The sequence below is a fragment of the Staphylococcus nepalensis genome (assembly GCF_014635045.1).
GTDB classification, from domain to species: Bacteria; Bacillota; Bacilli; order Staphylococcales; family Staphylococcaceae; genus Staphylococcus; species Staphylococcus nepalensis.
Genome location: NZ_BMCF01000002.1, coordinates 346,029 through 403,699 on the forward strand (window position 1 = coordinate 346,029; position 57,671 = coordinate 403,699).

Consider the following 57,671-nt stretch of genomic DNA (forward strand, 5'->3'; position numbering starts at 1 on the left):
AATTTGAAATTGATATATATGATATTCCTATGAAATCATTAACAGAGCAGTATATGCAATATATACATGCGATGAACCGATTAGAAATTAACGTGGCAAGTGAATATTTAGTTATGGCATCAGAATTACTTATGATTAAAAGTAAAATGCTATTACCTCAATCAGAAGACGTTGAGGATATAGACGATGATCCACGTGAAAATTTAGTTGAACGATTAATAGAATATCAAAATTATAAAGCGTATACAGTTCTTTTAAATGAAAAAAGAGCAGAAAGAGAACAATATTATGCTAAACATCCAACTGATTTAACGCATTTAGAATCAAATGAAACTTGGGATTCAAACCATACGATTGACTTAACTGAATTGATCATCGCCTATCAAAAAGTAAAAAATCGTGTCGAATATCAAACGCCTAAAACAGTCGATATTCGAAAAGATACATTTACAATTCAACAAGCTACTTCTCAAGTTACCAAACGTTTGAAAGATCATGAATCATTTAACTTTTTTAGCTTATTTAATTTTACTGAACCATTAGAAATGGTGGTTACTCATTTCCTTGCAATACTAGAAATGTCAAAATCAGGTATTGTAAATATAGAACAGCAAAAAAGCTTTGAAGATATAAATATTTTAAGAGGAGTTAACTATGGCATTGAACGATAAAGGAGTTCTAGAAGCATTACTTTATACAGCTGGGGATGAAGGACTTGAAGAAAAGCAAATTCTAGAGATATTAGAAATTGATCAAAATACATTGCATACTTTAATCACCGAATATGATGCTTCTGGGCTAGAGATCCAACATTTTGGCAATAATTATGTACTTACAACAAAAAAAGATGCTTCAGAATATATCGAAAAATTAATAGAACAAAAATCAAAATTGAAATTATCACAAGCAGCTATGGAAGCTTTATCTATTATTGCATATAATCAACCCTTATCTCGTAGTGATATCGAAATGATTAGAGGCATTAATTCAGATGGTGCCGTTAAAACTTTGATAGCGCGTGGTTTAATTGAAGCGAAAGATGAACAAGATTCTAGAAGCCAACAGCTATATACAACAGAGTTATTCCTAAATGTATTCGGCATTGAACATTTAGATGATCTACCAACTACAGATGAAGAAGATGAAGAAATTGAAGCTTTCTTTAGTAACTTAGTCAACCAAAAAGGAGATAATAATGAGTAAAGAAATAGAAAGATTACAAAAACGTATTGCAAACAGTGGTTATACTTCAAGACGTAAAGCTGAAACCTTAATCACAGAAGGTAAAGTCAAAGTAAACGGTGAAACAGAAACTGAACTAGGTACAAAGGTAAAGCCTACTGACACGGTGGAAGTAGAAGGCGTTAAATTGGAACAAGAAGATAAATTATATATCCTTTTTTATAAACCAGCGCAAGTGATTACGAGTGTGTCTGATGATAAAGGTAGAAAAGTAGTTACTGATTACTTTAAACAAATCAAAACAAGGATTTATCCAGTTGGTCGTTTAGATTATGATACATCTGGTTTACTATTGCTAACGAACGATGGAGAATTCACAAATTTAATGACGCACCCACGTTACAAAATTAAAAAGAAATACGTCGTTAAATTAAAAGGTTATCTTATGCGTGAAGAAGTTAAAGCGTTAGAACAAGGCATTAAATTAGAAGATGGTAAGACGCAACCTGCCAACGTAAAAATTAAAAATCAAGATAAAGACAAAAATTCAACGCTTGTAGAGATTACAATAACGGAAGGACGTAATAGACAAGTTAGACGTATGTTTGAGCATTTTGGTTACCAAATATCAAAATTACAACGTATAGAATTTGGGCCTTTAGATTTAAAAGGATTGAATGCTGGTGAAGGCAGAGTGCTTACACCGCATGAAGTAAAAGTATTACGTCAATTGGCTGAACATGGTCATTAATTGTGTGAACCTATAGGCAACAACCAGATATTGATAAAAAATTCACAAACTTTTCATTCTTAAGCACTTTTATGCTTCAACCTATGATATAATGTGATTGAAATTGAAAGATAGCAGTGTGGGAGGGTACGAAACCTATGTCAAACGAAATACTTATCGTTGATGATGAAGATAGAATCAGACGATTATTAAAATTGTACTTAGAAAGAGAATCTTTTGAAACACATGAAGCTAGAGATGGACATGAAGCGTATAAAATGGCAATGGAACATGATTATTCATGTATTTTATTAGATTTAATGTTGCCAGAGATGGATGGTATTGCTGTTGCATCTAGGTTAAGAGAACATAAAGAAACACCTATTATTATGTTAACTGCAAAGGGTGAAGAAACAAATCGAGTAGAAGGATTTGAATCCGGTGCAGATGATTATATCGTTAAACCTTTTTCACCTCGCGAGGTTGTATTACGTGTCAAAGCTTTATTAAGACGCACTCAGGTAGCACATACAGAACAAAGCGAACCCCATGCACGAGATTTAATCGAGTTTGAACATCTTGTGATTGATAATGATGCGCATAGAGTACTGGCTGATAATAATCAAGTAAACCTGACACCAAAAGAATATGAACTTTTAATCTTTTTAGCGAAAACACCAAACAAAGTCTTTGATCGTGAACAGCTTTTAAAAGAAGTCTGGCACTATGAGTTCTATGGTGATTTGCGTACAGTTGATACACATGTAAAACGTTTAAGAGAGAAATTAAATCGAGTTTCAGAGAATGCAGCTCAAATGATTCAAACCGTTTGGGGTGTGGGTTATAAATTCGAGGTTAAATCTGATAATGAACCGACTCAATAATGTCGTAGTAAAACTGTGGTTAACTATAATCTTTATAGTAACGACAGTTTTAATTTTATTAAGCGCAGCCCTTATAACGTTTATACAATCTTACTTTACGCAAGAAACAGAGGATTCATTACTCAAAGATGCAAAAAGAATTAGCCATTTGGTTGAAAGTTCAGATGATAAAGCAACAGCTATTAGACACAGTAAATCATTAATCGAAGGTCCAGTAGGTCTGATTATTATGAATAACAAGCACATGGATAGTGCAAATAAAGATGAAACTAAAGAAAAGATGTTCAGAGAAATTAAAGATAATAAAGATTACGAAAAAGTATTCGACAAAGGAGAGCAAATATCAGAACACGTCACGGTTGATATAAAACAACAACAAAAGACATATGTATTAATTGGCTATCCATCTAAAAATCTTGATTCCAGTCAGCATAATAGCAAGTACAGTGGTGTATTTATTTACCAAGATTTAAAAACGATTGAAGATACAAACAATGTCATTACTGTCATTATTTTAATTATTGCTATAATCTTTTTAGCTATAACGACAGTATTTGCATTTTTCTTATCTTCTCGTATCACAAAACCACTTAGAAAATTAAGAACACAAGCACTCAAAGTTTCTAAAGGGGACTATGCACAAGTTGTTCCTGTTAATTCACGAGATGAAATAGGTGAACTTTCACGGGCTTTTAATACGATGAGCTCTGAAATACAACAACATATAGATGCACTATCATCTTCTAAAAATATACGAGATAGTTTAATTAACTCGATGGTCGAAGGCGTACTAGGATTTAATGATAAAAAAGATATTATTATATCTAATAAAATGGCACAAAACATTTTAAAAATATTGGATAAACATGATTTAGAAAAACTAGATCGTCAAAACGAATTAACATTTAAAACAAAACAAACACAATTCGAAGAATACGAGATTAGCACACGTTATTTTGTTATTATTTCAAGTTATATCGAACAAATACAACCAGACGGTAGAAGCGGTATTGTTGCAATTATTCGTGATATGACAAATGAGCATAATATTGACCAGATGAAAAAAGATTTTATTGCTAATGTATCACACGAACTCCGCACACCCATTTCTTTATTGCAAGGTTATACAGAATCAATCGTAGATGGTATTGTAACTGAACCTGAAGAAATACATGAATCATTGTCTATTGTACTGGACGAAACGAAACGTTTAAATCGTTTAGTAAATGAGTTACTCAATGTAGCACGGATGGATGCTGAAGGGTTAACCGTAGAAAAGGTTGTACAACCCATCGATCCGTTATTAAGCAGAATGCAACAAAAATACCAAAAACAAGCAAATGATTTAGGTTTAACTATGAATTTAAATCCCAATACTCAGAATCAATTGTGGTATTTTGATACAGATAGAATTGAACAAGTGCTAACTAACCTTATTGATAATGCTACTAGATATACTGAACCTGGCGATTTAATTTCAATTAGTTATGGCGAATCTGATAATGAAAATATACTTTATATCACTGATACTGGTTCTGGTATAGCACCTGAGCATTTACAGCAGGTATTTGATCGTTTTTATAAAGTTGATACTGCACGTAAACGTGGCAAACAAGGTACTGGCTTAGGGTTATTTATTTGCCGTATGATTATTGATGAACATGGAGGCTCTATAGAAGTAAAAAGTGAACTAGGTGAAGGTACGACTTTCATTATTAAACTACCAAAACCAGTGGATCACGATATTAGTAAATAAATTTGCTAACATATAATTGTAGCAATCTCTCTTAATATTAAATAATTCAGAAATAACGTGTTTAATTTAGAAAGAATGGGCAATAAGTTAAACCTGTATCATTTTATAACCATTCCATATTTGTATTTAAAAGTACATGAATACCTTCATCTAAAGTCGAGGTTAGAAATCAGTTAACATATTCTGTTTTCTAATCTCGTTTTTAATTTTATAAATGCTACTGTTTTAATGAATAAGAGCATGTCTGTTGTTTTTATCTGAGTAATAGGCTATGATATATTTATAAAAATTAAGAAATTCATCTTCGGGGCAGGGTGTGATTCCCAACCGGCAGTAAATAAAGCCTGCGACCTATTTATCTTTTAAAGATAGATGGCTGATCTAGTGCGAATCTAGAGCCGACAGTATAGTCTGGATGGGAGAAGATGGAGGGTTTTTGTTATGCAATTAAATCCTCCTTTTCTATGCAAGGTGAATGGAAGGAGATAATTTAATATGCAACAACAAACCAAAAGACTTATTACAATAAGTATGTTAAGTGCGGTTTCATTTATTTTAATGTTTATCAAATTTCCGATACCATTTTTACCACCGTATTTAACGTTAGATTTCAGCGATATTCCAGCATTGTTAGCTACTTTTAGCTTGGGCCCAATAGCAGGAATTATTGTATTGTTTATAAAAAACTTGCTTAATTTTTTGTTTAATATAGGCGATCCAGTTGGCCCTATTGCCAACTTTTTAGCTGGAGCAAGCTTTATTTTAACAGCTTTTTACGTTATCAAACATAAATCTACAATTAAAACACAAGTGGTTGGCTTTAGTATAGCTACGATTGTCATGACAATCGTCTTAAGTATTTTAAACTATTTTGTTTTATTACCGCTTTACGGAATGATAATGAACCTTTCTAATGTAGTTGAAAACATTAAAATCGTTGTTGTTTCAGGCGTTATTCCTTTTAATATTATTAAAGGAATCATTATTTCGTTAATATTTATACTTTTATTCAAACGTTTAAAGCATATTTTACCTAAATAAATATATATAATAACCATAAGAAAGCTGGATGAAACCCATTTTATAAATAGGAGTTCAAAGTCCAGCTTTTTTTATGATGTGGTCTTATGGATACAATTATAAAACTAAATTGATTATTTAAAAATTAAAAAACCCAGCGTTTTCATTTGTTTAATGACTACACTGAGTTTTATAAGATGTTTTATTTGAATAGATGCTTTATTCAAATTTTAAAGGGTCTCCGTCAAATGATTCTTCTTCAATTTTAATGGAATCTGTTGGGCAACCTTCTAATGCGTCTTCCATATCTTCATATAATTCTTCTGGTACTTCTGCAGTACCTTGGTTGTCATCTAGTATAACGTACGCGATACCTTCGTCATCGTAATCATATATATCAGGGGCAGCGGCACCACAAGCACCACATGCAATGCATGTATCCATATCAACAATTGTATATTTAGCCAATTTCTTCGCCTCCTTTAACAAACATGCTACACTAATAACACAATTAGTATTGTAGTTACTGTTTTAAATTTTTTCAAATGTTTTCGTTTTATAAAATGAGGGAGTAAACATGTATAATATAATTCACTTATCACTTACACAAGCACACAATTACAAAACTGAAAAAAGCATATATAATATTATCACAGGGAAAAAGTCTCATCAAACCTTTTTTGACGCCTGTAGTCAGCAACTCTTATCATTGTATCATAGCTTACCCAACCTAAAGTATCCATCATTTGTGGGAAATGTTCATGATTTCAAAATGAACGAAGATTCGGAACAACGTATACGCGTTCATCCGCGCCATACATACGATAGCTTATTAAATACATTTAAAGCAATTCAACTGCTAGTCCAAACAGTTTCTAATACAGAACATGGGATGTTTCAATTTATCCCTGTTACCCATCACAGTACAATTCAACAACGGGTAAAAGCAGTATATAAGGAAATTAAAAACGCTGACACACAATATAAATTAATTGAAGAGTTAAATGTTTTATTCAAATCGATTATAGAAAAAAATAACACACTTTACATACACTATTACTTGCAAGGTTTTGAAGAAAGCATGTATACACGACAGCAAATCAGTCTAATAGAAAATGTCTCTCAAAAAAGACTGTTTGAATTAGAATTAAATGATTTGGTCATGATGATGTTTGAATTAGAAGAACAAGCAAAGTATCCCATTTTAAACAAATTAATCATACTACCGACACTATTATTTAAGACTGAACAAACGTTTAGCGGAATTAAAAATGGTCTGAGCTTTAATCAATTAGCAAATATGCAAAACGTTAAACCTAATACAATTGAAGACCATATATTAGAGTTATTTATAAAAGGTTATTTATCTAAATACAAAGATTATTTAAATAGTCAACATGACACTTCATTTTTAAGATTTTATATCGGAAATCGTGGTGAGCGGTTAAGAAATTATAAAGAAAAATTTCCAGAACTCAGTTATTTCGAAATTAAATTATTGATTGTTGGATTTGAAAGAGGTGATTTAAATGTTACAACATGAATTACAGAAGTGGTTCGGGTTTGACTCGTTTAAACCTGGACAGCAAGCAATTATCGAACATGTACTCAATGGCAAAGATACTTTAGGCATATTACCTACAGGTAGTGGGAAGAGCCTTTGTTATCAATTGCCAACTTATATTAAGCAAAAACCAACACTTATTATTTCACCCTTAATATCTTTGATGGACGACCAAGTTATGCAATTAAAACTTCATGGTGAACACTATGTTTCGTGTATTCATTCTGGTTTAGATGAAAATGAAAAACAACAAAATATGCAATTATTAAAACATAGTCGTTTTATATTTTTAAGCCCAGAATTTTTGTTGCAACCGCATAATTTCAAACTCATTCAAAACTTGGATTTAGGCTTGATTGTTTTAGATGAAGCACATTGTCTTTCTGAGTGGGGATACGATTTCAGACCTCATTATGCGCTTGTGGGCAAAATTATCGACCATTTTCCTGAAGCCAATGTACTTGCATTAACTGCTACAGCTCCGCCATATTTAACATCTGACTTAAATCAGATGCTAAATAAAAACTTCATTATTGTAAAAACTACAATGAATAGAGAAAACATATCTCTAACCCATAAAAACTTCGAAGACGATCATGCTAAGTTAAAATGGTTGCTACCACTTTTAGAACATTCAGGACCGACTATTATATACGTTTCATCAAAAAAAATGTGTCTCAACTTAGCAAAAGCAATTTATCAGTATGGGTTTTTAACAGGTATTTACCATGGAGATTTAACTTATCAAGAAAGGCACACAGTTCAACACCAATTTATAAACAACGAAATCCCAATTATTGTTGCAACAAGTGCATTTGGGATGGGCATCAACAAAAAAGATATTCGCACTATTATACATTTCCATTTAACTACTAGTCCATCTAATTATATGCAAGAAATTGGACGTGCTGGCAGGGATGGTGCATATAGTCAAGCTATAAGTCTTTTCCAGCCAGATGATAGTTACCTATTAGAAACGTTGCTGTTCGCTGATGTTATTACAGAAGAGGATGTAAACACTTTTGAGTTAGGCATGTTTTTGCCTCCAGAAAAGATAGAAATATTAGAGGTTTTATTTAGCTATTACTCTATTAAACAATTACGGCATATCTTTGCGACTGCGTTTCAAAGGAAAAAACAAGGTTATCATCGTATGCTGGGCTATAAACAGTTAGATCAATGTCGAAGAGCTTATATGGTTGAATTTTTTGGAGAGGAATTATCAGAAAAACCAAACCACTGTTGTGATAATGATTCAGAATTAATTGATATAAATATCGTAAATAGAAAAAAAGTAAAAAGAAAAATGGATTATAATGAAAAATTACAAAATCTTTTCAAATAAAAGATAAATGCTTTACTTCCGTTTTTCAATCAAGCTATAATACTAAATACATACTCATTTTATAGTTGTTTTATATATATAATTTATACATATTTACTACTTTTCAGGGTAAAACTGTATATAATAAATTAAAATACGGAAGGATGATGAATTTGTCTAATAATAATTTTAAAGATGATTTTGAAAAAAATCGTCAATCCATTGATCCAAAAGAACACAAGGATGATGTAGAGAACTCTGTCAATGATTCCGTTGACAATGTAAAAGAGGAAGTTTCTGATAAAAAAGACGAACAATTCCCTCCAAGAAATGCTCAAAGGAGACAGCGTAGAAGAGAAACCGCAACGCATCAAAATGAAGATAATGAAGATAATCAATCTAATATTGATGAAAAAGACAGTACATCTAGTCAAGTTGACGCCGATCAACAGCAAGATAATGATACATCATCAAAATCAAATGAAATGAATAAAAACCAAGACCCTTCGGAAAATAATAATATTAATCAAAATCGCAGTGAAAAAGAAAATACAGCAGCTCAAGACAAGCAAACTAAAGATCAAAGTAGCAAGAAAAAAGGCGCTGCTGCCACTGGTGGTGCTGCCGCTGCTGCAGGTGCTGGCGCATACGCTGCGAAAAAACATAAAGATCAAAATAATAACGATGGAAAACAAAACAATGAAAATGAAGTAAAAGAAAGTAAGAAAGAGCAATCAAATAACGCTGCTGCAGGCGCAGGTGTTACCGCTGCTACAACGAAGAAAGATAATCAATATGATAGTTCTGATAAAAACAATACCTCTGAAGATAATAATCAACATAGTGATAAGAAAAAAGGCGCTGCTGCCGCTGGTGCTGCAGGTGTTGGCGCTGCAGGTGCGAGTGCCGCTCATTCAAATGCTTCTGGTGGTAATGATGGCAATAATGATAACAATAACGATGATAAAAATGATGACGACAATAATGATGAAAATAACAAGAAAAAAGGCGGTTTATTCAAAAAAATATTGCCTATTATTGCTGCAATCCTCATTTTAGCTGCAATTGGAATTTTTGCTGGTATGGCCTTAAATGGTAATAATGACGATAGCAATAGTGATGATAAACAAGTAGCTGATAATAAAGATAAAAATGATGATTCTGATAAAGACAGCAAGAAAGATTCTGATAAAGATTCTGGTAGCGATAAATCTGATAAAGATGATGACCAATCAGCATCAGATAATAGTAATGATAGTTCAAACCAAGCAAATTCTGGTTCAGAAAGTAATGCATCTAACAATCAAGATCAAGCTGCTACTTCTGACCAAAATAATCAAAACAATCAAAGTGACCAATCACAACAAGAGGATCAAGCCACTAATCAAAGTGACGGTTCAAATGGTTCATATGACCAAAATCAGAATGCGAACTCGCAGAACAATCAGCAAGATAACCAGCAAAATGATCAAGCATCAAGCAACAATTCAGGCCAACAAACACATACTGTAAATGGGCAAAACTTATACAGAATAGCAATCCAGTATTATGGAAGTGGCTCAACTGAAAATGTTGAAAAAATTAGAAGAGCAAATGGCTTACAAGGCAACGATATTCATAATGGCCAGCAACTAGTTATTCCAGAATAATGTTTGCTTATGATTTAGCAATAAGAGTAGGAATAGGAAATCAAATCTAATTTTGATTTTTGTCCTACTCTTATTTTTATTGTAATTAAATTTTCAAATTCTATCTCTTGGCTTTTTTTAATGTCCTGGTATAATAAATGGGTGGTAAAAGGAGGACAAAACTATGCAAACAGTAGAAAGTATTATCATAGGAGGCGGTCCTTGTGGTTTAAGTGCCGCTATTGAACAAAAGAAAAAGGGAATCGATACATTAGTAATTGAAAAAGGGAATGTTGTAGATGCTATTTATAATTATCCAACACATCAAACTTTCTTTTCTTCTAGTGATAAATTAAGTATTGGGGACATTCCATTTATTGTCGAAGAAAGCAAACCACATCGTAATCAAGCACTAGTCTATTATAGAGAAGTGGTCAAACATCATCAATTGCGTATCAATGCTTTCGAAGAAGTCCTTACTGTTAAAAAAATCAATAATCGATTTACGCTTACGACTACTAAAGACGTTTATCAATGTAGATTTCTGACGGTAGCTACAGGGTATTACGGTCAACATAATGCGCTTGAAGTAGAAGGTGCAGAGCTACCAAAAGTGATGCATTATTTTAAAGAAGCACATCCTTATTTTGATCAAAATATCGTCATTATCGGTGGTAAAAATTCAGCAGTAGATGCAGCACTTGAATTAGAAAAAGCAGGCGCTCATGTGACGGTAATCTATCGCGGCTCTGACTATCCGAAGGCCATCAAACCTTGGATATTACCAAATTTCGAATCATTAGTAAGACATGAAAAAATTAATATGGCATTTGAATCTGACGTTACGAAAATCACTGAAGAAAGTGTCATTTATGAACAAAATGGTGATTTAATTGAAATTCCTAATGATTACGTTTTTGCTATGATTGGTTATCATCCAGATTACAATTTCTTAGAATCAATCGGTATAAAAATTAATAGCAATGAATATGGAACAGCACCCGTTCACAACAAAGAAACTTATGAAACAAATGTCGAAAATTGTTATATAGCTGGTGTTATTGCTGCAGGAAATGATGCTAACACAATTTTTATTGAAAATGGTAAATATCATGGTGGTATTATCACTCAAAGTATATTAGCTAAAAAACAAACACCACTGGAGTCTTAATTTATTAAAAAAGAGTGAGACAAGTTACATAAACTTTAAAATCGGTTTATTCTAAAGTTTGTAATGTGACAAGTCTTACTCTTTTTTGATTTATCTTATAATGGCGCTTCAAAATATTTTTTTAATTGTTCGTCATTTAAATGATTACTTAAACCGATTAAAAGTTTTAATCTTGCTTTTTGGCCGTTTAAGCCATTTGAGAAAATGACGCCTTTTTCTTCTAACGTTGCTCCGCCCCCTTCATAAGCATATATAGGACCTACAATACCGTTAAACGATCTCGACACAAGTATAATAGGGATATTATTCCGTAAACATTGATTTAAACCTTCTAAGCAAGTGGGAGGCAAGTTGCCTTGACCCAATGCCTCTATAATGATGCCATCAACTCGGTTATCACTATGAAAAGTTAGTACGTCGCTTTTCATACCCATATACGATTTAACAAGTGGTATATTTAGATTTTGGTTTATCTCCGTTAATACTAAATGTTCAAATGGGCGGTGATGAAATTGTACACTTTGTTTAGTGATTACACCTAATGGACCGTGATTCGGGCTCTGGAAAGTATTTGTATTGGAAGTATGGGTTTTGGTAACATTTCTAGCTGTATGGATTTCATCGTTAAAGACAACCATAACACCCATGTTCATTGCTTCATCACTTATAGCTACTCTAATTGCAGACAAAAAATTATAAAGTCCATCTGCGCCAATTTCGTTTGAGGAACGCATTGCACCAGTTATAGCAATTGGCTTAGAAATATTTAGTGTTAAATCTAATAAATAAGCCGTTTCTTCTAAAGTATCCGTACCATGCGTGATAACGTAACCATCATAATAGTTCTCTTTTTCAGATTTTATGATAATTTGTTTTAATTCCTCTACATATTTAATATTCATGTGTGGCGAAGGTACATTAAAAGGTGTTATTTCAGTCACATCAGCATATTTTTTTATAATATTTTGATGATTGGAAATAGGATTATCAGTATTCGTTACGACTTTATTTGATTCATCTTGAGACATGCTAATTGTACCGCCAGTATGTATGACAAGAAGTTTTTTCATGTGTGCATTCCTCCTATTTATAAAATACATATTTATGATAAAATATTATTTATAAAACAACAAGGAAGGGTTACTAAAATGAAACCAATTAATATCGCATTAGATGGACCTGCAGCAGCGGGTAAGAGTACAATAGCTAAGCGTGTTGCAGCTAAATTATCTATGATATACGTAGATACTGGCGCAATGTACCGCGCCATTACATATAAATATTTACAATTAAATAAGACTGAAGATTTTTCAAGTCTTGTTCAATCATCAGTATTATCTTTGACATATGATGAAGAAAAAGGACAAAGGGTAATTCTAGACAACCAAGATGTTACGGATTATTTAAGAGAAAATGATGTAACAAATCATGTTTCTTATGTAGCTTCAAAAGAGCCTGTACGTACATTTGCTGTAGAAAAACAACAAGAATTAGCAGAAAAAAAAGGAATAGTAATGGATGGAAGAGATATAGGCACAGTTGTGTTACCTGAGGCAGAATTAAAAGTATATATGATTGCTTCAGTGGAAGAACGCGCCATTCGTCGTCAAAAAGATAATGAATTAAGAGGTATTCAATCTAATGTTGAACAATTAAAGCAAGAAATTTCTGACCGTGATCAATATGATATGAACCGAGAAATATCTCCGTTAAAAAAAGCAGAGGATGCAATTACTATTGATACTACGGGCATGAGTATTGAAGATGTTACAAATGAAATTTTAAATTTAGTCAGTAAACTTTAACCAATTTATTGCACGTTAACCTTTGATTAAGATTTAGGTCTCTTCTATTAAAATAATGTAAAAAAGTTATAAAATACCAAAAACAGGGTATAACATCATAGAACATTTTTTATTAACGGGTACTGCATATATATCAATGTAAATTGCTATTGAAATTAGAATATTAAATAAAGCAAAATATCAATTTACATCATTTTAACGATTGGAATTAGGATGCCTACTATAAAGTGGAATTTCTTGACAATTCTGTCAAATTATAAGATGTTATAAATATGTAGTGTAATAAGGAGGCAGACAAGATGACTGAAGAATTCAACGAATCAATGATTAACGAAATTAAAGAAGGGGATAAAGTTACTGGCGAAATTCAAGAGATTGAAGAAAAACAAGTCGTTGTACATGTAAATGGCGGCAAATTCAATGGTATTATCCCTATAAGTCAACTTTCAACGCATCATATTGACAACCCAAGTGATGCTGTAAAAGTTGGAGACGAAATCGGTGCTTATGTTACCAAAGTAGAATATGATGAAGAAAATGAAACAGGCGCTTATATTCTATCTAAACGTCAATTAGAAACTGAAAAATCATATGAATTTTTACAAGAAAAATTAGATAATGATGAAATCATTGAAGCTAAAGTCACTGAAGTTGTCAAAGGTGGATTAGTTGTAGATGTTGGTCAAAGAGGATTTGTACCAGCTTCATTAATTTCTACTGATTTTATCGAGGATTTCTCTCATTTTGATGGACAAGTTCTAAAATTAAAAGTTGAAGAATTAGACCCAGCAAATAACCGCGTCATTCTTAGTCGTAAAGCTGTAGAAGCATTAGAAAATGCAGAGAAAAAAGAAGAGCTACTAAACAAATTGGATGAAGGCGATGTAATTGACGGTACCGTAGCACGTTTAACGAATTTTGGCGCATTCATAGATATTGGTGGCGTAGACGGTCTAGTACATGTTTCTGAATTATCACATGAACATGTTAAATCACCTGAAGATGTCGTTTCAATTGGTGATAAGGTGAAAGTTAAAGTTAAATCTGTAGACAAAGATTCTGAACGCATTTCCTTATCCATCAAAGATACGTTACCAAGTCCATTCGAATCACTAAGAGGCGAAATTAACGAAGGTGAAAACATTGAAGGTAAAGTAGTTAGACTTACAAGTTTTGGCGCCTTTGTTGAAATTAAACCTGGCGTGCAAGGATTAGTTCATATTTCAGAAATTAGTCATTCACATATTGGTACGCCTGGAGAAGTATTAGAACCTGGAGAAGTAGTAAGTGTTAAAATACTAAGTATTGATATTGAAAAAGAACGTATTTCACTTTCTATTAAAGCAACATTACCAGATGAAAATGTCGTTGAAAGCGATAGTGAAACGACACAATCTTATTTAGACCATGGTAATGACGACGAAGACAATCCAACATTAGGAGACGTTTTCGGAGATAAACTTAAAGATATTAAGTTTTAATAGATACACTTAAGACCAATTTTAAATCTTGTCCTATTTGAATTAGGGCAAGATTTATTTTTTTAATGTACATAGAAACAACTACGTAATTATTCTATCACTGAATACCAAAATGAATTCATTAATAATTTCTTTTGAAATACTTTCCCCTTATGATAGAATTATAGAGATTAAAAAAGAGAGGAAGTTAGTTATGACTAAACCTATAGTTGCTATTGTAGGAAGACCTAATGTGGGTAAATCTACAATTTTTAACAGAGTCGTAGGTGAACGTGTCTCTATTGTTGAAGATACACCAGGTGTGACTCGCGACAGAATTTATTCATCAGGTGAATGGTTAACGCATGACTTCAATATCATTGATACAGGCGGTATTGAAATTGGAGATGCACCATTCCAAACACAAATAAGAGCGCAAGCTGAAATTGCCATAGATGAAGCTGATGTCATCATTTTTATGGTTAATGTACGAGAAGGATTAACACAAAGTGATGAAATGGTAGCACAAATGCTATACAAATCAAAAAAACCAGTTGTTTTAGCTGTCAATAAGGTCGATAATCCTGAAATGAGAAATGACATATATGATTTTTATTCACTTGGTTTTGGAGACCCATATCCAATCTCTGGTTCGCATGGATTAGGATTAGGGGATTTATTGGATGAAGTAGTTAAACACTTCAAAGAAGAAGAACCAGACCCATACGATGAAGATACCATACGTTTGTCTATTATCGGTCGTCCTAACGTCGGTAAATCAAGCTTAGTTAATGCTATACTAGGTGAAGATCGAGTGATTGTGTCCAATGTGGCAGGTACAACCCGAGATGCCGTCGATACTGAATATAGTTATGATGACCAAGACTATGTACTTATTGATACTGCTGGTATGCGTAAAAAAGGTAAAGTATATGAAAACACTGAAAAATATTCAGTGTTACGTGCACTTAAAGCGATTGAACGCTCTAATATCGTATTAGTAGTTATTGATGCAGAACAAGGTATCATCGAACAGGATAAGCGTGTTGCTGGTTATGCTCATGAAGAAGGTAAGGCTATCGTTATAGTTGTTAACAAATGGGATGCAGTAGATAAAGAAACAAATACAATGAAAAAATTTAAAGATGAAGTTCGTAAAGAATTTCAATTTTTAGATTATGCTCAAATTGCATTTGTTTCAGCTAAAGAAAAGAAACGTTTATCTACGCTATTCCCTTATATCACTGAAGCTAGCGAAAACCATAAAAAACGTGTTCAAAGTTCAACATTAAACGAAGTTATTACAGATGCTATTTCTATGAATCCAACACCAACTGATAAAGGTCGTAGATTAAATGTATTCTATGCTACTCAAGTGGCGATAGAACCGCCTACTTTTGTCGTATTTGTAAATGACATAGAACTAATGCATTTTTCTTATAAACGTTACCTTGAAAATCAAATAAGAGCTGCTTTTGGATTCGAAGGCACACCTGTGCACATTATATCAAGAAGAAGAAACTAATAAATGGAGGGGTTACATGTCTAATATAACTGTATTTGGTACAGGAAGTTTCGGTACGGCGTTAGCAAATGTCTTAGCGGAAAATGGACATCAAGTATTAATGTGGGGAAAAAATAAAAATACTGTTCAAGAAATCAATGAAGAACATTTAAACACAAAATACCTTAAAAATGCACAACTTGAAACATCGATTACAGCAACTCATGATATTAATGCTGCGATAACACATGCAGATGTTTATCTAATGGCTCTACCTACGAAAGCGATGAGAGAAGTGGCTAATGAAATTGATTCACACTTAACCACTCAAAAAATATTTATACATGTAGCAAAAGGAATTGAAAACGATACTTACAAACGTGTATCTGAAATGTTAGAAGACAGCATATCTGAGGAGCATAATGGTGGCATAGGTGTATTATCAGGGCCAAGCCATGCCGAAGAAGTTGTAATCAAACAGCCTACTACAGTCGCTGCTTCTTCTAAATCACCAGAAGTGAGCAAGCTTGCACAAGATTTATTTATGAACGATTATTTAAGAGTATACACAAATGATGACTTAGTAGGGGTTGAACTGGGTGGCGCTTTAAAAAATATTATAGCCGTTGCGAGTGGCGTGATTTCTGGAATGGGCTTTGGAGATAACGCAAAAGCTGCATTAATGACTAGAGGTTTAGCTGAAATTAGTCGCTTAGGTGAAAAATTAGGCGCCGATCCACTTACGTTTTTAGGGCTCGGTGGTATTGGAGATTTAATTGTTACTTGTACTTCTACACACTCTAGAAACTATACACTCGGCTATAAGTTAGGCGAAGGTAAATCTTTAGATAAAGCGTTAGAAGAAATGAATATGGTTGTAGAAGGTGTATATACTACCAAATCTGTTTACAATTTAGCTGAAGCGCACAATATTGAGATGCCAATTACTACTGCTTTATACAAGGTTTTATTTGAAGATCAACCTGTCGATGAAAGTGTAAAAGACTTAATGGGACGTGGCAAAAAGTCAGAATAAAAAAGTACTATTACACTTTTTTGCAAATATATAACATTTTGATATTAAAATCCTATTAATTCAACGTTTTTTGCACATAAATCATTGCAGTTGCAGTAATCCTTGTGTTAAAGTCATAGCATAATGATATTAAGATATCATTATAGACCCTAGGGGAGGTGAATTCATAATGAACAAGACAGATTTAATCAATGCTGTTGCAGAGCAAGCCGACTTAACTAAAAAAGAAGCTGGTTTAGCTGTAGATGCAGTATTCGAATCAATTCAATCATCACTTTCTAAAGGTGAAAAAGTACAATTAATTGGATTCGGTAATTTCGAAGTACGCGAACGTGCTGCTCGTAAAGGTCGTAATCCACAAACTGGTAAAGAAATTGATATTCCTGCAAGTAAAGTTCCAGCATTCAAAGCTGGTAAAGCTTTAAAAGATGCAGTTAAATAATTCTTTACTTAAAAGCGAAGCCCTTTTAAAGGGGCTTTTTCTTTTTTTATAAGCTCTTTTAAATAAATAACTAAAAATTGATTGTTAACTATGCCTCTTAATATGATATCATTCGGTATAATGGTGTTATATTAAGAGCTTTTTAAAAATGATTAAACATAAACTTTTAATATATCGTTTTCTTCAAAAATAATCAGTAAAAAGCTCATGGTTTATTTCACAAATTTTATAATTCACAAAATACATAAAATGTAAATATTTATCACTTTGAAAACCGTCGATTTTAATTTTCCTTATATAATGTTAATATGTATATTGATAATAACGTGAGGTGTGAACATGGAAACGACATTAAGCATTTTTGAAAAACAAATTACCCAGCGCTTGAAAGGTATACATTATCATGACACTATTTATGTAAATAAAATGTTAGCTCAAATTCTTGATACCTATGATATACCTGAAGATGCTAAATTAGCTTGCCTCACTATAGATACTGCGATGCGTCATTTAGATGAGGTTTCTAAAAACCTATCCTCTAAAAAATCCATTTTGATTGGCGATTTGCTAAGCGCTCACTTTTATACATTATTAGCTAAGTTAAATGATCCAATTTATCAAAAGGAAATGAGTAAAGCGATTGTGGAAATCAACGAAATGAAATCATCCATTCATAATGGCGCAATTCCAGAAAAAGATATAGGGCATTACATTTTAAAGATAGAAAACAAATTTCCATTTATTACAATTAATCGATATGTGTCCAATAGCAAAATAGCAAATATCGATCAAAAATTATTAACTAACTTGTTAGAAAATCATCCTTCGTATTTAAAAAATTATTCAAAAGATGAATTAAACACAATTTTAGAAGAAGTTAAATCAGAAATTTATTCAAAAAAGAGGTAATCAAACATGGCAGATAATAAAGCGAAAAAAGAACAAGTCCATAATGTGTTTCAAAATATTTCTGGAAAATATGATCGTCTCAATAATATCATTAGCTTTGAACAGCATAAAACATGGAGAAAACGTGTTATGAAAGAAATGAATGTTAAACCAGGTAGCAAGGCATTAGATGTTTGCTGTGGAACGGCAGATTGGACTATTTCTTTAAGTAAAGCAGTGGGGCATACTGGTGAAGTATTAGGTGTAGATTTTAGTGAAAACATGTTGGAAGTAGGTAAAAATAAAACAAAGGATATGCAAAATATTCAGCTTATTCACGGCGATGCTATGAATTTGCCCTTTGAAGATAATGAATTTGATTATGTCACTATCGGCTTTGGTTTACGTAACGTACCTGATTATTTAGCTACGCTTAAAGAACTCAATCGAGTTCTAAAACCTGGTGGCATGGTTGTTTGTTTAGAAACAAGTCAACCGAGTGCTCCAATATTCAAACAGTGTTACAAATTATATTTTAAATTTGTTATGCCTGTATTTGGAAAAATATTTGCAAAATCAAAAGATGAATACGAATGGTTACAACAATCTACTTTTGATTTTCCAGATAAAGAAAAATTAAAACGCTTATTCTCACAAGCTGGATTTAGTAACATTAAAGTACGTAGCTTCACTGGTGGCGTTGCAGCGATGCACCTAGGCTATAAATAAAAATGAAACAACCAAAGGTGATTACTGTGTCAAAGTTAAATATAAATAATGAAATTAAGATAATTGAAAAACAATTAGAAAAATCATTGATAAGCAAAGACCAAATCCTAGAGAAAGCTTCTTATCATTTATTTTCATCAGGAGGTAAACGTGTAAGACCTGCCTTCGTTATTTTGAGCAGTCAATTTGGTGAGGAAATGAATGAAGACGTGTACCGTGTAGCTGTTGCGCTTGAATTAATACATATGGCGACATTAGTCCATGACGATGTTATTGATAAAAGTGATAAACGCCGAGGTAGTCTAACAATCGCTAAAAAATGGGACCAGGATACAGCAATACTTACTGGAAACTTTTTATTAGCTGTGGGTTTAGAACATATTTCGAACATTGAAGATAACCGTGTACATAAAGTAATATCTAGTGCAATTGTTGAAGTATGTATGGGTGAGTTATACCAGTTTCAAGATCAATTTAACGCGAAGCAAACGATCACTAATTATTTAAGAAGAATCAATCGCAAAACGGCATTGCTAATCCAATTATCTACAGAAGTAGGCGCTATCGCTTCTCACGCTGATCACAAAACCATTCGAAACTTAAAAATGATCGGTCATTACATCGGGATGAGTTTTCAAATTGTGGATGATATTTTAGATTTTACTAGTACAGAAAAGAAATTAGGAAAACCAGTAGGTAGTGATTTAATGAATGGTCATTTAACGCTTCCAGTATTACTAGAAATGCGTAATAATCCAGATTTCAAACTAAAAATTGAACAACTTAGTCCTGAAAGCGAACAATCATTATTCGATGAATGTATTCAAACAATCAAAAACTCAGATGTCATTAAGCAATCACAAGCGATAAGTGATCGATATTTAGAAAAAGCACTTTATCTCATTGATCAGTTAGAAAAAGATGATGCGAAACCATTATTTAAAAAAATAATCAAAAAAGTAGGGAAAAGAAACGGGTAATTATGTGAAAACCATTGAAAGCGCTTTAATTAACTGTTAATATATTAATGTGCTATAAAACATAATAATGTTTTGTTTTATATTTTTGTACAAAGTATTTAATTTTATCTTTGTACATTATACATAATTAACAGGGGGATAAACACACAATGGAAAGAACATTTCTAATGATTAAACCGGATGCGGTTCAACGCAATATGATAGGAGAAATTGTTTCTCGTATAGAACGTAAAGGGCTTAAACTAGTAGGCGCTAAATTAATGACAGTACCTAAATCACTTGCTGAAGCACATTACGCTGAACATACAGATAAACCATTCTACGGTAATTTAATCGACTTTATTACTTCTGCGCCTGTGTTTGCGATGGTAGTAGAAGGTGAAGATGCTGTCCATGTCGCTCGTCATATCATTGGCGCAACAAATCCATCAGAAGCAACACCAGGTACTATTAGAGGGGACCTTGGTTTAACTGTCGGAAGAAACATTATCCATGGTTCAGATTCAGTAGACTCAGCAAATAAAGAAATCAATCTTTGGTTTAATTCTGAAGAGTTAAGTGAATTTACAGAATCACGCGAAATGTGGTTGTACGAATAATCGTTTACAAGATAACTCAAATAATGTAGTTAATATGAAAATAAATAAAGTACATAAGTGTAATTTTAAGCGCAAACATATTAAACATTTGAAAATCTACTTTTACTTTCCATTACATTAAAAGTAAATAGGAAAGAGAACAGCTGACTGTATAGATTAAATTACAGTCAGTTTTTTTATTTTAAGTATCATACTATTGGAATAGCAATATTGCTTTCTAAAATAACAATTGAAATCCATGCTCAAGTCATTTAATATCATAAGTTATTACTGAAAAAATATTCAAATGTTATCATTGTACGTAGGTATATCATATAAACATTAACAATTTTGAAATTTTTCTGTTAATTTGAACTATTGAATATGATAAGATAAAGGACATATAATCATTTAAAGTACTAAAGAACGGAGTGGGTAAATAATGAGATATTTAACTTCAGGAGAATCGCACGGTCCACAATTAACGGTAATTATTGAAGGTGTGCCATCAAATTTAGAAATCAATGTATCAGATATTAATGAAGAAATGTTTAAACGTCAAGGCGGATACGGTAGAGGGCGTCGTATGCAAATTGAGAAAGATAGTGTTGAAATTGTATCAGGCGTACGTAATGGGATTACACTTGGTAGTCCAATTACGCTTATTGTTACAAATGATGATTTTAAACATTGGAGAAAAATTATGGGGGCAGACCCAATAAGTGATGAAGACCAAGAAAACATGAAACGCGTCATTACCAAACCACGACCAGGTCATGCAGATTTAATTGGCGGTATGAAATATAACCACAGAGATTTAAGAAATGTATTAGAACGCTCTTCTGCTAGAGAAACAGCAGCACGCGTAGCTGTAGGTGCAGTTTCTAAGATTTTACTTAAACAACTTGATATTCATTTTTATAGTAGAGTCATGGAAATTGGCGGTATTAAAGATGATTTAGAATATGACCTTGAAACAATTAAATCTAATGTTGATAAAAATGATGTCCGTGTAATTAACGATGAAATCGCACAACAAATGAGAGATAAAATAGATGATGCGAAAAAAGCAGGTGACACTATAGGTGGAGTTGTCCAAACAGTTATTGAAGGTGTACCTGTAGGCGTTGGTAGCTATGTGCATTATGATCGCAAATTAGATGGTAGAATAGCTCAAGGTGTAGTGAGCATCAATGCATTTAAGGGTGTGAGCTTTGGTGAAGGCTTTAAAGCAGCAGAAAAACCTGGAAGTGAAGTACAAGATGAAATACTTTACGATACAACAAACGGCTACTATAGAGGGTCAAATCATTTAGGTGGGTTTGAAGGTGGCATGTCTAACGGTATGCCTATCGTCGTTAATGGTGTGATGAAACCTATCCCAACATTATATAAACCGCTTAATTCAGTAGATATAAATACAAAAGAATCTTTCAAAGCCTCTGTTGAACGTTCTGACAGCTGTGCTGTACCTGCTGCAAGTGTTGTAGTAGAAAATGTAGTTGCTTTCGAACTTGCAAAAGCGTTGCTAGAAGAATTCCAGTGCAATCATATCGACCAATTAAAAACACAAATTGAAGAACGTCGTTTATTAAATATTGAATACTAAGATTAATTTAAAAATTTTAAGATTAACTAGGTGATATCTATGAAACTACAAACCACTTATGAATCAAATAATTACCCTATAATTATAAAACATAATGCTTTAGATCATTTACATCAATACATTAAGCAATATAAGGATATTGTGCTTATCGTCGATGGTACAATTGATAAAGAATGGAATGAAACTTTAAATTTCATCACGTCTGAATACGATGCACACAAACTTGTTATACCATCTGGAGAATCTACTAAGTCTCTAGATTTTTATGGACAGTCAATAGAGACCTTGCTCAGTAACAAGTTAACTCGAAATACTTGCATTATTGCAGTGGGCGGAGGCGCTACTGGAGATTTTAGTGGTTTCTTAGCTGCTACATTGTTAAGAGGCGTCGACTTTATCCAAGTACCTACAACGATATTGGCGCATGATTCTAGTGTAGGAGGAAAAGTAGGCATTAATTCAAAACATGGCAAAAATTTAATAGGCGCTTTTTATAGACCTAAAGCAGTTATCTATGATTTGAATTTTCTTTCAACATTACCTTATACAGAAGTACTCAGTGGTTATGCTGAAGTATATAAACATGCTTTGTTGAACAATGATAATGATGTAAATGAGATTGAAACTCATTTTACAAATAAAAAAACATTAGCTTCTTTAAATGAAATTGAATATTATATTTATAAAGGTATCGAGACAAAATTGAATCTTATTGTCCAAGATGAAAAAGAATCGCATGTACGTAAATTTCTAAATTTAGGTCATACGTTTGGTCATGCAGTAGAGTATACATTTAAAATTCCACATGGCCATGCTGTGATGATAGGCATTATTTTTCAATTTATTGTAGCGAATAAAGTTTTAAACCAAAATTTTGATATAGCCCATTATATTAATTATTTAAAATCTTTAGACTACCCTTTAAATATTATAGAATCATTTGAATTCGACCCGCTTTATGAGCTTATGTTAAAAGATAAGAAAAATGATCAGTTAGGTGTGCAAATGGTCTTATTAGATGGCATTGGTCATCCTGTGGTTAAGCACGTAGGTAAATCAACTTTGTTAGAGAGTTTTAAAGATTTACAAACATATTTTAAAAAGTAGGTGGCATATTTGGTTAATAGTAAAACAGTTGATATAAAAGGGCCTCTTGTTGGAGATATAGAAGTCCCGGGGGATAAATCTATGACGCATAGAGCAATTATATTGAGCTCACTAGCATCAGGAAAGTCAACGATATATAAACCACTATTAGGCGAAGATTGTATTCGTACTGTAGAAATTTTTCGTTTGCTTGGCGTCGAAATAGAGGTCTTAGAAGATAAGATTGAAGTTAATTCCCCTGGATACAAATACTTCCAAACACCACACCAAGTACTTTATACCGGTAACTCTGGTACTACGACACGTTTAGTTGCTGGTTTATTATGTGGGCTCGGCATCGAAACGGTACTCTCCGGAGATGCTTCTATTGGGAAAAGACCTATGGATAGAATTATGAAACCTTTAGGCTTAATGAATGCTAATATTACAGGCATAAATGATAACTTCACGCCATTAATCATTAAACCCGCACGTATTAAAGGGATAACATACCAAATGGAGGTTGTCAGTGCGCAAGTAAAAAGTGCCATATTATTTGCGAGTTTATTTGCAAATGAGAAAACAATGGTTTCTGAAATAGGCATTACACGTAATCATACAGAAACGATGTTCGAACATTATCAAATTCCAATCAAAACAGACGGGCAGACAATAACATTGCCTGAAAATAGCATTGAACACATTAAAGCAGCAGATTTCCACGTACCTGGTGATATTTCATCAGCAGCTTATTTTATCGTCGCGGGCTTGATAACACCTGACAGTGATATTACAATTCACAATGTTGGCATAAACCCAACTCGTTCAGGTATTATTGATATCGTGACACAAATGGGTGGAAATATAACACTATTCAATCAAAATGATAATCCAGAACCAACCGCTTCTATCAGGGTACAATATACACCAGATATGAAACCATTACATATCAAAGGTGATTTGGTACCAAGATCGATTGATGAATTGCCAGTCATCGCTTTACTTTGTACTCAAGCTAGTGGTACAAGTATTATAAAAGAAGCAGAAGAATTGAAAGTTAAAGAAACAAATCGAATTGACACAACAGCAAACATGTTGAATTTATTAGGCTTTATGTTACAACCTACAAGTGACGGCATAATTATTCATCCATCTGAATTTGAACAAACAGCTACAGTAGATAGTTTTACCGACCATCGTATTGGCATGATGCTTGCTGTCGCTTCATTATTGACTGATGATTCATTAACAATTGATCAATTTGATGCTGTCAATGTTTCCTTCCCAGGTTTCTTACCTAAATTTAAACAATTAGAAAAAGAGGGATAAAAGTATGGAAGATATCTATAAACTTATAGATGATATCAACTTACAGAAGTTAGATAACTTAGATACACGTGTAAATGACGCGTTAAGTTCTCCAAAAGACGATGCACTCTTTATTCTTGGTGAAACATTATACAATTATGGTTTAATGCCACAAGGACTTGAGGTATTCCGCACGCTTTACCACAAATACCCAGACGAAAGTGAGCTCTTAATCTATTTTATTGAGGGACTTATTGCTGAAGATCAAACTGATGAAGCTTTAGAATACCTTAGTACAGTGGAATTATCTACAGAGCGTTTGATGTTAGAAGCAGATCTATATCAGCAATTAAATATGCTTGAAGTAGCCATTGATAAATTAGTAGAAGCCATTGACATTGAACCCAATGATCCAATTATACATTTTGCATTGGCAGAATTACTTTATTTTGATGGTCAATATCTACGCGCTTCTTCAGAATATGAAACTGTGCTTGAAACAGGCGAATATCAAATAAACAACATTAATCTATTCTCACGTTTGGCTGATTGTAGTTTGCAAAGTGGTAATTATGGTGATGCGATTAAAATGTTTGATGAAATTAATGAAGATGAAATGGACTCTGAAATATACTTTAAAAAAGCGATTGCATATGAAAAGAATGATTTAACTCAAGAAGCCATCAAATTAGTTCAAACATTATTATCAAAAGACCCAGATTTCCTCCAAGGCTATTTTTATTTACAACAATTATACGAAAACGAACATAACCATGCAGATGCGATTGAAATTGGTAAAGAAGGATTACGACTAAGTCAATTCTATAAAGAATTAATGGTCTCAACAGGTAGTATTGCTATTGAACATGGTGATGCAAATGAGGGTGTAGAATTGTTATTACAAGCTTTAGAAGTAGATAACGCATACCAAGAACCACTCTTAATCTTAAGTGATTTCTTTAGACAAGAAGAAGATTACAACGCACTTATTGGACTATTGCAACATGTTGACGAAGAAGACTTAGATCCAGTGTTCATGTGGCATTTAGCACATGCGTTAGGCCAAGAAGAACGAGATAAAGAAGCTCAACACTTTTTTGAATTGGCTTATCCAACAATGCGTACACAATCTGCATTCTTAAGCGACTATTACTTCTATCTTGTAGAGATTGGTTATATTAAACAAGCTCAAAATATTTTAAATCAATTACTTGAAATGGACCCGTCAAATGAAACTTGGCACGATGAAGCTGAGCGATTGCAATCATTCTAATTAGTTAGGAAGGTGAGTATAATGACTGATACACTACAACAAGTAAAGGCTAGTTTTATTGAATATATATTATTCCAATATCGTTTTAAATCTAGAATAAGTGTATGGGTATTGAATTTAATAAAATCCTCACCTGAGTTATTGCAACACATTCACTTTGTTGATGCATATATTTCTAATCACAACACGCTAGAAATCGCGACAGATAATACAAGTCAACCAGCGATAAAATTCACAATGCAAAATCAAGTAATGATTAACAATGACAAAATATTTGATTATATCGCGGATCAAAAGATATCTTTTGATATTAAATTATATTTAAATCAAGAAGAAGTGCGAGATACAAAATTAGATGAATTATTATTAACTCAATTGCTAAATTCGCCATATTATGCGATATATATTCAAGATATATATCGCATTCCATTATCGAAACAAAGCGAGTCTTCTATCATCAAACATTTACAAGATAACATTGACCTTAGTTTACAATTGCACGACAAGGATTTATTTTATCAATTATCTCAAATTCTTAATACTTTTAAGTTAAGAAATTTAAATATATTACCGAAGGATTGACAGTATGAATATGAATACGCTCTGGCAACTTATTATTTATAACAAAGGTATGTTGTATTTCTTATTAGTATGTAATTTATTAGGGACAATTTATGGGTATATTTGGTATGGTTCACAAATAAGTATTACACAATGGCAATTCATACCTTTTGTGCCCGATAGCCCAACTGCATCGCTTTTTCTATGTATTGCTATCGCAGGTTTGATTATAGGCAAGAATTTGCCTATTATTGAAGCGCTCGCATTTGTTTCACTCATTAAATATGGTGTATGGGCTGTCATTATGAATATCATTTTATTTATTCAATACGATATGATTACAATCACAGGTTGTATGCTCATACTATCTCACGGTATTATGGCAATTGAAGCTTTCATTTTTTATCCAAGATTTAAAGTGACTATCGTAGCATTTTTTATAGCGATGGTATGGGTTTTCCACAATGACATCATCGATTATGTATTTATGCAATATCCTTATTATGATTTTATTGCGAGTCATGTCGAATCAATAGCTTATTTGGCATTTTGGTTAAGTATTATGCCTTTAGTGTTATATTTAAGTTTAACTCGATTTAAAAAGGATAAAATATTTGACCATTATTAACGTCCACAGTAAAATATTAATAAAGGAGTGAGGATTTTTGTCTTTTATTTATATGATTATATACTTTGTTATTTTAATGGTCTTGCCTCTATGGGCACAGCACAAGGTTAAATCTAACTATGAAAAGTATTCACAAGTAAGATCTACTAGTGGTAAAACAGGGCGAGAAGTGGCTCTTGAGATACTTCATTCAAACGGTATTTATGACGTAGATGTTGTAGAAGGAAAAGGTTTCTTAACAGATCATTATGATCCTAGTAAAAAAGTGCTTGTCTTATCACCAGCAAACTTTAGCAGACCTTCAGTAGCTGGTACTGCCATCGCAGCGCATGAGGTAGGCCACGCGATTCAACATGCGCAAGGTTACTTCTTCTTAAGATTTAGAACTTCGCTGGTACCTCTAGCTAATATTGGTAGTTCATTAGGTTATATGGCAGTATTTGCTGGTATTATTTTAACTAGTTTACAGAGCACATTAGGCTCTACCGCACTTTGGATTGGTATTGCTTTAATGTCATTTGCAGTATTGTTTTCAATTATCACATTACCAGTTGAATTTGATGCAAGTAGTAGAGCGATGAAACAAATTAAAAGTTTAGACATCGTTAACGAAAATGAATATCGACATGCTAAGAAAGTACTATCTGCAGCTGCTATGACATATGTAGCATCAACTGCTGTAGCATTAGCAGAACTTGCACGTTTCATTTTAATTGCTAGATCAAGTGAATAAACTATTAAGATATCTCCTATCATGTTTACATGGTAGGATTTTTTTATACCGCAAATATGATTATTGATTATAAAGACAGTGAAAATCTTAGATTTGCCACAAACCGCACTATGTTTCGTCCTTATTTGAAGTGTACGTGTAATGAGTCCTTTTTAAATTATCCAAAATGAATAAACTATCAACTGATTTTTAAATATAATCTAAGGGTTGCAGGAATAATGCATGAAGCATAAAATTAGTCTATACTATATAAGAAAACGTTAGAATGTGAGGCGTTTAATATGAAATCAATGAAAGATATGCAAACTGAAGTTGATACGTATATCAGTCAGTTTAAGACAGGTTACTTTTCTCCTCTAGCAAATCTGGCAAGATTATCTGAAGAAGTAGGGGAATTATCAAGAGAAATCAACCACTATTATGGGGAGAAGAAGAAAAAGGATACAGAAGAGGTTAATTCAGTAAAAGCTGAGCTCGGTGATAATTTATTCGTGTTATTGTGTATTGCTAATTCCTTAGATATAGATATGACTGAAAGCTTTAACGAAACTATGGAAAAATTTAATACACGTGATAAAAATCGTTTCGAAAGAAAATAGATTAATATAATCAAAGAAAGGGTGTTCCACCTATGAAAATAGGCATTACATGTTACCCATCTATGGGTGGTTCTGGTATTATCGCAACTGAATTGGGTATCAAGTTAGCGGAAAGAGGTCATGATATCCATTTTATAACATCAAATATACCTTTTAGAATTCGCAAACCTTTATCGAATATTACATTTCACCAAGTTGAAGTAAATCAATATGCAGTGTTTCAGTACGCGCCATATGATATCACTTTAAGCACAAAAATTGCTGAAGTCATTAACGAATATGATTTAGATCTATTACATATGCATTATGCTGTACCACATGCGGTTTGTGGTATATTAGCTAAACACATGTCTGGTAAAGACATTAAAATAATGACAACACTACATGGAACTGATATTACCGTATTGGGTTATGATCATTCTTTAAAAAATGCAATAAAGTTTGGAATAGAAGGTAGCGACATTGTTACAAGTGTAAGTAAATCACTTGCACAGCAAACAACAGATATCATTGAAACTGATAAAGAAATTATTCCTATTTATAATTTCGTTAGGGAAAAAGAGTTTCCTACAAAAGGTGATACACCAAGCAAAGCAGATTTAGAATTAAAAGCATGTTATGGTATAAATCCTGAGGATAAAGTGATTATCCATGTTTCTAATTTTAGAACTGTCAAACGCATTGAGACAGTTATTGAAACGTTTGCTAAGATACATCAACAGTTACCTTCAAAACTTATTCTTTTAGGTGATGGCCCGCAATTAATGGATATGAAAGAAAAAGCACGTGAACTCAATATAGAAGATTCGGTACTTTTTTTAGGTAAACAAAACTGGGTAAGTGAATTTTATCAGATTTCTGATTTAGTGTTATTATTAAGTGAAAAAGAGAGCTTTGGCCTCACGTTACTTGAAGCAATGAAGTCAGGTGTCTTACCTATTGGTTCAACAGCAGGTGGCATCAAAGAAGTCATCAAACATAAAGAAACAGGGTTTATTGTTGATGTAGGAGATAGTAACACGGCAAGTACATACGCATTGGAATTACTAACGAATGATAAATTGTATAACGAAATGCAACAACGTATGTTAGAAGACGTTGCAAAACGCTTTTCTTCTGATTTAATCGCTGACCAATATGAATACTATTATAAAAAAATGTTAGAGGATAATAATGACTAAATCAATATTTGAACAAGCAAAACCTATTTTAAAAACTTTACAATCAAATGAATATCAAGCATTTTTTGTTGGTGGGTCCGTCAGAGACTTTTTAATGCATAAACCAATTCATGATATCGATATTACTACAAGTGCGATGCCTGAAGAAATCGAAGCCATATTTGAAAAGACAATCCCTATTGGTAGAGAGCATGGCACTATTAATGTAGTTTATAATGGCGAACATTACGAAGTTACAACTTTCCGAGCAGAGGGTGACTATGAGGATCACCGTAGACCTAACGAAGTTTTTTTCGTTCGCGAGTTATACGAAGATGTTAAAAGACGTGATTTTACGATGAATGCTATAGCAATGGATGCAGACTACCATATCCTCGACTACTTTGGTGGTCAACAAGATATCGATCACCATATCATAAGAACTGTGGGAAATGCACACGAACGATTTAATGAGGATGCTTTGAGAATCATAAGAGGCTTACGTTTCCAAGCACAACTAGGTTTTACAATAGAAGAGAACACTTTTCATGGTATGAAATCACATATCAGTGATATTAAATATCTATCAATTGAACGTATTGTTATTGAACTTAAAAAATTAACATCGGGTCGCTATATCGATCGTAGTTTCCAAAATTTACAATATTTTAAAGCGTTTAACTACATCCCATTTTTTAAGCACTATGATTTATCGCAAATGATTTTAGATGAATCGGTACCATTTTCATTGTTTATAGCTTTATTAAAAGTACAACAACCGAATGTAAAAGGTCATCTTAATGACTTAAAAATAAGTAACAACGAAAAAAAACATATAGGTAAGTTAGAAAGCATATTGACCCAGTTACCGAACATTAAATCAAAATCGGATTTTAAATTATTTGTTTACGATTATAGTCAAAAAGACATATTAAATGTATTAACCTTTACAACGTTAATCGTCAAAAATAATTTGCCAAATGTTTCACCGTTAATCGTTAATGCACAATCTGTCAAAGAGATTGCTAATCAGCTCCCTATTCAATCTAGAAAAGAAATCGACATAAATGGTAAAGATTTGCTTAATCTCGTAAATAAACCAAGTGGCCCTTGGCTCAAGACAGCGCTAAGAGAAATTGAGTGTGCCATTATAGATGGAGACGTCCAAAATATTAAACCAGAACTCATTAAGTGGGTGAAAACGCATGTCTAAATACAGTAAATATGTGATGCAACTGTTATATCAACATCAATCCAATTATATTTCTGGTCAATTTATTGCTGAACATCTCTCTATATCTCGAACAGCAGTTAAAAAGGTGATTGATCAACTTAAAAGCGAAGGGTGCTATATAGAATCTATTAACCACAAAGGTCATTGTTTAATTGAACTCCCAGATAAATGGTATAGTGGGATTGTAGAGTCTTTAATTGATGCACAAGCGATGTTCAACCATGTCGAGGTGTTAGAACAGATTGATTCCACACAATTATTAGCCAAACAAAAACTGGTAGGGAATTCAGAGACCTTTATGATTTTAAGTGACGAGCAAACAAACGGTAAAGGGCGTTTCAATAGACCATGGGATTCACCCCGTGGTAATGGGCTATGGATGTCTATCGTTTTGCGTCCCAAAGTATCATTTGAAATGATTACTAAATTTAATTTGTTTATGGCATTAGGTATTAAAGATACAATGCAACGATTTTGTAATGATAAAGTAACTATAAAATGGCCGAATGATATCTATATAGATGGTAGAAAAGCATGTGGTTTTTTAACTGAAATGGTGGCTAATAGTGATGGTATAGAAGCAGTTATATGTGGTATTGGCATCAATATGAATCATTTACCTGATGATTTTCAAGGCGAGCTACAACAGAAAGCTACAAGTATGAGAATACATGCTAACCAAAAAATACATCGTTATCAATTATTAGAAGTATTGATTCATCAAATCGAAAAACGTTATAACCAATTTCTAAATCAACCATTCTCTACTATTCGAAAAGAGTATATTGAAGCTTCGAATATTTGGAATAGAACCCTAAAATTTACTGACAATGGAAACCAATTTCAAGGAGAAGCAATCGATATTGACGACGAAGGTTATCTTATCGTTATTGACAACCAAAAAGAATATCATAAATTAATGAGTGCGGATATTGAACTTTAATATAAAAGAAAGGAGGAATGCATATGACACAACCTTGTTATGCTGTTGTTGATTTAGAAACAACAGGTAATCAATTGGATTATGATGAGATCATTCAAATAGGAATTACTTTTGTGCGTGAGAATAAAATCATTGGCACCTACCATTCTATGGTTAAGACAGATTTAGAAATTCCTCCTTTTATACAGGCATTAACTTCAATTGAAGAAGAAATGCTAGATCAATCACCATATTTCCATGAAATTGCCGAAGATATTTATAAACAAATTGAAGGTTGTATTTTTGTAGCGCACAATGTAACTTTCGATCTAAATTTTATCAAAAAATCTTTTAAAAATTGTAATATTAAATATCGACCAAAGAAAGTGTTAGATACTTTGGAATTGTTCAAAGTAGCTTTTCCAACAGACAAAAGCTATCAGTTGAGTGAATTAGCTGAATCGCACGGCATCGCTTTAAACAATGCGCATCGCGCTGATGAAGATGCGGCTACAACTGCACAGCTTATGATTTTGGCATTTAATAAATTTGAAGCATTGCACATAGATACTTTGAAACAACTATATTATCTAAGTAAAAATTTAAAATATGATTTACATGATATTCTTTTTGAAATGGCAAGAACTCATACAAATAATGTATTAGAGGACGATTTTACACAATTCGAACAAATTATTTACAAAAAACAAAAAGATTTTAAAGCGCCAACAGCAAACTTTAATGGCACACTAAAAGATTTATATTCCGACCTCACAGAGAAACTCAATTTGACCTATCGGCCACAACAATTATATTTATCTGAAATTATATTAGAACAATTGATGAATAGCGAAAAAGCAATGATAGAAGCACCGTTAGGCAGTGGTAAATCATTTGCTTATTTACTTGCATCACTCATGTATAATATTGAAACAGGCAAACATGTAATGATTTCAACTAATACAAAATTGTTACAAAATCAATTATTAGAAAAAGATATTCCAGCAATTAAATCAGCTTTAAATTTTAAAATAAATGCGTCGTTGATTAAAAGTAAACGAGATTATATTTCTTTGGGATTAATGAGCCAAATTTTAAAAGATGAGTCTAATAATTATGAAGTCAGTATTTTAAAAATGCAATTACTCATATGGATCACAGAAACTAATACTGGTGATATTCAAGAGTTAGACTTAAAAGGCGGTCAAAAAATGTATTACGAACAAAAATTAGAGACTTATGTGCCAGTTCGTAATGATATCAATTATTTCAACTTTATTAAACGCAATGCTCAAAATATTCAAATCGGTATTACCAACCATGCTCATTTAATCCACGCATCACACGACAATACAATTTACCAATTATTCGATGATTGTATTATAGATGAAGCACACAGATTACCAGATTACGCATTAAATCAAGTCACAAACGAATTAAGTTATGCTGATATTAAATATCAATTAGGTCTGATTGGTAAAACTGAAAATGAAAAATTGTTAGCAGCTATAGACCATTTGGAGCAACAACGTATCCTCGAAAAGTTAGATATACCTCCAATTGATGTTTTTGGCTTAAAAACGAATATTAATGAAATACATGATTTAAATGAGCAACTGTTTAGCACTATGTTTCATATGATACAACAATCGGAAGTTCACGATGATGACGCACATAAAATTCATTTCGTATATCATTTTGATGTAACTCCAATTTTGAATGATTTACATTCTATTATTCATAAATTAAATATGACATTAGAATTTTTCAATGGTATGAGCCACAAAACAATTAAAACAGTTAGAAAGCAACTATTATATATCACTGATAGGTTTAGAGCGATTGAAAATAGCTTAAAAAATAGTCATATTAGTTATTTATCAATTAAAAATATCCATCAAAAATCTACAATAAAATTGAATGTTAAAGATTACGATGTCAAAGAGATATTAACCAAACAAGTATTAGATAAATTTAACGCTTTAACCTTTATCTCTGGTACATTAACATTTAATCACTCATTCGAAAATTTCAAACAATGGTTTAATAAAGATATAACATTCAATACCTATGAAATTGATACTTCTTCAGTGTCTCCGAATCAAACAACTGTCTTTATACCAAATGATGTAGCGTCATATAACTATAAAAATATAGACGATTATGTGAGTTCTATCGTTAATTACGTTATTGAATATACTACTATCGTTGAATCAAAATGTTTAATACTATTTACAAGCTACAAAATGATGCACATGGTACAAGAATTATTAAATGAGTTACCTGAATTTGAAGATTATGTCGTATTAACACAGCAACAAAACCAAAACTATAAAATTGTACAACAATTTAATAGTTTTGATAAAGCAATTCTATTAGGTACTGGCACATTTTTTGAAGGCTTTGATTTCCAATCCAACGGAATAAAATGTGTTATGATTACAAAATTACCTTTTATGAATCATAACAATACAAAATATTGGTTAATGGAATCTGAATTTACTTCAACATTTAAAGACTTTGTTTTACCGGATGCCGTTACTCGATTTAGGCAAGGTTTAGGAAGGTTAATAAGAAATGAACAAGATAAGGGTATTATAGTCTCTTTCGATGATCGTTTAATCCGAAGCAACTACAAACAATTCTTTGAACAATCATTAGAAAATTATCGTCAAAGAAAAGGCGATATCAAACAATTCTCAAGTTTACTTAAAAAGTTACAAAAAGAGACAAAACACCGCTAAAAGTTGATACACGCAACTAGAACTTGCAACTTGATTTTGTTAAAATATATAAGGATTAATAAAAGAAGATTACAATAAAATTAGGAGTTTAGTTATGAAGACAACGATAAAAGAAGCAAAACATTATATTAACCAAGAAGTAACTATTGGTGCTTGGTTAACAAACAAACGTTCAAGCGGTAAAATCGCATTCTTGCAATTAAGAGATGGCACAGGTTTTATGCAAGGCGTTGTGGTCAAAGCTGACGTAGATGAAGATACTTTCCAATTAGCTAAAGATATTACGCAAGAATCTTCACTGTATATTACTGGTGTTATCACTGAAGACAACCGCTCTGATTTAGGCTATGAAATGCAAGTTAAATCAATTGAAATCATTTCAGAAGCACACGATTATCCAATCACACCTAAAAATCATGGTACAGAATTTTTAATGGATCACCGCCATCTGTGGTTACGTTCAAAGAAACAACACGCGGTTATGAAAATTAGAAATGAAATTATTCGTGCAACATACGAATTCTTTAATAATAATGGTTTTACAAAGATTGATCCACCAATATTAACAGCAAGTGCTCCTGAAGGCACAAGCGAATTGTTCCATACCAAATACTTTGATCAAGATGCCTTTTTATCACAAAGTGGGCAGCTATATATGGAAGCGGCTGCGATGGCACATGGCAGAGTATTTTCATTTGGTCCAACATTCCGTGCGGAAAAATCAAAAACACGTCGTCACTTAATTGAATTCTGGATGATTGAACCAGAAATGGCATTTTGTAACCATAATGAAAGTTTAGAGATTCAAGAACAATATGTGGCACATGTTGTTAAATCAGTTTTAAATCATTGCAAATTAGAATTAAATGCATTAGAGCGTGAAACATCTAAACTTGAAAAAGTCGCGACACCGTTTCCACGTATCACATACGATGATGCAGTTATATTCTTAAAAGAACAAGGCTTTGATGACATCGAATGGGGTGAAGACTTTGGCGCTCCCCACGAAACTGCAATTGCAAATCATTATGATTTACCTGTATTTATCACTAACTACCCAACAAAAATCAAGCCTTTCTATATGCAACCAAACCCAGAGAATGAAGAAACAGTCCTTTGTGCTGATTTAATCGCGCCAGAGGGTTATGGTGAAATCATTGGTGGTTCAGAACGTATCAATGATCTTGCATTGCTAGAACAACGTATCAATGAATTTGAATTAGACCCGGAAAGCTATAGTTACTACCTAGACTTACGTCGTTATGGTAGTGTGCCACATAGTGGTTTCGGATTAGGGCTTGAAAGAACAGTCGCATGGTTATCAGGGGTAGAACACGTGCGTGAAACCGCGCCATTCCCTCGTTTATTAAACCGTTTATATCCATAGTACAATCAATGAAACTAACTACGTCCAGTCTATTTATGGCTGGACGTTTTTATAACAACTATATAAGTAGGAGGAAATCATTTGGATAAAGATATACTTAAAACAAGGCCTGTGGTTATTCGTAAAGAATTATTAGATCACTACAATGAGTTAGGTATCAATGAGCGTGAACTAGTCATTCTAATTAAATTAATCTACGCATCTGAAACTACGAATAAACAGCCGCCCATTGAATCTTTACAAAGAGGCACATCACTAGATTCAAGAGAAACTACTTCTATCATACAAAGTCTGATTCAGCACGACTTATTAGAACTAAATGTTAATAAAGATGAAGAAGGTAAGTTCACTGAATATATGAACCTCGACCAATTTTATAATAAATTAAGTGATATAATCGATCAAATTAATGTAGATAAAAGTCACAAGCAATCTGAGCTTGAATTTAACACGCTTTTTCAAAAAATTGAGCAAGCATTCGGTAGGCCTTTATCACCATACGAAATTGAGACTTTAAACCAATGGTTGGATGTAGACAAACATGAATTAAGTATCATTCAAGCAGCTTTGGATGAAGCACAAAGTCAAAATAAACTTAATTTTAAATATATTGATAGAATATTATTAAATTGGAAAAAGAACAATGTAAAAACCATTGAAGATTCAAAAAAAATAAGCCGACAATTTAACCAACCTAAAATGAAACACACAATTAAAAAAGTACCTAAATTTGATTGGCTTAATGAGGAGAATCAAGATGATAAGTAATAAAAAAGCATTAGAAATGATCGATGTTATTTCAAATATGTTTCCAGATGCAGAATGTGAACTTGTACATGAGAATCCATTTGAATTAACCATTGCAGTATTGTTGTCAGCACAAACTACAGATGTTTCAGTAAATAAACTGACTAAACATTTATTTAAAAAGTATAAAACCCCCGAAGATTATATTAATGTTGATATTTCAGAACTCGAAAACGACCTTCGCACCATTGGTTTATATAGAAATAAAGCTAAAAATATTCAAAAGCTATGTCAATCATTGTTAGAAAAATTTAACGGCATTATCCCAGAGACACATGCTGAACTTGAAAGTCTAGCAGGTGTGGGGCGTAAAACAGCAAACGTAGTTATGAGTGTAGCTTTTAATGAGCCTTCGTTAGCTGTGGATACACATGTAGAACGTGTATCTAAACGATTGGGTATATGTAGATGGAAAGACAACGTAAGACAAGTTGAAGATAAATTATGTAAAGTAGTCCCAAGAGAGCGATGGAATAAAACACATCATCAGCTCATTTTCTTTGGACGCTATCACTGCCTAGCACGCAGCCCTAAATGTGATATATGTCCATTATTTGATGTATGTAGAGAAGGACAAAAACGATATAAAGCAAGTTTGAAAGAAGTGTGAACTGATTGATTTCAAAAGAAGACTTTAAAGACATGGAATTACAAATTGATGCATTTTCTAAACAGAAAAAATTAAAATCACCACAAGCTAAAGCATTATTAGATCAATATTTTGGTATGATTGAAACTTTTTTTTTACAAATCAATGGTATTAATACAATTGACTTTAATCATTTATCCGACTATCCTATTGTGCCTATGAATTTTGAAGAGCGTTATCATTATATGGTTGCTCGGAAGTATCATTTTATGGGCTATAGACAAATGAAAACACTCAAATCAGAATTAATTAAAATGAATGCTTCGTATCAAATTCGTCAAAAAAAGAAGGGAACGGGACAAAAATCACATTTTTCTGAGTAGATGACGAAGATTGGTTATGGCTTTGGTTACTAAATAGAATATAAACGTACTGCTATAAAAGTAATTGTCTCCATAAAAGGTGTGTAAAAGAAATTTTAGACGTAGACGCTTAACCTATTATTATGGTTACGCAGCCCTTGGCTCATGCGTAAGTATGCTTTATATAACCACCAAAATAAAAGAGAGGTCTTTGAAGCATAAATGTCTCTAACTCATAAAAAAACGTCAGTTTGTATTGTCACTGAACCAGATTTCTACGCTTTTTTTACCAAAAAACAGGACTGATTTTTGTATCAGTCCTGTTTAGTATAGAGCCTATAAAATGAGCCCCAAAAAGTTTTCTAACTAAAGCATTCTTTTTGGGGCTAAATTTTGGGATGGGTATCCCAAGCACTTCTTATTGTTATGAGTTCATATTAATAACTATTTCACTCAAAACATTTAATTAATCGTTACTCGAACTATTTCTATTAGAATCGGATGATGAGTCACTGTTACTATTACTGTTACTATTACTGTTACTACTGCTGCTTCCACCTTGACCTTGTGGTTTTTTGCTCGTTGTATTGTCATCAGAATGACCTGCAACAGATAAACTATCTTTACTATCACCATTTACTGAATCAGGTTTTGTAAAGTCTTGACCATCTCTAGGTGAAATTGTACTCATTACATCTTCAAATAAAAATTGTGGATATTCTTGTTCTTCGTGACCAACAAATGAGTTGACGCCACCTTGTTTAACTTCATTGAATCCCATCCAAACGGACATACTATATTTTGGTGTAAATCCATTCATCCAAACGTCTTTTGCGGCATCATCAGGTAATCCGTACTCTTGATATGTTTGGTTACCATAAGTACCTGTACCAGTTTTGGCGCCAACATTCACACCAGAAATATTATGACCATAAGCAGAACCATATGCTTCGAATGTACCTTTAAGTACCTCTGCTAGCATGTAAGAAGTAGAGTTTTTCATCGCTTTTTTACTAGTGTGATCATAATTAATTACTTCTCCGTTTTCTTTTTCTACTTTTTTAATTGAATGCGCATTATTATATTCGCCGCCATTTGCAATAGCTGCAAATGCTGATGCTAATTGAGTAGGGGAGAATTCTGATGATGAACCACCTAGTACTTCAGAAGGCCCAATCTCTCCTTCATAATCTAAACCTACATTGTTAGCAAATTGTTTTGGTGCATCATTACCAGCATTTTCTTTGGTAGATTGCCAAGTTTTTAACGCTGGTATATTGAAACTTTGACGTAGGGCATCATATAACTTAACTTCTCCGTGACCTTCCATATCATAGTTTCTAAATGTCACGCCATCTACTTGATAAGATTCTTCGTCCTGGATAGCATGATTTGTAGCCCAATTCATATTTTCTATAGCTGGGCCATAAGCTAAGAACGGTTTTAATGATGAACCAGTAGGGTGCGCGTCAGTAGCCAAGTTTCTATCAACAACATCTTTGTAATTTCTACCACCAGATACTGCAACTAATCCACCAGATTCACTATCTACGATAGAAGCACCAACTTGTTGGTCTTCATTTTTATAGTAGCTACCATTATTTACACGATCTTGTAAAGTTTGTTGAACATCTTTATCCATATTTGTGTAAATTTTAACACCACTATTTAGAACTTCGCCTAAGTTTTTACCTTTAAATTCCTTATTATTCATTAATTCTGATTTTACGAAGTTAATATATGAGTCATATTCTTCAGTTGAATTATCTTCGCTGACTTTGCGTTCTTCAGAACTTCGGTTAACTAAGTTATCTTCTATAGAGGTGTCTTGCGCTTCTTCTTTTTCTTTCTTAGAAATTCTATTATGATATTCCATTAAATATAAAACAGTGTCTTTACGCGACTCTGCTGCTTCTGGATGATCATAAATATTATATGTGTTCGGAACTTGCGGCAATCCAGCAAGATATGCTTGTTCAGCTAAATTTAAATCTTTTAAATCTTTATCAAAGTAATACTTAGCTGCAGCTTTCACACCATAAACACCGTCTGAATAGTAAATTTTATTTAAATACATTTCAAAAATTTCATCTTTACTATATTCTTGTTCGAGCCTATACGATAAGTAAGCTTCTTGAGCTTTACGCGCAATTGATTTTTGATCCGTTAAGAACGAACGTTTAACCACTTGTTGCGTTAGCGTTGAAGCACCTTCTGAACCAAATCCACCTGTAAAGTTTTTAGCTACGGCGCCAAACAAACGTTTGTAATCAAGTGCACCATGATCATAGAAACGATTATCTTCAGTTGCTAATACTGCAGCTTTCATGTTTTTAGGCACTTCGTCTAAATCAACATGTTCTCGTCGTTGTCCATTATCAATGGTTTTAATCAAATCACCATCTTTATCGTATATTTTAGCAGGAATTGGATCTTGTAATTTTGATTCTGTAAATGCAGGCGCTTTCCAAGCATAATAAGCAAATAACAAAATACCAATTAATGCTAGAACAATAAATGCTATGATGAGAAATCCAATTATCTTGATAATTGTTCTTTTTATATTCCTATTCTTTTTTTCTCCAGACTTACTATTCTTATTAGAATTCGTAGTCCTTTTCTTCTCCGTCATACGCGGTCCTCACTTTCATCTAATATCAACTTATCAACTGCTTTGAGGTAATTCAATCTTGGTTGATACTGATAAGGAATATAGTAACCATTTTTTCTTATTTCTTCAACCGTAATCGACTTTTTAATCTCTTTTTTAAACCGATGCCAATAATATTTAAATTTGCTATAAGGCAATAAATAAACTTCATCTATTAATTTAAAGCGTATTAATAAAAACACTGTACCTCCTTGTTCAAAACAAGCATCCATATGTAACACTTGATGTTCATGCATGTTATTTAATGGAAAGGAAGTTTTATTTTTTGTTTCCTTCGCTTCAAAATCTAAGTAATGCCCGTTATAAATACCATTATAATCAGTAGTCGAAGGCGTTCTGAAATAAGCCTCATTAATCACTGCCTTACTTCTCATAGGATAATGAACGTTTACTATTTGTACCGGCGTTGGCTTTTTATGTATAACAGCTTGTCCGAGTTTCAAATAGTGGGTGTTTGATAATTCAATATCATTCTCTAGTGACATGCCTCTGCCACCATAGTTTATTTTACCCTTTTCTTCCTTATGAGTTCGTCCGACTTGAGACTTATTTCCATAAAATGGTTTCCCATTAGGATAATTCATCGTTTTTCACCACTTTAATTTGGTTTCAAAAACTTTTTTCATTATACCTGAAAACTGTCTTTTTTTCCAAACTATGATATATAAAGCAATGTATCTGTACATACATCATGTATATTTTAACGTGCTTTGTTCAATTAAACAATATTAGACGTTAAATATGCTTTATATATGACATAAATGTAAGGTGTGCATTTCAAAAATGACTATTAAATTCATTTGTGGTAAATTTAGTATGTAGGAGGAAACTTCATGCAACAATTATTCACCCAACTATTAAATGATGTACAAGTTATGCAAGACAGATATGAATTTGTCAAAGCAGATGTCGTAGACTATGACTTTTATAAAGACGTTGTACCATTCACTAGAAACATAGATGAACTATTAGTTTCATTAAAAGCTTACGAAGCTAAAATGCTTCAATTACCTTATATGAATAAGAGAAAATTTGATTTATTAATATCAAACATTGAAGCTTTATCAGTAGAATGTCATTTCAAAAGAACAAGCCGAAAGCTATTCACTGAAAAAGTGAAAGCTGTACAATATGATTTAAGTTATATACAAAGAAGTGATATCAACTTATGATAAAAACAATTTATGTCACAGGTTATAAATCGTTTGAACTTAATATTTTTAAAGATGACGCACCTGAAGTTTCTTATTTAAAAAAATTTATTGCTCATAAATTAAAACAGTTGATTGAAGAAGGACTTGAATGGGTATTAATACAAGGACAGATGGGTATAGAATTATGGACGGCTGAAGTGGTTATTAATTTGAAAGCAACATATCCTGATCTCAAACTTGGTATCGTTACACCATTTTATGGCCATACTGATAAATGGAATGAACAAAATCAAGCAAAATATAACCGAATCGTACAACAGTCTGATTTTGTAGATAGCGTGTTTCACACGCCTTATGTAGGGCCACATCAATTTAAACAGACAGATCAATTTATGCTCGATCATACAGATCAATCGCTACTCATTTACGATGAGGAACAAGAAGCCAGTCCAAAATACTTTAAGCAAATGTTAGTTGATTTTATGGAAAAAACAAATTATACTTGTGACATTGTTTCGTTCGATGAATTAACGGAATTTATTAACGATTTGCAGTGGTCTCAAGAACAAAGTTTCGAATGAGGTGGGAAAATATGTCAGATATTTCATTAAAATTATCAGCTAAAGATATTTATGAAAAAGATTTTGAAAAAACTATGACACGTGGGTATAGAAGGGAAGAAGTAGATGCTTTCTTAGACGACATCATAGCTGATTATCAAAAGATGGCAGATTTAGATAATGAAGTTGTTAAACTTTCTGAAGAAAATAATAAACTAAAAAAAGAACTTGAAGAATTGAGATTACGTGTAGCCACATCTAGACCACAAGAAAATAAAAACTTTTCGTCTAATGGTAATGTCAATAACAATTCTAGCAATAATGGGAACAACGTAGATATTTTAAAAAGAATTTCCAACTTAGAAAAAGCTGTGTTTGGAAAGTAATACAACCATTATAATTTAAACGAATATACCAACGTAGATTTGTAGTATCTACATAAAGATAAGTTTTGAAAAATCAAAACTTATCTTATTTTATTTGTTTTGAAATGTTAAAAATGATATACTACTAAGGATGGTGTTTTGGGTAATCGCTATAGCGATATAGAGGAAAGTCCATGCTCACACAATCTGAGATGATTGTAGTGTTCGTGCTTGATGAAACAATAAGTCAAGGCATTAAGTTGACGGCAATGAAATAACCTAAGTCTTAGGATACGGTTAAAATAGTTTGAAAGTGCCACAGTGACGTAGCTTTTATAGAAATATAAAAGGTGGAACGCGGTAAACCCCTCGAGTGAGCAATCCAAATTAGGTAGGAGCACTTATTTAACGAAATTCAACGTATAAATAAGGCATACTTTTTATAGTATGTAGACAGATGGTTACCACCGGCGTACGAGTGTAACTAGTACACGTTGGCAGTACAAAGGTACAAAACATGGCTTATAGAAACATCATTACTAGGCCCAAGCTCTCCCATACAGGAGAGCTTTTTTAATTGTTAAAAATACGAATTTAAGATAAATTATAACTTTCTAATAAAAACTTCTTACACAAAGTGGGCAAATACGTCATAATTGTGATTGAACAGACTTGAAATAATCATAATTTTAATTCAATCATTTTCTGTTAAAAAGATATTTGAGACTAAGATATTAAGTTACATCATAACCTCTAGAATATGGTCATATCTATTTAAAATAACTTTTGATAAAATATAATTAAAACAATATAAAAAAGGAGCAAAACAATGTATCAATTACTAGCTGTATGCCCTATGGGATTAGAAGCCATCGTTTCAAAAGAAATTCAAGAGCTTGGTTATGAAACAACTGTGGAAAATGGCAAAATCTTTTTTGAAGGCGATGAAACTGCAATAGTTAAATGTAACTTATGGTTGCGTACTGCAGACAGAATAAAAATTGTAGTAGGTCAATTTAACGCTAAAACATTCGATGAATTATTCGAGAAAACGAAAGCATTACCTTGGGAAACATTAATTGAAAAAGAAGGGAATTTTCCAGTACAAGGCCGTAGTGTTAAATCAACATTGTTTAGTGTTCCAGATTGCCAAGCAATCGTCAAAAAAGCGATTGTAGAACGTTTAAAAGAAACTTATCAAGAAAAAGGTTGGTTAAATGAATCTGGTGCTAAATACCCGATTGAAGTCTCACTATTAAAAGATAGCGCCTTACTCACAATCGATACTTCTGGCTCAGGGTTGAATAAACGTGGTTATAGGTTGGCACAGGGCGAAGCGCCAATTAAAGAAACGCTTGCTGCTAGTTTGATTAGACTAGCAAATTGGACTGGAGATACACCCCTAATTGATCCATTTTGTGGTTCCGGGACAATCGCAATTGAAGCATGCCTAATTGCTCAAAACATTGCGCCAGGCTTTAATCGTGACTTTGTTTCAGAAACTTGGGAGATCATGCCTGATGGATTATATGACCAATTACGAGATGAAGCAGATCAACAAGCGAATTACGATAGACCATTAGAAATCTATGCGTCCGATATTGATCCAGAAATGATAGAAATAGCTCGCAGAAATGCTGAAGAGGTCGGTTTAGCAGATATTATTAATTTTAGCGTTAAAGATGTTAATACATTATCGATAGAATCAGAAGAACCAATCGCATTAATTGGTAATCCACCTTATGGTGAGCGTATTGGTGACAGAGAAGAAGTTGAAGCAATGTATCGCTACATCGGTAAGTTAATGCAACAACATCCTTATTTATCATCATATATATTAACAAGTAACAGTGAATTCGAATTTTTAGTTAATAAAAAAGCAACTAAAAGAAGAAAATTATTCAACGGTTATATCGAATGTACATATTATCAATATTGGGGTGATAAAAAACCTAGAAAGTAAACCATTTTAATTTTTAGAAAGAGGTGCCACAATTGAATAGTGAATTTAAAAAAGGTATATTATTTGCTTTTAGTGCCTACATATTATGGGGGATCCTTCCTATATATTGGGATTTAATAGAAGACATTGGCGCATTTGAAATATTAGCGTTTCGGATCATACTATCAATGATATTTATGTTATTGGTTGTCGTATTCACTAAAAATACCGCGCCTTTCAAACGCGATGTCCAACAACTGATAACTAACCCTATACAACTTGTAGCTATAATTGTAGCTGGTTATGTAATCACGGTTAATTGGGGGACGTTTATATGGGCAGTTACAAATGGTCACGTGTTACAATCGAGTTTAGGATATTACATCAACCCACTTGTAAGTATTTTACTAGCGTTGATATTTTTAAAAGAACGTTTTAATAAATTCGAATGGATAGCTATTGGATTTGCAGTAATTGGTGTATTATATATGACTATTAAGGTAGGAGTATTTCCTGGCATTTCATTACTATTTGCTTTTTCATTTGGTATATATGGCCTGATTAAAAAAATTGTACCTATAGATGCGATTAGCAGTATTACAATAGAATGTATCGTTACTGCTCCAGCTGGGATTATATATTTATGGTATATATGGCAACAAGGTAGTCTAACATTTGGGTATAATAGTTCTTCATTTTGGTTGATTTTCTCAGGTGCCATAACTGCAATTCCGCTTATACTATTTTCAGCAGGTGCTCGAAGAATACCACTTTCTTTAACTGGTTTCATTCAATATGTTGGTCCTACAATCATGTTTATATTAGGTGTTTTCTTATTCAAAGAACCATTTAGTATGGACCAATTTGTTACATTTATTTTTATTTGGGTTGGTATCATTATTTATAGTACTTCTCAATATATTAAGATCAAAAAAAATAAAAACCCAGCAATCAATTAAAAACACTCATTATTTCTCTAAAGGTAATGCTCGTATAATTACCCTTAGAGATTTTTTATAATATATTAAATCGATATATACATTTAAAATGCACAAGCTATTAACTCTTTTTTAAAAAATAATACACCAAATATATTATTAGTATAAATAGCTTATTTGTAGTATTGTTAAAAGAGATAGAGAAAACGGTTGATTCAAAATAAACATTATATTATCAAGATAATTAAAAAATAAAATTTATTTCGCTATTTTTAAAGCATATATAATAATGGAGTGATTTTATGACAAGAGTATTAATATTAGGGGCAAATGGAGCTGTTTCTAAAGCCGCTATTAATTCATTTTTAGAGAACACATCTTATACATTGAGATTATTCTTAAGGGATGCGAATAGATTACCTGACTATGCATCAGACCGTATAAGAGTACGTGAAGGCGATGCTACAAATTTTGAAGACGTTAATCATGCGATGGAAGATGTTGATATCGTCTTTGCCAGTCTTTCTGGAGAATTAGACAAAGAAGCAAGCAATATTGTTAAAGCAATGGAACAAAATAAAGTTGACCGTTTAATATTTGTGGCTGCTTTAGGTATATATAATGAAGTTCCAGGTGAATTTGGACAGTGGGTCGATGAGCAGATTAGAGATTATTTACCTGTTTACAGAAAAGCAGCCGATATCATAGAAAATTCAAATATTAATTATACTATTTTAAGACCAGCATGGTTAACAGATACTAACGAAATTGATTATGAAATCACACATAAAACAGATCAATTTAAAGGGACAGAAGTTTCTAGAAAAAGTGTGGCTGCTGTAGCAGTTAATATCGCTAAAAATCCCAAACTTTATTTAAAAGACAACATTGGTATTAGTAAACCAAACACCAATTTTAATAAGCCGAGATGGAAATGAATAACGTTTATAAATAAACGAGGCATCATTTCAATCTAATTTTTCTCTCGGTATGTAAATGCCACCATTTTAGGTGGTATTTTTTAATTTGGAGTTTATAATATATTGCGCATATTTTTCAGTAATAAAATATATTTTCACAGTATGCCAAAGAAATACTAAATACAATCTAATTTCATAAACTTACTTTAGACCCACATTAATTTGTTATACAATAGAAATAATTACATAAAAGTAATAAAGGGGATACAATCTTATGTCTAAAACGAAGCAACTCGATATTTTATATAAATTAAAAAAAGAGGTTGAAAAATCCAAAAATCATAGACTTGTCCATATTATAAACCAAGTTATTAAAAAAGTGTTTTTAGAACAATATACAGCGACTTTCGTAGGGCATTTTTCAGCAGGTAAATCAACATTAATTAATTTATTATTAGAAGAAAGTATACTACCTAGTTCACCTGTACCAACAACTAGTAATACAGCTATTGTTTCAGTAGCTGAAGAACCAGGCATAATCGCAAACTTAACTAATCAGAGGTATACATTATTAAATAGTTATGATGAAGTTAAACAAATGAACCGCGAAAATATAGATGTGGAATCAGTAGAAATTAAATTTCCATCCAAGAAGTTTAACAAAGGGTTTACGCTACAAGATACACCAGGTGTAGATTCGAACGTCACAACGCATCAATCTAGCACTGAAGAATTTATGTATACAAGCAATGTATTGTTCTATACAGTAGACTATAATCATGTCCAATCAGCAATGAATTTCCAATTTATGAAACAACTAAACCACGCAGGTGTTCCTGTCGTTTTTATAATTAACCAAATCGATAAGCATAACGAAGACGAAATACCTTTTGATTTATTTAAAGAAAGAGTTGAAAAATCAATAAACGAATGGGGCATTGATTTAGATCAAACTTTTTATGTTTCTAAATTTGATCATAAACATAACCAAATCCAAACATTGTCAGATTATCTCGTTAAAAAAGATGAAGATAGAGAGCAAATGTCAGATTATGTCAATCGTATTGTTAATTTTATAACAGAAGAACAATTATCATTTATTCAACATGAAATTCAACACATATTAACAGAACTTGATATTTTTGAAGAAGATTTTGACCAAGCATATTTAAATTTTCAACAGCATCAACAAGTTAGCGAAGAAGCCAAATTATTAAATAATCCAGATAAACTATACGACTTCTTGAAACAAAAACGCAAAGCTATCTTGGATAATGCGTATGTAATGACACATGACACTAGAGAAAAGATAAGGACTTATTTGGAAAGCCGCACAAAAGATTTTAAAGTAGGTGGCATATTTAATAAAAAGAAAAAGACTTTAGAAACACAACAAATTAGACGCCAAGTGCTTCTTGAACAATTACAAGAAAAAGTTAATCAAGAAATACGTCAACCTTTAAGAGAAGACATGTCATTTTTAACTAGATTTATCAATGCTTCAAAAGTGAACGACGCGATTTTAAATCAACATTATACTATACCATCTAAACTTATAGATGACTTATATCAAATGCAGATTTCAATTAGTAACCAGTATGTATTAACTTTTTCAGACGACTTAATGAAATCTATTAAACAGTTTATCTCTAAAGAAACGGAACCATTATTTAAAGAAGCAATCCACCATTCTCAAGCCAATGATATCGGTATTGAGCAAGAAGATGATTACAATGATTATGTAAAATTTATTGAAATGCGTAATTTAAGAGACTCCTTAGAAACGCAAAATTATATGCATTACTACATCCATATTGATGATTCATTAGACAAGTTGATAGATAGAGAAAAGATCACCTATCAGCCCAAACCACAGCAATCAGAAACTAAAAAACGTAACAATGTGAAAACGAATGTCGCTTCAAACGATCAACCATCAACACAAGACATTAGATCTTCTTTAAAATTAATTAAGGATATACCACTGTTTGAACAAACAAAAGAAGACATTCATAATACATTGGAACGGCTTGATAATCAAACAGTTAAAATTGGTGTTTTTGGCACGTTTAGCGCTGGAAAAAGCAGTTTAATTAATGCACTTCTGGGAGGGACGTATCTTGTAAGTTCTCCAAACCCTACGACAGCAGCAATGACAGAATTAAGCTATGGTGATGAAAGTCAAATTACACTTAAGCCCGAAGCGCAAATCCTAGAAGAACTAAATCAATTATTTGAAGTTGATAACCGAAGTTTCGACACAATCGAATCATTTTTTAAACAAAATACAAATAAGCTAACATCTTCATTAGAAAAAAATAAATTAGCCTTTATCAACGCCATTGAAAAGCACTATGCAATGTATCAAGATATGTTAAAAGAAGGTCTGACGCACGCAATCAATCAAGATGAAATTAAAAAGTGGAGTGCAGAAGATGAATTCGCAACATTTGTGAATACCGTTCATTTGAAATTACCTTTAGAATGGTTAAAAGACAAAATCATTGTAGATTCACTCGGTTTACATTCTAATAATCAACGTCACACAAACGAAACAGAAAAGATTTTGACTTCTTCTGATTTAATACTTTACGTGAGTTATTTTAATCATTCTTTCACGGAAAATGACAAACGTTTCATTGAACATATGAAAGAAATGAATCAATTAAATGAAAATCAGGCCTTTAAGATGGTGGTAAATGCCACTGATTTAGCAGAAACTGAAGAGGATCTAAACGCTGTTATTGAATACGTAAGTGATGCGCTTAACCAAGTGAATATGCATTCTGATATTTTTGCTGTTTCTAGCCGAGAAGGCCTGAAAAATGGTGATTCAGGTATTGAAAAATTAAAAAGTAGCGTAACATATTTTACAGAAGTGGCATCAAAAGGTATCTTACAACAACAAATGGTCAAACAACTAACACACATTTCAAAAGCATTTGACCAAATGATTGAAGAAGCACAACACAATCAAACTCAAATCAAGCAACGCAAAAGCAAACTTGAAAATTATCAAAATCAAACGATAATGAATTCTAATATCTTACAAATTGCTGAACAACGTGCTGCAAATGAAGTGGAAGATCAAATTTATCATTTAAATGAACGCTTAAAAATACAATTATTGGACGAAGTTAAATCTATTTATAATGGTCAAATGACTCGAAGTAATAATTTTAATGAACAGAAACGTAAATCTACAAAATCATATTTAGATCAAATTCATCAAAGGTTATATCTAGAGCAATCTTTACTCGTTGAACGTGTTAAAAAATATTTTATCCAACAAATACATGAAGAACTTGCCCCTTTAAAACAAAAATTAGCACAGGTACATGTATTTATTGAGCCTGAATTTAATAAATCCAATATCGATTTAGAAAACCCTTATCTAAAAATTGAATTAAGTGAAATGATTTCATCTTTACCTAAAACACTTACGAAAAAAAATATAATACAATCTAAAACACAGAATGAAATCCAAAGAGCAATTACTCAAAATACAATAGAATTACTCAAACCATGTATTGCTGATTTAAGAAAAGGACTCATAGAGATTATAGATATCTTAAACCAAGATATTGAGAAGAAATTCACCCACTACGAAAAAGATATCCATTCACAAATTAAACAACTATTATCATTTGAAATGGACAACACATTAATTCAACAGCTTCAAGAAACCAACCATAAATTAAAAGCACAATTGTAAATTGAGAAAGAGGTACTCACAATGTCTAAAAAAATATTATTAATAGATGGCATGGCTTTATTATTCCGCCACTTTTATGCCACAAGTTTGCATAAACAATTTATGCGTAATTCTTATGGCACTCCTACAAATGGTGTTCAAGGATTTGTTCGCCATGTATTCACAGCAATAAATGAAATTCAACCTTCACATGTAGCTGTATGTTGGGATATGGGAAAATCTACTTTTAGAAATGCTATGTATGATGGTTATAAACAAAATCGCCCAGCACCACCTACAGAACTGATTCCTCAGTTTGATTATGTTAAAGAAATTTCAAAACAATTCGGTTTTGTAAATATCGGGGTTCAAAACTATGAAGCGGATGATGTTATAGGTACATTAACTCATCAATATTCAGATCAAAACCAGATTTATGTAGTTACCGGAGATAAAGATATCCTACAATGCATTAATCCAAATGTAGAAATATGGCTCACTAAAAAAGGATTTAATATTTACAATCGCTACACGCTGGATCGGTTTCAAAGTGAATATGGGTTAAACCCATTGCAACTAATTGATGTCAAAGCATTTATGGGGGATAGTGCTGATGGCTATCCTGGCGTTAAAGGAATTGGAGAAAAAACTGCTATAAAGCTCATTCAAAAACATGGTTCTGTTGAAGCAGTTTTAGATGCACTACACGAATTAACGCCTAGCCAACGTAAAAAAATTGAAGACAATATATATAACTTAAAATTATCAAAGAATTTGGCGAAAATCCATACCGAAGTGCCATTAAATACAAATGAGTTATTAAGTGATATGAAATTTGGTACTGATTTAGCAGAGGTGCTAAATATTTGTAAACAGCACGAACTATACGTATCTGGCAAATATTTATCGACACATTTTAATTAATACAGGTTGAAGTATAGCGTAGTGATCTAATCTTTATTATTACATTTTTGATTCGTCCGACTTAAAAACGGATCCAAGTTAAGAAGTATCGATATAATGATTTGAGTCAATCTCGTGTATATACGATGCTAAAGCAAAAAAATGATATGAACCAAGGATTATATTTACTTACCGTTAATGTATGAAGAAAATGTACAACATTCAAAGCACTCGCGTAAGTATTATTCGTTTTCACAAATAAAAAATAGTCATTTAGAAATGAGTTTATGCGTTTTTATCCAAGCCATTTACTGTCCATATGTGATGGAAGCTGAGACATGTTTATTTATGTCTCAGCTTCTTCTTATTAGTTTGGGTGATTTTATATAATGCATTTTTAGCATGATGATTTGCTTCTTTATTTTGGTTTCTTGGAACCCATCTCACAAACAACAAATCAAAATTTGTTTCTAATGCTTGAATTTGGTCAAAATAGTGCTTGAATTTTTTGTTTTTTACTTGTCCTTTGTTCATACTATCTTCTATTAATTTTGAATCTGTATAGACAAGCGCTGTAGTAATATAATGTGCTTTTGCGCATTTTAATGCATATACGAAAGATGCCCATTCCGCACTATGGTTATCTGTTATACCTAAATCAAAATCAAAATGAATTCTTTCGTGTTCAGTAACCAATACTACTGCGCATGCACTTTGTCCAGGATTTCCTGCAGTAGCTGCGTCAAAATATATTTTTGCCATAAATTCACCTTCAAATATAAAAGTTAATTTTATATTAACAAACGAATACGATTTAGACTAATAAAGGGCGGGTATTTTTCTTGAAAAAATAGATTAAAATAACGTAAGCTATGAGAGTTAACAAATATATACATAGCTAAATAACTTAAAAAGGTGATTAAAGTGAAAAATATGTTTATTGTACATGGTTATCAAGCTAATACAGAAAGCCATTGGTTTCAATGGTTAGCGGATCAAATGAAGCCCTATGGTTACAATGTGGAAATCGTATATCTTCCAGATTCAGATTGTCCTTCTTTTGAGGCGTGGTACCAGGCTATTCAAAACAGTATGCAAAATAATTTAAATTCAGAAACGATTATAGTGGCTCATAGTTTAGGTGTTATTTCAACGTTAAATTATTTAACTTCTATGCTTAACGTCCCAACAATCAAAGGGCTTTTTCTCGTTTCTGGTTTTAATGAAAAATTATCGAATTTAATAGAATTAAATCAATATATAGATTGCATCAATATTAATTTAAATAACTTGCATGCACAACATATTGTTACTATCGGCGCAATAAATGACCCTGTGGTTAATATCGATGCAACAGATAGATTATCTGAACAATTAAATGTCAAAACGACTTATGTCAATCATAATGGCCATTTTTTAGCTACAGAAGGTTATAACTCTTTTAATTTCTTAAAAGATAAAATTATCGAAATTTTATAACTCTATTAAATATGAAAACTGAGCCGTCAAACCATAAGTCTTTGTTTCAAGATCTGAAGATGGCAAATGTGTATCTACGTATAAATTTTTTAAATATCCTTTTTATCCATCAGGCACCTAGTTATTCAATTTATTTGATTGTGATTTTATTACAAGGAAGTGTCTTATTTTTTATCTATATTTATATAATCATACTGCTTTCGTAATAAACCTATACCCAATGAAAAGTATGAATGAGATATTTTCGCTCGAATGGTAACCATAAACAAGCATATAAATACAAAATCTGAAGATTTTAAGTATAAAACGCATTTCCATTAAAATGGAAATGCGTTTTATACTGCATATTGACGTATGAATATTTGTGGCTGTGGTTTGTTTTATTGATTATCTTTAAGAAATGATATTGAGTGATTAATAACCCTCATCTAATTTTTGTATTTTTCCTTTTCTATACATAGATTTTGCCCAGTAGCCAAAAGGAACGTTGAATACGGTAGAAATGATTTTTAGTAAGTAAGTTGTTATAAAGATTTCAAATACTGCTTCATTTGGCATTGCGCCGAAAAAGGCTATAATAACAAATAATGCTGTATCTACAATATTACTTAAAATCGTACTACCATAGGCTCTTATAATAAACGTTTTGTCAGAACTAAAAACCTTTTTAATTAGTGAAAATAGTAAAACATCCAAATGCTGACCAATAATATACGCAATAACAGAGCCTAAAGCAATTCTTGGAACAATATTAAAAATGGATTCTAATGCATTTTGTGTATTATCTACTGGGGAAGGTACAAAATGAAGTGAAAATTGCATTACTATAATCATTACTAAGGTTGAACTAAAACCTAACCAAACTGCACGTTTAGCAATTTTACGACCATATATATCATTTAAAATATCAGTTGCTAAATAAATTGAAGCAAACATCACATTTCCTAGTGTGGCCGAAATAGTAAAAATATCGATTGTTTTAATAACTTGAATATTGGCAATAATTGTTCCAATTGCAATCCATGCAATTAAGCCATGTTTACCAAATAATCGATACATAGCCACCAATAACAAAAAAGTTACTAAAAAGGTAATAACTCCAAATATTTCATTAAACAATTTTATTCCTCCTAAATTTTGATGATGCGGGTGTTTAGAAACCGCAAAATAAGCAACTACATTATTTTACTAGAAAAAACAAAAAAATCAAGTTCTATTTATAATTGAATATTTAACGTTTTATTAATAGTTAGAATTACAAATTAATGATTAAACAATCGTTGTTACAAATGATATAATGTCAGCAAGTCTCAAATCTTAATTTTATGATTTATTTGGTACTTATATTTCATTTTTAGCAATACAGGAGAGTGAAGCGTATTCTAACCTATTCTGAAAAAGAGGCGATTGATGCAATTGATCAATTGATGAACACATATTGTAAAACGTGCTTGTTAAAACGTCATATCAAAAATACAAAAGGTAAGACACAAGCACATCATTTCTGTATAAATGAATGTTCTGTTGGAAAACAAATAAAACAAATTGGTAATGAATTACAATAAGGAGGAGAATCTATAATGGAAATTTTAAATGTAGCAACTACACCAAATCCAAACACAATGAAAATCGATTTAAAGTTAGAAAGCGGGGACAATAAACCAAATACGTATACTAAGGTGAAAGAAGATCAACCTGATTTTATCAATGCAGTACTAGAAGTAGAAGGTGTTAAGTCGATATTTCAAGCGATGAATTTTATTTCTGTAGATAAACAATCAGATGCTGAGTGGGATCAAATCCTACCTAATATCACAACAGCACTAGAAGAAATATAAGATAGGGAGGGCGCCTTAATGGAAATTGTACGTGTGGAACCTACGCCAAGCCCCAATACGATGAAAATTGTATTGACTAAAAAAAGGGAAGACAACCAATCTAATACTTATACATCAATTAATGAAGGGCAACCTGATTTTATCAATGATGTATTAGCGATTGATGGTGTTAAATCTATATTTCATGTAATGGATTTTTTAGCAGTCGATAAAAAACCAAAATTCGATTGGGAAGAAGTATTACCTAAAGTAACAGCAACTTTAAATGACGAAGAAACCACCTCTGCTGAGCAGCTTCCAGATGAACATTTTGGTGAGATAAAGGCAGAAGTATTAAAATTCAAAGGTATTCCATATCAGATTAAACTAACAACAAGTTCAGAAGAAAAACGCAAACAATTGCCTGAAATTTATGTTGATAGCATGTTAGCTGCCCAAAAAGATAATGACAACGTGGTATTTCAACGTAAATGGGAAGATTTAGGCATACGGTACGGCGAAATGGATGAAGTTTTAGAAGATGTGTTAGAGGAAGTTACTGCTATGTATCCTAAAGAGCAATTAAAGCAACGTGTGGATGAAGCTTTAGCAACTGATATAATTATTCCAGAAACAAAATATAAACATGTCTCGTTAGAAGACTATCAAGCAACTGAAAATTGGAAAGAACGCTTAAGAATGTTAAAATCATTCCCAACGCCCACTATCAAAGACTTACCATTGTTAGGCGACGTTGTCAGTGAAGCGCAGAAAACACCTTTAAGACGGGAAGCTGTCATATTGCTTGGAATGATTGAAGATGAAGTTGTGTTGCCTTACTTATATAAAGGGTTACACGATAAAAGCCCTGGCGTAAGAAGAACAGCTGGAGACTGCTTAAGTGATTTAGGTTTTAAACAAGCCTTACCTGAAATGGAAAAAGCGTTAAGCGATCCACATAAAATTGTCAGATGGAGAGCTGCCATGTTTATGTTCGATGAAGCTGGACCTGAACAGTTACCAGCTTTACGTGAACATGCAGATGATTCAGCTTATGAAGTCAAATTACAAATAGAAATGGCAATCACTAGAATTGAAAATGGGGATGAAGCATTAGGCTCTGTTTGGAAACAAATTGCCAATAGAAATAAAGCATAAATTAAAATGTACCCAAAGTATAGGAGTGTTATATATGAATGCATATGAAGCTTATATGAACGAACTTGCTACTCAAATGCGTAGCGAATTAACAGAGCATGATTTTAATAGTTTAGAATCTGCAGATGAAGTAAATGATTTTATGAAAAACGTATCTGAAGATGAAACTACTTTTGTTGTAATTAATTCGACTTGTGGATGTGCTGCTGGTTTAGCGAGGCCTGCAGCAGTAACAGTTGCAGAGCAAAACGATAAAAAGCCTACACATAAAATAACTGTTTTCGCAGGTCAAGATAAAGAAGCAACTGAAGCAATGCGTTCTTTTATACAACAAGCACCATCTAGCCCATCTTATGCGCTGTTTAAAGGAGAAGAATTAAAACACTTTATCCCGCGTGAACATATAGAAGGAAGAGATATTCAAGATATTTGCATGGATATTAAAGATGCATTTGATGATTATTGCGATTAATCATCAACCTATCAAATCATTTTATACGTAGTTACTTAAACGAGGCTGGGGCATAAATAATGTCTCAGCCTCAAATAGCATATAGAGAACGCAAAGCTAGCATAAAATATAAAGCGCTGCGCTAAAGCATTACTTTTTCTTTTATGTTATTTATAAAAATATGTAGTCCTTACGTGCGTGTTCTAACACTTATATTCCTTCTTCTTAAGTTAATGATACTTATGTATAGAGCCTTGAATTATGTTGTTCTCTATGAAAAAGAATCAGCACCTTAAATCTTGTATGCTTTTTATGAACCATCTTTGCTTAGTGAGATAACAAAAACCATTAAAACGGTAATTTCGTTCTCGACTCTGCTTAATCACTTACATACATTCATTTTATTTAAACTTGTATATTATTTTTTACACTATCAAAGGTTATCTCTTTAAATTATCCGCATTTTAAAATATGATTAAACCTAAATAACATTACTATTGAAAGGAGTGTGGGAGTCATGTTAAATACATTTGACCAAGCATACCACAATCTTTGTACGGAGATATTAGAAATTGGCAAACAAAAAGATGACCGCACAAATACAGGTACTATTTCCAAATTTGGACATCAATTGAGATTTGATTTATCAAAAGGATTTCCCTTATTAACGACTAAGAAAGTATCTTTTAAATTGATTGCTACTGAACTACTTTGGTTTATTAAAGGCGATACAAATATCAAATATTTACTTCAATATAATAATAATATATGGAATGAATGGGCGTTTGAAAATTATATAAAATCGGACGAATATACAGGACCTGATATGGCAAATTTCGGTCACAGAGCTCAAACAGATGATGCATTTAAAGAAGTATACCAAGAAGAAATGCGTAAATTTAAAGCATTAATCTTAAACAATCCTGATTTTGCAACAAAATATGGCGATTTAGGTAATGTTTATGGTAAACAATGGCGAGATTGGGAAGATAAAAATGGTAACCATTTTGACCAATTAAAAACAATAATTGAGCAAATTAAAAAAAATCCCAATTCAAGACGCCATATTATTTCTGCTTGGAATCCTACAGAAATAGATACAATGGCTTTACCACCTTGTCATACAATGTTCCAATTCTATGTCCAAGACGGTAAATTAAGTTGTCAACTATACCAAAGAAGTGCAGATATCTTTTTAGGTGTACCATTTAATATCGCAAGCTATAGTTTATTAACTCATCTAGTCGCTAAAGAATGTGGTTTAGAAGTTGGGGAATTTATCCACACATTTGGTGACGCGCATATTTACTCAAATCATATTGATGCGATTGAAACACAATTATCTAGAAATAGCTTCGAACCACCACAACTTAAAATTAATTCAAATGCTTCTATATTTGAAATTAATTATGAAGATTTAGAAATAGTTAATTATCAATCTCATCCTGCAATTAAAGCGCCAATCGCTGTATAAATTTGGCCACTGTTTAATTTTAGCTTTAGCTAATCTATAATATTTAAGTAAGTATAATATCAGATAAACGAGATCATACTCACTATTAGGAGGATCATTATGACACTTTCAATACTTGTTGCTCATGATCAGCAACGCGTTATCGGCGTGAACAATCAATTGCCATGGTATCTACCAAATGACTTAAAACATGTTAAAGAACTTTCAACTGGCAATACGCTTGTTATGGGGCGTGCAACATTTGACTCTATAGGAAAACCTCTCCCTAATAGAAAAAATGTAGTTCTAACAAGAAATAAATCATTTAAACACGATGGTGTGGATGTTATTCATTCTATTGACGAAATCTATGAATTGCCTGGACATGTCTTCATTTTTGGGGGTCAAACATTATTCGAAGAAATGATTGATAAAGTAGATGATATGTATATTACGGTAATAGAAGATAAATATAACGGGGAC

At 32.2% G+C, this 57,671-nt stretch carries 56 protein-coding genes, 1 other RNA gene and 1 riboswitch (2 of these 58 cut by a window edge); of the genes, 51 read left to right on the top strand and 6 right to left on the bottom strand.

The annotated features are described in order from the left end of the window. The 6 genes from IEU88_RS04770 to IEU88_RS04795 all read left to right on the top strand — a co-directional run. A protein-coding gene (locus tag IEU88_RS04770) for a segregation and condensation protein A (protein ID WP_096809616.1) crosses the window boundary here: on the top strand, positions 1–671 show its 3' portion. The gene continues 64 nt to the left of window position 1, outside the view; only the last 671 of its 735 coding nucleotides appear in the window; its start codon lies beyond the left edge, outside the window; the stop codon is at positions 669–671. Next, the gene (gene scpB, locus IEU88_RS04775; RefSeq protein WP_096809618.1) at positions 655–1,203 is read left to right on the top strand and encodes an SMC-Scp complex subunit ScpB; all 549 of its coding nucleotides are present in this window, start codon (positions 655–657) and stop codon (positions 1,201–1,203) included. Before IEU88_RS04770 ends, scpB begins: the two co-directional genes overlap by 17 nt. After that, a complete protein-coding gene (locus IEU88_RS04780) occupies positions 1,196–1,933 on the top strand; it encodes a pseudouridine synthase (RefSeq protein WP_096809620.1) in 738 nt (245 codons plus the stop codon). Before scpB ends, IEU88_RS04780 begins: the two co-directional genes overlap by 8 nt. 137 nt (positions 1,934–2,070) lie before the next feature. Continuing rightward, on the top strand, positions 2,071–2,796 hold the full coding sequence (locus tag IEU88_RS04785; RefSeq protein WP_096809622.1) for a response regulator transcription factor: 726 nt from the start codon (positions 2,071–2,073) through the stop codon (positions 2,794–2,796). Continuing rightward, positions 2,780–4,552 carry an ATP-binding protein gene (locus IEU88_RS04790; RefSeq protein WP_103373137.1) on the top strand — a complete coding sequence of 591 codons (1,773 nt, stop codon included), beginning with the start codon at positions 2,780–2,782 and terminating at the stop codon, positions 4,550–4,552. The genes IEU88_RS04785 and IEU88_RS04790 overlap by 17 nt, the downstream gene beginning before the upstream one ends. A gap of 296 nt (positions 4,553–4,848) precedes the next feature. Next, positions 4,849–4,983, top strand: a riboswitch (FMN riboswitch). A gap of 64 nt (positions 4,984–5,047) precedes the next feature. Then, complete coding sequence (locus IEU88_RS04795) at positions 5,048–5,593, top strand: ECF transporter S component (RefSeq protein WP_096809626.1); 546 nt, start codon at positions 5,048–5,050, stop codon at positions 5,591–5,593. A gap of 198 nt (positions 5,594–5,791) precedes the next feature. On the opposite strand, the gene IEU88_RS04800 is transcribed toward IEU88_RS04795, so the two are convergent. Then, a complete protein-coding gene (locus IEU88_RS04800) occupies positions 5,792–6,040 on the bottom strand; it encodes a ferredoxin (protein WP_019468351.1) in 249 nt (82 codons plus the stop codon). A gap of 109 nt (positions 6,041–6,149) precedes the next feature. Here IEU88_RS04800 and IEU88_RS04805 point away from each other — a divergent pair, with 109 nt between their 5' ends. The 4 genes from IEU88_RS04805 to ypdA all read left to right on the top strand — a co-directional run bounded on the left by IEU88_RS04805 (position 6,150) and on the right by ypdA (position 11,259). Next, positions 6,150–7,115: a helix-turn-helix domain-containing protein gene (locus IEU88_RS04805; protein WP_103373531.1), complete on the top strand. Its 966-nt coding sequence runs from the start codon at positions 6,150–6,152 to the stop codon at positions 7,113–7,115. Beyond that, positions 7,102–8,481, top strand: a complete 1,380-nt coding sequence (locus IEU88_RS04810) for a RecQ family ATP-dependent DNA helicase (protein ID WP_096809629.1) — start codon at positions 7,102–7,104, stop codon at positions 8,479–8,481. The genes IEU88_RS04805 and IEU88_RS04810 overlap by 14 nt, the downstream gene beginning before the upstream one ends. A 146-nt stretch (positions 8,482–8,627) precedes the next feature. After that, the gene (gene ebpS, locus IEU88_RS04815; RefSeq protein WP_103373238.1) at positions 8,628–10,109 is read left to right on the top strand and encodes an elastin-binding protein EbpS; all 1,482 of its coding nucleotides are present in this window, start codon (positions 8,628–8,630) and stop codon (positions 10,107–10,109) included. Positions 10,110–10,272: 163 nt separating this feature from the next. After that, positions 10,273–11,259, top strand: coding sequence for a bacillithiol disulfide reductase YpdA (ypdA, locus tag IEU88_RS04820; protein ID WP_096809633.1), 987 nt, complete (start codon positions 10,273–10,275; stop codon positions 11,257–11,259). Positions 11,260–11,354: 95 nt separating this feature from the next. Here ypdA and IEU88_RS04825 read toward each other — a convergent pair whose 3' ends face one another. Further along, complete coding sequence (locus IEU88_RS04825) at positions 11,355–12,329, bottom strand: asparaginase (RefSeq protein WP_096809635.1); 975 nt, start codon at positions 12,327–12,329, stop codon at positions 11,355–11,357. 78 nt (positions 12,330–12,407) lie between these two features. Here IEU88_RS04825 and cmk point away from each other — a divergent pair, with 78 nt between their 5' ends. The 25 genes from cmk (at position 12,408) to IEU88_RS04950 (ending at position 37,704) form a co-directional block, all read left to right on the top strand. Beyond that, complete coding sequence (gene cmk, locus IEU88_RS04830) at positions 12,408–13,064, top strand: (d)CMP kinase (RefSeq protein WP_103373237.1); 657 nt, start codon at positions 12,408–12,410, stop codon at positions 13,062–13,064. Between the two features lie 299 nt (positions 13,065–13,363). Further along, positions 13,364–14,545, top strand: a complete 1,182-nt coding sequence (rpsA, locus tag IEU88_RS04835; protein WP_103373236.1) for a 30S ribosomal protein S1 — start codon at positions 13,364–13,366, stop codon at positions 14,543–14,545. Positions 14,546–14,738: 193 nt separating this feature from the next. Continuing rightward, entirely contained in the window at positions 14,739–16,049 is a 1,311-nt protein-coding gene (gene der / locus IEU88_RS04840; RefSeq protein ID WP_096809641.1) for a ribosome biogenesis GTPase Der, read from the top strand. 16 nt (positions 16,050–16,065) lie between these two features. Beyond that, positions 16,066–17,064: an NAD(P)H-dependent glycerol-3-phosphate dehydrogenase gene (locus IEU88_RS04845; RefSeq protein WP_096809643.1), complete on the top strand. Its 999-nt coding sequence runs from the start codon at positions 16,066–16,068 to the stop codon at positions 17,062–17,064. A gap of 169 nt (positions 17,065–17,233) precedes the next feature. Continuing rightward, positions 17,234–17,506: a non-specific DNA-binding protein Hbs gene (hbs, locus tag IEU88_RS04850; protein WP_002483248.1), complete on the top strand. Its 273-nt coding sequence runs from the start codon at positions 17,234–17,236 to the stop codon at positions 17,504–17,506. Positions 17,507–17,845: 339 nt separating this feature from the next. Continuing rightward, positions 17,846–18,415 carry a heptaprenyl pyrophosphate synthase subunit A gene (locus tag IEU88_RS04855; protein ID WP_096809645.1) on the top strand — a complete coding sequence of 190 codons (570 nt, stop codon included), beginning with the start codon at positions 17,846–17,848 and terminating at the stop codon, positions 18,413–18,415. A 6-nt stretch (positions 18,416–18,421) separates the two neighbouring features. Beyond that, positions 18,422–19,123, top strand: coding sequence for a demethylmenaquinone methyltransferase (locus tag IEU88_RS04860; protein ID WP_103373243.1), 702 nt, complete (start codon positions 18,422–18,424; stop codon positions 19,121–19,123). A gap of 26 nt (positions 19,124–19,149) precedes the next feature. Continuing rightward, on the top strand, positions 19,150–20,103 hold the full coding sequence (locus IEU88_RS04865; protein ID WP_170006899.1) for a polyprenyl synthetase family protein: 954 nt from the start codon (positions 19,150–19,152) through the stop codon (positions 20,101–20,103). 149 nt (positions 20,104–20,252) lie between these two features. After that, positions 20,253–20,702 carry a nucleoside-diphosphate kinase gene (ndk, locus tag IEU88_RS04870; protein ID WP_096809651.1) on the top strand — a complete coding sequence of 150 codons (450 nt, stop codon included), beginning with the start codon at positions 20,253–20,255 and terminating at the stop codon, positions 20,700–20,702. Positions 20,703–21,123: 421 nt separating this feature from the next. Beyond that, positions 21,124–22,290 (top strand): chorismate synthase, encoded by a 1,167-nt coding sequence (gene aroC, locus IEU88_RS04875; protein WP_096809653.1) that lies wholly within the window; start codon positions 21,124–21,126, stop codon positions 22,288–22,290. A gap of 39 nt (positions 22,291–22,329) precedes the next feature. Next, positions 22,330–23,397 (top strand): 3-dehydroquinate synthase, encoded by a 1,068-nt coding sequence (aroB, locus tag IEU88_RS04880; RefSeq protein ID WP_096809655.1) that lies wholly within the window; start codon positions 22,330–22,332, stop codon positions 23,395–23,397. 9 nt (positions 23,398–23,406) lie between these two features. After that, positions 23,407–24,705: a 3-phosphoshikimate 1-carboxyvinyltransferase gene (gene aroA / locus IEU88_RS04885; RefSeq protein WP_096809657.1), complete on the top strand. Its 1,299-nt coding sequence runs from the start codon at positions 23,407–23,409 to the stop codon at positions 24,703–24,705. A 4-nt stretch (positions 24,706–24,709) separates the two neighbouring features. Next, the gene (locus tag IEU88_RS04890) at positions 24,710–25,957 is read left to right on the top strand and encodes a tetratricopeptide repeat protein (protein WP_096809659.1); all 1,248 of its coding nucleotides are present in this window, start codon (positions 24,710–24,712) and stop codon (positions 25,955–25,957) included. Positions 25,958–25,978: 21 nt separating this feature from the next. Continuing rightward, positions 25,979–26,539 (top strand): YpiB family protein, encoded by a 561-nt coding sequence (locus IEU88_RS04895; RefSeq protein ID WP_103372626.1) that lies wholly within the window; start codon positions 25,979–25,981, stop codon positions 26,537–26,539. A gap of 4 nt (positions 26,540–26,543) precedes the next feature. Continuing rightward, positions 26,544–27,146, top strand: coding sequence for a DUF1405 domain-containing protein (locus IEU88_RS04900; RefSeq protein ID WP_096809664.1), 603 nt, complete (start codon positions 26,544–26,546; stop codon positions 27,144–27,146). A 37-nt stretch (positions 27,147–27,183) separates the two neighbouring features. Continuing rightward, a complete protein-coding gene (locus IEU88_RS04905; RefSeq protein ID WP_096809666.1) occupies positions 27,184–27,879 on the top strand; it encodes a zinc metallopeptidase in 696 nt (231 codons plus the stop codon). 281 nt (positions 27,880–28,160) lie between these two features. Then, positions 28,161–28,478 (top strand): nucleotide pyrophosphohydrolase, encoded by a 318-nt coding sequence (locus IEU88_RS04910; protein ID WP_096809667.1) that lies wholly within the window; start codon positions 28,161–28,163, stop codon positions 28,476–28,478. A gap of 32 nt (positions 28,479–28,510) precedes the next feature. Continuing rightward, positions 28,511–29,659, top strand: a complete 1,149-nt coding sequence (gene bshA, locus IEU88_RS04915; RefSeq protein WP_103372625.1) for an N-acetyl-alpha-D-glucosaminyl L-malate synthase BshA — start codon at positions 28,511–28,513, stop codon at positions 29,657–29,659. After that, positions 29,652–30,851 (top strand): CCA tRNA nucleotidyltransferase, encoded by a 1,200-nt coding sequence (locus IEU88_RS04920; protein WP_103372624.1) that lies wholly within the window; start codon positions 29,652–29,654, stop codon positions 30,849–30,851. Before bshA ends, IEU88_RS04920 begins: the two co-directional genes overlap by 8 nt. After that, the gene (locus IEU88_RS04925) at positions 30,844–31,815 is read left to right on the top strand and encodes a biotin--[acetyl-CoA-carboxylase] ligase (protein ID WP_103372623.1); all 972 of its coding nucleotides are present in this window, start codon (positions 30,844–30,846) and stop codon (positions 31,813–31,815) included. The genes IEU88_RS04920 and IEU88_RS04925 overlap by 8 nt, the downstream gene beginning before the upstream one ends. Positions 31,816–31,838: 23 nt before the next feature. Beyond that, on the top strand, positions 31,839–34,538 hold the full coding sequence (locus IEU88_RS04930) for a helicase C-terminal domain-containing protein (RefSeq protein WP_103372622.1): 2,700 nt from the start codon (positions 31,839–31,841) through the stop codon (positions 34,536–34,538). A gap of 94 nt (positions 34,539–34,632) precedes the next feature. Beyond that, positions 34,633–35,925: an asparagine--tRNA ligase gene (asnS, locus tag IEU88_RS04935; protein WP_103372621.1), complete on the top strand. Its 1,293-nt coding sequence runs from the start codon at positions 34,633–34,635 to the stop codon at positions 35,923–35,925. Positions 35,926–36,006: 81 nt separating this feature from the next. Continuing rightward, positions 36,007–36,693, top strand: coding sequence for a DnaD domain-containing protein (locus tag IEU88_RS04940; protein WP_103372620.1), 687 nt, complete (start codon positions 36,007–36,009; stop codon positions 36,691–36,693). Continuing rightward, positions 36,683–37,342, top strand: a complete 660-nt coding sequence (nth, locus tag IEU88_RS04945) for an endonuclease III (RefSeq protein WP_096809674.1) — start codon at positions 36,683–36,685, stop codon at positions 37,340–37,342. The genes IEU88_RS04940 and nth overlap by 11 nt, the downstream gene beginning before the upstream one ends. A 5-nt stretch (positions 37,343–37,347) precedes the next feature. Continuing rightward, on the top strand, positions 37,348–37,704 hold the full coding sequence (locus tag IEU88_RS04950; RefSeq protein ID WP_103372619.1) for a YpoC family protein: 357 nt from the start codon (positions 37,348–37,350) through the stop codon (positions 37,702–37,704). A gap of 445 nt (positions 37,705–38,149) precedes the next feature. On the opposite strand, the gene IEU88_RS04955 is transcribed toward IEU88_RS04950, so the two are convergent. After that, a complete protein-coding gene (locus IEU88_RS04955; protein ID WP_103372618.1) occupies positions 38,150–40,315 on the bottom strand; it encodes a transglycosylase domain-containing protein in 2,166 nt (721 codons plus the stop codon). Continuing rightward, a complete protein-coding gene (recU, locus tag IEU88_RS04960; RefSeq protein WP_096809680.1) occupies positions 40,312–40,938 on the bottom strand; it encodes a Holliday junction resolvase RecU in 627 nt (208 codons plus the stop codon). Before recU ends, IEU88_RS04955 begins: the two co-directional genes overlap by 4 nt. A gap of 249 nt (positions 40,939–41,187) precedes the next feature. Between recU and IEU88_RS04965 the strand changes: the two genes are divergently transcribed. From IEU88_RS04965 to IEU88_RS05005, 9 genes are all read left to right on the top strand, one after another. Further along, a complete protein-coding gene (locus IEU88_RS04965; protein WP_096809681.1) occupies positions 41,188–41,526 on the top strand; it encodes a DUF1798 family protein in 339 nt (112 codons plus the stop codon). After that, positions 41,523–42,089, top strand: a complete 567-nt coding sequence (locus IEU88_RS04970) for an SLOG family protein (protein WP_103372748.1) — start codon at positions 41,523–41,525, stop codon at positions 42,087–42,089. The genes IEU88_RS04965 and IEU88_RS04970 overlap by 4 nt, the downstream gene beginning before the upstream one ends. Positions 42,090–42,100: 11 nt before the next feature. Further along, the gene (gene gpsB / locus IEU88_RS04975; RefSeq protein ID WP_096809685.1) at positions 42,101–42,454 is read left to right on the top strand and encodes a cell division regulator GpsB; all 354 of its coding nucleotides are present in this window, start codon (positions 42,101–42,103) and stop codon (positions 42,452–42,454) included. A 134-nt stretch (positions 42,455–42,588) separates the two neighbouring features. Continuing rightward, positions 42,589–42,963, top strand: an RNA gene (gene rnpB, locus IEU88_RS04980) — RNase P RNA component class B. Positions 42,964–43,262: 299 nt separating this feature from the next. Further along, positions 43,263–44,396, top strand: a complete 1,134-nt coding sequence (locus IEU88_RS04985) for a THUMP domain-containing class I SAM-dependent RNA methyltransferase (protein WP_103372747.1) — start codon at positions 43,263–43,265, stop codon at positions 44,394–44,396. 32 nt (positions 44,397–44,428) lie between these two features. After that, a complete protein-coding gene (gene rarD, locus IEU88_RS04990) occupies positions 44,429–45,334 on the top strand; it encodes an EamA family transporter RarD (RefSeq protein WP_103372746.1) in 906 nt (301 codons plus the stop codon). Between the two features lie 281 nt (positions 45,335–45,615). Then, on the top strand, positions 45,616–46,251 hold the full coding sequence (locus tag IEU88_RS04995; RefSeq protein ID WP_096809691.1) for an SDR family oxidoreductase: 636 nt from the start codon (positions 45,616–45,618) through the stop codon (positions 46,249–46,251). A 256-nt stretch (positions 46,252–46,507) separates the two neighbouring features. Further along, entirely contained in the window at positions 46,508–49,948 is a 3,441-nt protein-coding gene (locus tag IEU88_RS05000; protein ID WP_103372745.1) for a dynamin family protein, read from the top strand. Between the two features lie 21 nt (positions 49,949–49,969). Further along, a complete protein-coding gene (locus IEU88_RS05005; RefSeq protein WP_103372744.1) occupies positions 49,970–50,851 on the top strand; it encodes a 5'-3' exonuclease in 882 nt (293 codons plus the stop codon). A 321-nt stretch (positions 50,852–51,172) separates the two neighbouring features. Here IEU88_RS05005 and IEU88_RS05010 read toward each other — a convergent pair whose 3' ends face one another. After that, entirely contained in the window at positions 51,173–51,592 is a 420-nt protein-coding gene (locus IEU88_RS05010) for a ribonuclease HI family protein (RefSeq protein ID WP_096809698.1), read from the bottom strand. A 171-nt stretch (positions 51,593–51,763) separates the two neighbouring features. On the opposite strand from IEU88_RS05010, the gene IEU88_RS05015 reads away from it, so the two are divergent. Continuing rightward, positions 51,764–52,309, top strand: coding sequence for an RBBP9/YdeN family alpha/beta hydrolase (locus IEU88_RS05015; protein ID WP_242692935.1), 546 nt, complete (start codon positions 51,764–51,766; stop codon positions 52,307–52,309). A gap of 414 nt (positions 52,310–52,723) precedes the next feature. On the opposite strand, the gene IEU88_RS05020 is transcribed toward IEU88_RS05015, so the two are convergent. Further along, positions 52,724–53,428, bottom strand: a complete 705-nt coding sequence (locus IEU88_RS05020; protein WP_103372743.1) for a queuosine precursor transporter — start codon at positions 53,426–53,428, stop codon at positions 52,724–52,726. A gap of 251 nt (positions 53,429–53,679) precedes the next feature. On the opposite strand from IEU88_RS05020, the gene IEU88_RS05025 reads away from it, so the two are divergent. The 6 genes from IEU88_RS05025 to IEU88_RS05050 form a co-directional block, all read left to right on the top strand. Further along, positions 53,680–53,874 carry a zinc-finger domain-containing protein gene (locus tag IEU88_RS05025; RefSeq protein ID WP_096809704.1) on the top strand — a complete coding sequence of 65 codons (195 nt, stop codon included), beginning with the start codon at positions 53,680–53,682 and terminating at the stop codon, positions 53,872–53,874. 15 nt (positions 53,875–53,889) lie between these two features. Further along, positions 53,890–54,147 (top strand): NifU N-terminal domain-containing protein, encoded by a 258-nt coding sequence (locus IEU88_RS05030; RefSeq protein WP_103372742.1) that lies wholly within the window; start codon positions 53,890–53,892, stop codon positions 54,145–54,147. An 18-nt stretch (positions 54,148–54,165) separates the two neighbouring features. After that, entirely contained in the window at positions 54,166–55,284 is a 1,119-nt protein-coding gene (locus IEU88_RS05035) for a conserved virulence factor C family protein (RefSeq protein WP_103372741.1), read from the top strand. Positions 55,285–55,318: 34 nt separating this feature from the next. Continuing rightward, positions 55,319–55,756 carry a bacilliredoxin BrxA gene (gene brxA, locus IEU88_RS05040; protein ID WP_103372740.1) on the top strand — a complete coding sequence of 146 codons (438 nt, stop codon included), beginning with the start codon at positions 55,319–55,321 and terminating at the stop codon, positions 55,754–55,756. Positions 55,757–56,252: 496 nt separating this feature from the next. Continuing rightward, positions 56,253–57,209 carry a thymidylate synthase gene (locus IEU88_RS05045; RefSeq protein WP_096809712.1) on the top strand — a complete coding sequence of 319 codons (957 nt, stop codon included), beginning with the start codon at positions 56,253–56,255 and terminating at the stop codon, positions 57,207–57,209. A 99-nt stretch (positions 57,210–57,308) separates the two neighbouring features. Continuing rightward, on the top strand, positions 57,309–57,671 hold the 5' portion of the coding sequence (locus IEU88_RS05050) for a dihydrofolate reductase (protein WP_103372739.1). It continues 123 nt past the right edge of the window; the window shows 363 of its 486 coding nt (coding positions 1–363); its start codon is at positions 57,309–57,311; its stop codon lies beyond the right edge, outside the window.

Bases quoted from the DNA above. Each gene is read 5' to 3' on its own strand.
- scpB (WP_096809618.1), top strand. From the start codon at position 655: ATGGCATTGAACGATAAAGGAGTTCTAGAAGCATTACTTTATACAGCT.
- IEU88_RS04780 (WP_096809620.1), top strand. From the start codon at position 1,196: ATGAGTAAAGAAATAGAAAGATTACAAAAACGTATTGCAAACAGTGGT.
- IEU88_RS04785 (WP_096809622.1), top strand. From the start codon at position 2,071: ATGTCAAACGAAATACTTATCGTTGATGATGAAGATAGAATCAGACGA.
- IEU88_RS04790 (WP_103373137.1), top strand. From the start codon at position 2,780: ATGAACCGACTCAATAATGTCGTAGTAAAACTGTGGTTAACTATAATC.
- IEU88_RS04795 (WP_096809626.1), top strand. From the start codon at position 5,048: ATGCAACAACAAACCAAAAGACTTATTACAATAAGTATGTTAAGTGCG.
- IEU88_RS04805 (WP_103373531.1), top strand. From the start codon at position 6,150: ATGTATAATATAATTCACTTATCACTTACACAAGCACACAATTACAAA.
- IEU88_RS04810 (WP_096809629.1), top strand. From the start codon at position 7,102: ATGTTACAACATGAATTACAGAAGTGGTTCGGGTTTGACTCGTTTAAA.
- ebpS (WP_103373238.1), top strand. From the start codon at position 8,628: ATGAATTTGTCTAATAATAATTTTAAAGATGATTTTGAAAAAAATCGT.
- ypdA (WP_096809633.1), top strand. From the start codon at position 10,273: ATGCAAACAGTAGAAAGTATTATCATAGGAGGCGGTCCTTGTGGTTTA.
- IEU88_RS04825 (WP_096809635.1), bottom strand. From the start codon at position 12,329: ATGAAAAAACTTCTTGTCATACATACTGGCGGTACAATTAGCATGTCT.
- cmk (WP_103373237.1), top strand. From the start codon at position 12,408: ATGAAACCAATTAATATCGCATTAGATGGACCTGCAGCAGCGGGTAAG.
- rpsA (WP_103373236.1), top strand. From the start codon at position 13,364: ATGACTGAAGAATTCAACGAATCAATGATTAACGAAATTAAAGAAGGG.
- der (WP_096809641.1), top strand. From the start codon at position 14,739: ATGACTAAACCTATAGTTGCTATTGTAGGAAGACCTAATGTGGGTAAA.
- IEU88_RS04845 (WP_096809643.1), top strand. From the start codon at position 16,066: ATGTCTAATATAACTGTATTTGGTACAGGAAGTTTCGGTACGGCGTTA.
- hbs (WP_002483248.1), top strand. From the start codon at position 17,234: ATGAACAAGACAGATTTAATCAATGCTGTTGCAGAGCAAGCCGACTTA.
- IEU88_RS04855 (WP_096809645.1), top strand. From the start codon at position 17,846: ATGGAAACGACATTAAGCATTTTTGAAAAACAAATTACCCAGCGCTTG.
- IEU88_RS04860 (WP_103373243.1), top strand. From the start codon at position 18,422: ATGGCAGATAATAAAGCGAAAAAAGAACAAGTCCATAATGTGTTTCAA.
- ndk (WP_096809651.1), top strand. From the start codon at position 20,253: ATGGAAAGAACATTTCTAATGATTAAACCGGATGCGGTTCAACGCAAT.
- aroC (WP_096809653.1), top strand. From the start codon at position 21,124: ATGAGATATTTAACTTCAGGAGAATCGCACGGTCCACAATTAACGGTA.
- aroB (WP_096809655.1), top strand. From the start codon at position 22,330: ATGAAACTACAAACCACTTATGAATCAAATAATTACCCTATAATTATA.
- IEU88_RS04890 (WP_096809659.1), top strand. From the start codon at position 24,710: ATGGAAGATATCTATAAACTTATAGATGATATCAACTTACAGAAGTTA.
- IEU88_RS04895 (WP_103372626.1), top strand. From the start codon at position 25,979: ATGACTGATACACTACAACAAGTAAAGGCTAGTTTTATTGAATATATA.
- IEU88_RS04900 (WP_096809664.1), top strand. From the start codon at position 26,544: ATGAATATGAATACGCTCTGGCAACTTATTATTTATAACAAAGGTATG.
- IEU88_RS04910 (WP_096809667.1), top strand. From the start codon at position 28,161: ATGAAATCAATGAAAGATATGCAAACTGAAGTTGATACGTATATCAGT.
- bshA (WP_103372625.1), top strand. From the start codon at position 28,511: ATGAAAATAGGCATTACATGTTACCCATCTATGGGTGGTTCTGGTATT.
- IEU88_RS04920 (WP_103372624.1), top strand. From the start codon at position 29,652: ATGACTAAATCAATATTTGAACAAGCAAAACCTATTTTAAAAACTTTA.
- IEU88_RS04925 (WP_103372623.1), top strand. From the start codon at position 30,844: ATGTCTAAATACAGTAAATATGTGATGCAACTGTTATATCAACATCAA.
- IEU88_RS04930 (WP_103372622.1), top strand. From the start codon at position 31,839: ATGACACAACCTTGTTATGCTGTTGTTGATTTAGAAACAACAGGTAAT.
- asnS (WP_103372621.1), top strand. From the start codon at position 34,633: ATGAAGACAACGATAAAAGAAGCAAAACATTATATTAACCAAGAAGTA.
- nth (WP_096809674.1), top strand. From the start codon at position 36,683: ATGATAAGTAATAAAAAAGCATTAGAAATGATCGATGTTATTTCAAAT.
- IEU88_RS04955 (WP_103372618.1), bottom strand. From the start codon at position 40,315: ATGACGGAGAAGAAAAGGACTACGAATTCTAATAAGAATAGTAAGTCT.
- recU (WP_096809680.1), bottom strand. From the start codon at position 40,938: ATGAATTATCCTAATGGGAAACCATTTTATGGAAATAAGTCTCAAGTC.
- IEU88_RS04965 (WP_096809681.1), top strand. From the start codon at position 41,188: ATGCAACAATTATTCACCCAACTATTAAATGATGTACAAGTTATGCAA.
- IEU88_RS04970 (WP_103372748.1), top strand. From the start codon at position 41,523: ATGATAAAAACAATTTATGTCACAGGTTATAAATCGTTTGAACTTAAT.
- gpsB (WP_096809685.1), top strand. From the start codon at position 42,101: ATGTCAGATATTTCATTAAAATTATCAGCTAAAGATATTTATGAAAAA.
- IEU88_RS04985 (WP_103372747.1), top strand. From the start codon at position 43,263: ATGTATCAATTACTAGCTGTATGCCCTATGGGATTAGAAGCCATCGTT.
- IEU88_RS04995 (WP_096809691.1), top strand. From the start codon at position 45,616: ATGACAAGAGTATTAATATTAGGGGCAAATGGAGCTGTTTCTAAAGCC.
- IEU88_RS05000 (WP_103372745.1), top strand. From the start codon at position 46,508: ATGTCTAAAACGAAGCAACTCGATATTTTATATAAATTAAAAAAAGAG.
- IEU88_RS05005 (WP_103372744.1), top strand. From the start codon at position 49,970: ATGTCTAAAAAAATATTATTAATAGATGGCATGGCTTTATTATTCCGC.
- IEU88_RS05010 (WP_096809698.1), bottom strand. From the start codon at position 51,592: ATGGCAAAAATATATTTTGACGCAGCTACTGCAGGAAATCCTGGACAA.
- IEU88_RS05015 (WP_242692935.1), top strand. From the start codon at position 51,764: ATGTTTATTGTACATGGTTATCAAGCTAATACAGAAAGCCATTGGTTT.
- IEU88_RS05030 (WP_103372742.1), top strand. From the start codon at position 53,890: ATGGAAATTTTAAATGTAGCAACTACACCAAATCCAAACACAATGAAA.
- IEU88_RS05035 (WP_103372741.1), top strand. From the start codon at position 54,166: ATGGAAATTGTACGTGTGGAACCTACGCCAAGCCCCAATACGATGAAA.
- brxA (WP_103372740.1), top strand. From the start codon at position 55,319: ATGAATGCATATGAAGCTTATATGAACGAACTTGCTACTCAAATGCGT.
- IEU88_RS05045 (WP_096809712.1), top strand. From the start codon at position 56,253: ATGTTAAATACATTTGACCAAGCATACCACAATCTTTGTACGGAGATA.